The 57671-nt window shown below is 60.8% G+C and carries 51 protein-coding genes and 1 tRNA gene; 29 read left to right on the plus strand and 23 right to left on the minus strand.

The window, feature by feature from the left end; translation table 11 throughout:
- Together JV201_RS17905 and JV201_RS17910 are read right to left on the minus strand one after the other, a co-directional pair.
- Nucleotides 1-2144: phosphocholine-specific phospholipase C (locus JV201_RS17905; protein WP_219405827.1), on the minus strand; the 2144-nt coding region annotated here is incomplete at its 3' end.
- Nucleotides 2145-2198: 54 nt separating this feature from the next.
- The gene (locus JV201_RS17910) at nucleotides 2199-3410 is read right to left on the minus strand and encodes a DNA-binding transcriptional regulator (RefSeq protein WP_003219663.1); all 1212 of its coding nucleotides are present in this window, start codon (nucleotides 3408-3410) and stop codon (nucleotides 2199-2201) included.
- 153 nt (nucleotides 3411-3563) lie between these two features.
- Here JV201_RS17910 and xylA point away from each other — a divergent pair, with 153 nt between their 5' ends.
- The 4 genes from xylA (at nucleotide 3564) to JV201_RS17930 (ending at nucleotide 8704) form a co-directional block, all read left to right on the plus strand.
- Nucleotides 3564-4880 (plus strand): xylose isomerase, encoded by a 1317-nt coding sequence (xylA, locus tag JV201_RS17915; protein WP_003219661.1) that lies wholly within the window; start codon nucleotides 3564-3566, stop codon nucleotides 4878-4880.
- Nucleotides 4881-4937: 57 nt separating this feature from the next.
- Nucleotides 4938-5939: a D-xylose ABC transporter substrate-binding protein gene (gene xylF / locus JV201_RS17920; RefSeq protein ID WP_003219660.1), complete on the plus strand. Its 1002-nt coding sequence runs from the start codon at nucleotides 4938-4940 to the stop codon at nucleotides 5937-5939.
- A gap of 68 nt (nucleotides 5940-6007) precedes the next feature.
- Nucleotides 6008-7567 (plus strand): D-xylose ABC transporter ATP-binding protein, encoded by a 1560-nt coding sequence (gene xylG / locus JV201_RS17925; RefSeq protein ID WP_219405828.1) that lies wholly within the window; start codon nucleotides 6008-6010, stop codon nucleotides 7565-7567.
- Entirely contained in the window at nucleotides 7568-8704 is a 1137-nt protein-coding gene (locus JV201_RS17930; protein WP_003219656.1) for a sugar ABC transporter permease, read from the plus strand. It begins immediately after the preceding gene.
- 312 nt (nucleotides 8705-9016) lie between these two features.
- Here JV201_RS17930 and JV201_RS17935 read toward each other — a convergent pair whose 3' ends face one another.
- The 5 genes from JV201_RS17935 to JV201_RS17955 all read right to left on the minus strand — a co-directional run bounded on the left by JV201_RS17935 (nucleotide 9017) and on the right by JV201_RS17955 (nucleotide 14807).
- Nucleotides 9017-10603 (minus strand): GMC family oxidoreductase, encoded by a 1587-nt coding sequence (locus tag JV201_RS17935; protein ID WP_134326920.1) that lies wholly within the window; start codon nucleotides 10601-10603, stop codon nucleotides 9017-9019.
- A 49-nt stretch (nucleotides 10604-10652) separates the two neighbouring features.
- Entirely contained in the window at nucleotides 10653-11534 is an 882-nt protein-coding gene (locus JV201_RS17940) for a sugar phosphate isomerase/epimerase (RefSeq protein WP_219405829.1), read from the minus strand.
- Nucleotides 11518-12558: a glycoside hydrolase family 3 N-terminal domain-containing protein gene (locus JV201_RS17945; RefSeq protein WP_219405831.1), complete on the minus strand. Its 1041-nt coding sequence runs from the start codon at nucleotides 12556-12558 to the stop codon at nucleotides 11518-11520. The genes JV201_RS17940 and JV201_RS17945 overlap by 17 nt, the downstream gene beginning before the upstream one ends.
- Entirely contained in the window at nucleotides 12545-13576 is a 1032-nt protein-coding gene (locus tag JV201_RS17950) for a glycoside hydrolase family 3 N-terminal domain-containing protein (protein ID WP_102369424.1), read from the minus strand. Before JV201_RS17950 ends, JV201_RS17945 begins: the two co-directional genes overlap by 14 nt.
- 64 nt (nucleotides 13577-13640) lie before the next feature.
- Nucleotides 13641-14807, minus strand: a complete 1167-nt coding sequence (locus tag JV201_RS17955) for a Gfo/Idh/MocA family protein (protein WP_177040046.1) — start codon at nucleotides 14805-14807, stop codon at nucleotides 13641-13643.
- A 439-nt stretch (nucleotides 14808-15246) separates the two neighbouring features.
- Here JV201_RS17955 and JV201_RS17960 point away from each other — a divergent pair, with 439 nt between their 5' ends.
- On the plus strand, nucleotides 15247-16113 hold the full coding sequence (locus JV201_RS17960; protein WP_032899479.1) for a helix-turn-helix transcriptional regulator: 867 nt from the start codon (nucleotides 15247-15249) through the stop codon (nucleotides 16111-16113).
- Here the strand turns inward: JV201_RS17960 and JV201_RS17965 are convergent.
- A complete protein-coding gene (locus JV201_RS17965; RefSeq protein WP_219405833.1) occupies nucleotides 16104-17195 on the minus strand; it encodes a thiamine pyrophosphate-dependent enzyme in 1092 nt (363 codons plus the stop codon). The two genes, JV201_RS17960 and JV201_RS17965, sit on opposite strands and share 10 nt — an antisense overlap.
- Before the next feature lie 761 nt (nucleotides 17196-17956).
- Between JV201_RS17965 and JV201_RS17970 the strand changes: the two genes are divergently transcribed.
- From JV201_RS17970 to JV201_RS17985, 4 genes are all read left to right on the plus strand, one after another.
- Nucleotides 17957-19117 (plus strand): PotD/PotF family extracellular solute-binding protein, encoded by a 1161-nt coding sequence (locus JV201_RS17970; RefSeq protein WP_008430158.1) that lies wholly within the window; start codon nucleotides 17957-17959, stop codon nucleotides 19115-19117.
- A gap of 109 nt (nucleotides 19118-19226) precedes the next feature.
- Nucleotides 19227-20162: an ABC transporter permease gene (locus tag JV201_RS17975; RefSeq protein ID WP_008430156.1), complete on the plus strand. Its 936-nt coding sequence runs from the start codon at nucleotides 19227-19229 to the stop codon at nucleotides 20160-20162.
- 28 nt (nucleotides 20163-20190) lie between these two features.
- Nucleotides 20191-20982, plus strand: coding sequence for an ABC transporter permease (locus JV201_RS17980; protein WP_008430153.1), 792 nt, complete (start codon nucleotides 20191-20193; stop codon nucleotides 20980-20982).
- A 5-nt stretch (nucleotides 20983-20987) separates the two neighbouring features.
- On the plus strand, nucleotides 20988-22055 hold the full coding sequence (locus tag JV201_RS17985; RefSeq protein WP_008430152.1) for an ABC transporter ATP-binding protein: 1068 nt from the start codon (nucleotides 20988-20990) through the stop codon (nucleotides 22053-22055).
- Nucleotides 22056-22962: 907 nt separating this feature from the next.
- Here the strand turns inward: JV201_RS17985 and hisD are convergent.
- Nucleotides 22963-24246: a histidinol dehydrogenase gene (hisD, locus tag JV201_RS17990; protein WP_219407198.1), complete on the minus strand. Its 1284-nt coding sequence runs from the start codon at nucleotides 24244-24246 to the stop codon at nucleotides 22963-22965.
- Between the two features lie 288 nt (nucleotides 24247-24534).
- On the opposite strand from hisD, the gene JV201_RS17995 reads away from it, so the two are divergent.
- The 3 genes from JV201_RS17995 to JV201_RS18005 are packed head-to-tail and all read left to right on the plus strand — an operon-like array spanning nucleotide 24535 to nucleotide 28666.
- Nucleotides 24535-25254, plus strand: coding sequence for a ThuA domain-containing protein (locus JV201_RS17995; RefSeq protein ID WP_032898774.1), 720 nt, complete (start codon nucleotides 24535-24537; stop codon nucleotides 25252-25254).
- Nucleotides 25251-27038 (plus strand): thiamine pyrophosphate-binding protein, encoded by a 1788-nt coding sequence (locus JV201_RS18000; RefSeq protein WP_219405834.1) that lies wholly within the window; start codon nucleotides 25251-25253, stop codon nucleotides 27036-27038. Before JV201_RS17995 ends, JV201_RS18000 begins: the two co-directional genes overlap by 4 nt.
- A gap of 17 nt (nucleotides 27039-27055) precedes the next feature.
- Complete coding sequence (locus JV201_RS18005) at nucleotides 27056-28666, plus strand: GMC oxidoreductase (protein ID WP_219405835.1); 1611 nt, start codon at nucleotides 27056-27058, stop codon at nucleotides 28664-28666.
- Between the two features lie 108 nt (nucleotides 28667-28774).
- Here JV201_RS18005 and JV201_RS18010 read toward each other — a convergent pair whose 3' ends face one another.
- Nucleotides 28775-29872, minus strand: a complete 1098-nt coding sequence (locus JV201_RS18010) for a LacI family DNA-binding transcriptional regulator (RefSeq protein ID WP_008431528.1) — start codon at nucleotides 29870-29872, stop codon at nucleotides 28775-28777.
- A gap of 55 nt (nucleotides 29873-29927) precedes the next feature.
- The gene (locus JV201_RS18015) at nucleotides 29928-31055 is read right to left on the minus strand and encodes an MFS transporter (protein ID WP_219407199.1); all 1128 of its coding nucleotides are present in this window, start codon (nucleotides 31053-31055) and stop codon (nucleotides 29928-29930) included.
- A 243-nt stretch (nucleotides 31056-31298) separates the two neighbouring features.
- On the opposite strand from JV201_RS18015, the gene JV201_RS18020 reads away from it, so the two are divergent.
- Nucleotides 31299-32561 carry an MFS transporter gene (locus JV201_RS18020; RefSeq protein ID WP_219407200.1) on the plus strand — a complete coding sequence of 421 codons (1263 nt, stop codon included), beginning with the start codon at nucleotides 31299-31301 and terminating at the stop codon, nucleotides 32559-32561.
- A gap of 15 nt (nucleotides 32562-32576) precedes the next feature.
- On the opposite strand, the gene JV201_RS18025 is transcribed toward JV201_RS18020, so the two are convergent.
- Nucleotides 32577-33326, minus strand: a complete 750-nt coding sequence (locus tag JV201_RS18025) for a hypothetical protein (RefSeq protein ID WP_219405836.1) — start codon at nucleotides 33324-33326, stop codon at nucleotides 32577-32579.
- 191 nt (nucleotides 33327-33517) lie between these two features.
- Between JV201_RS18025 and JV201_RS18030 the strand changes: the two genes are divergently transcribed.
- Nucleotides 33518-34078, plus strand: coding sequence for a fasciclin domain-containing protein (locus JV201_RS18030; RefSeq protein WP_003219652.1), 561 nt, complete (start codon nucleotides 33518-33520; stop codon nucleotides 34076-34078).
- Nucleotides 34079-34134: 56 nt separating this feature from the next.
- Here the strand turns inward: JV201_RS18030 and JV201_RS18035 are convergent, their stop codons facing one another.
- Nucleotides 34135-34332, minus strand: coding sequence for a hypothetical protein (locus JV201_RS18035; protein ID WP_023658951.1), 198 nt, complete (start codon nucleotides 34330-34332; stop codon nucleotides 34135-34137).
- Between the two features lie 598 nt (nucleotides 34333-34930).
- Here JV201_RS18035 and JV201_RS18040 point away from each other — a divergent pair.
- From JV201_RS18040 to JV201_RS18055, 4 genes are all read left to right on the plus strand, one after another.
- A complete protein-coding gene (locus JV201_RS18040; RefSeq protein ID WP_003219649.1) occupies nucleotides 34931-35233 on the plus strand; it encodes a helix-turn-helix transcriptional regulator in 303 nt (100 codons plus the stop codon).
- A gap of 62 nt (nucleotides 35234-35295) precedes the next feature.
- Nucleotides 35296-36288, plus strand: a complete 993-nt coding sequence (locus JV201_RS18045) for a zinc-dependent alcohol dehydrogenase family protein (RefSeq protein WP_219405837.1) — start codon at nucleotides 35296-35298, stop codon at nucleotides 36286-36288.
- A 40-nt stretch (nucleotides 36289-36328) separates the two neighbouring features.
- Nucleotides 36329-36586, plus strand: coding sequence for a hypothetical protein (locus tag JV201_RS18050; protein ID WP_008431541.1), 258 nt, complete (start codon nucleotides 36329-36331; stop codon nucleotides 36584-36586).
- A 230-nt stretch (nucleotides 36587-36816) separates the two neighbouring features.
- On the plus strand, nucleotides 36817-38145 hold the full coding sequence (locus tag JV201_RS18055; RefSeq protein ID WP_219405838.1) for an OprD family porin: 1329 nt from the start codon (nucleotides 36817-36819) through the stop codon (nucleotides 38143-38145).
- Between the two features lie 127 nt (nucleotides 38146-38272).
- On the opposite strand, the gene JV201_RS18060 is transcribed toward JV201_RS18055, so the two are convergent.
- On the minus strand, nucleotides 38273-38731 hold the full coding sequence (locus tag JV201_RS18060; RefSeq protein WP_003219642.1) for an Hsp20 family protein: 459 nt from the start codon (nucleotides 38729-38731) through the stop codon (nucleotides 38273-38275).
- Between the two features lie 362 nt (nucleotides 38732-39093).
- Here JV201_RS18060 and JV201_RS18065 point away from each other — a divergent pair, with 362 nt between their 5' ends.
- Nucleotides 39094-40005 (plus strand): bifunctional GNAT family N-acetyltransferase/nucleoside diphosphate kinase regulator, encoded by a 912-nt coding sequence (locus tag JV201_RS18065; protein WP_008431545.1) that lies wholly within the window; start codon nucleotides 39094-39096, stop codon nucleotides 40003-40005.
- 247 nt (nucleotides 40006-40252) lie between these two features.
- Here the strand turns inward: JV201_RS18065 and JV201_RS18070 are convergent.
- Nucleotides 40253-40343 (minus strand) — tRNA-Ser (locus tag JV201_RS18070).
- Between the two features lie 152 nt (nucleotides 40344-40495).
- Here JV201_RS18070 and JV201_RS18075 point away from each other — a divergent pair.
- The 7 genes from JV201_RS18075 (at nucleotide 40496) to JV201_RS18105 (ending at nucleotide 44708) form a co-directional block, all read left to right on the plus strand.
- Entirely contained in the window at nucleotides 40496-41167 is a 672-nt protein-coding gene (locus JV201_RS18075) for a Bax inhibitor-1/YccA family protein (RefSeq protein WP_003219636.1), read from the plus strand.
- An 89-nt stretch (nucleotides 41168-41256) separates the two neighbouring features.
- Nucleotides 41257-41649, plus strand: coding sequence for a sulfurtransferase complex subunit TusD (gene tusD / locus JV201_RS18080; RefSeq protein ID WP_003219632.1), 393 nt, complete (start codon nucleotides 41257-41259; stop codon nucleotides 41647-41649).
- A 1-nt stretch (nucleotide 41650) separates the two neighbouring features.
- Nucleotides 41651-42001: a sulfurtransferase complex subunit TusC gene (tusC, locus tag JV201_RS18085; protein WP_087693046.1), complete on the plus strand. Its 351-nt coding sequence runs from the start codon at nucleotides 41651-41653 to the stop codon at nucleotides 41999-42001.
- Nucleotides 42001-42294 (plus strand): sulfurtransferase complex subunit TusB, encoded by a 294-nt coding sequence (gene tusB / locus JV201_RS18090; protein ID WP_003219628.1) that lies wholly within the window; start codon nucleotides 42001-42003, stop codon nucleotides 42292-42294. Before tusC ends, tusB begins: the two co-directional genes overlap by 1 nt.
- The gene (locus JV201_RS18095) at nucleotides 42291-42626 is read left to right on the plus strand and encodes a TusE/DsrC/DsvC family sulfur relay protein (RefSeq protein ID WP_087693047.1); all 336 of its coding nucleotides are present in this window, start codon (nucleotides 42291-42293) and stop codon (nucleotides 42624-42626) included. Before tusB ends, JV201_RS18095 begins: the two co-directional genes overlap by 4 nt.
- Complete coding sequence (locus JV201_RS18100) at nucleotides 42623-43624, plus strand: glycosyl transferase family protein (RefSeq protein ID WP_219405840.1); 1002 nt, start codon at nucleotides 42623-42625, stop codon at nucleotides 43622-43624. Before JV201_RS18095 ends, JV201_RS18100 begins: the two co-directional genes overlap by 4 nt.
- An 88-nt stretch (nucleotides 43625-43712) precedes the next feature.
- The gene (locus tag JV201_RS18105; RefSeq protein ID WP_219405842.1) at nucleotides 43713-44708 is read left to right on the plus strand and encodes a glutathione S-transferase family protein; all 996 of its coding nucleotides are present in this window, start codon (nucleotides 43713-43715) and stop codon (nucleotides 44706-44708) included.
- Nucleotides 44709-44889: 181 nt separating this feature from the next.
- Here the strand turns inward: JV201_RS18105 and cysG are convergent, their stop codons facing one another.
- From cysG to ftsK, 6 genes are read right to left on the minus strand one after another with little or no spacing between them, the layout of a single operon-like run.
- Nucleotides 44890-46284 (minus strand): siroheme synthase CysG, encoded by a 1395-nt coding sequence (cysG, locus tag JV201_RS18110; protein ID WP_003219620.1) that lies wholly within the window; start codon nucleotides 46282-46284, stop codon nucleotides 44890-44892.
- On the minus strand, nucleotides 46285-47565 hold the full coding sequence (gene serS, locus JV201_RS18115) for a serine--tRNA ligase (RefSeq protein ID WP_003219618.1): 1281 nt from the start codon (nucleotides 47563-47565) through the stop codon (nucleotides 46285-46287). It abuts the gene before it with no gap.
- Between the two features lie 16 nt (nucleotides 47566-47581).
- Complete coding sequence (gene crcB / locus JV201_RS18120; RefSeq protein WP_003219617.1) at nucleotides 47582-47956, minus strand: fluoride efflux transporter CrcB; 375 nt, start codon at nucleotides 47954-47956, stop codon at nucleotides 47582-47584.
- The gene (locus tag JV201_RS18125; RefSeq protein ID WP_003219616.1) at nucleotides 47956-49278 is read right to left on the minus strand and encodes a replication-associated recombination protein A; all 1323 of its coding nucleotides are present in this window, start codon (nucleotides 49276-49278) and stop codon (nucleotides 47956-47958) included. The genes crcB and JV201_RS18125 overlap by 1 nt, the downstream gene beginning before the upstream one ends.
- Before the next feature lie 27 nt (nucleotides 49279-49305).
- Nucleotides 49306-49929 carry an outer membrane lipoprotein chaperone LolA gene (lolA, locus tag JV201_RS18130; RefSeq protein WP_003219615.1) on the minus strand — a complete coding sequence of 208 codons (624 nt, stop codon included), beginning with the start codon at nucleotides 49927-49929 and terminating at the stop codon, nucleotides 49306-49308.
- Nucleotides 49930-49986: 57 nt separating this feature from the next.
- Nucleotides 49987-52395: a DNA translocase FtsK gene (ftsK, locus tag JV201_RS18135; protein ID WP_003219614.1), complete on the minus strand. Its 2409-nt coding sequence runs from the start codon at nucleotides 52393-52395 to the stop codon at nucleotides 49987-49989.
- A 487-nt stretch (nucleotides 52396-52882) separates the two neighbouring features.
- On the opposite strand from ftsK, the gene aat reads away from it, so the two are divergent.
- The 3 genes from aat (at nucleotide 52883) to infA (ending at nucleotide 54645) form a co-directional block, all read left to right on the plus strand.
- Nucleotides 52883-53563, plus strand: a complete 681-nt coding sequence (gene aat / locus JV201_RS18140; RefSeq protein ID WP_003219611.1) for a leucyl/phenylalanyl-tRNA--protein transferase — start codon at nucleotides 52883-52885, stop codon at nucleotides 53561-53563.
- A 55-nt stretch (nucleotides 53564-53618) separates the two neighbouring features.
- Nucleotides 53619-54326: an arginyltransferase gene (locus JV201_RS18145; protein WP_003219609.1), complete on the plus strand. Its 708-nt coding sequence runs from the start codon at nucleotides 53619-53621 to the stop codon at nucleotides 54324-54326.
- Between the two features lie 100 nt (nucleotides 54327-54426).
- Entirely contained in the window at nucleotides 54427-54645 is a 219-nt protein-coding gene (gene infA, locus JV201_RS18150) for a translation initiation factor IF-1 (protein WP_002553999.1), read from the plus strand.
- Between the two features lie 236 nt (nucleotides 54646-54881).
- On the opposite strand, the gene clpA is transcribed toward infA, so the two are convergent.
- Together clpA and clpS are read right to left on the minus strand one after the other, a co-directional pair.
- Nucleotides 54882-57152, minus strand: coding sequence for an ATP-dependent Clp protease ATP-binding subunit ClpA (gene clpA, locus JV201_RS18155; RefSeq protein ID WP_003219606.1), 2271 nt, complete (start codon nucleotides 57150-57152; stop codon nucleotides 54882-54884).
- 29 nt (nucleotides 57153-57181) lie between these two features.
- Nucleotides 57182-57550 (minus strand): ATP-dependent Clp protease adapter ClpS, encoded by a 369-nt coding sequence (gene clpS, locus JV201_RS18160; RefSeq protein WP_003219604.1) that lies wholly within the window; start codon nucleotides 57548-57550, stop codon nucleotides 57182-57184.
- Nucleotides 57551-57671 lie beyond the last annotated feature (121 nt).

Consider the following 57671-nt stretch of genomic DNA (forward strand, 5'->3'; position numbering starts at 1 on the left):
CGCTTACCCATCAACGGATCACTGATACTGTGCGCTCCCGTCTCGATGCGCCCCGCCACTCGTCGCACCCAGCCATGCTCGTCACGTAGCTTGAAGTCATACCAGCCCCCATTCGGCTGGCAGGAGAACGTTCGTTGCACGGTACTGCCGCCCGCAATCTCCAGCAGCCACGGCCCCTGCTTGGTGTAAGGGCAACGCTCGATGGTGATTGAGGCCGCACGCTTGCCGGGGTTGACCAGGGTCAGCAGCAAGGTGTCGCCGTGATACGCCAGGGATAACTCCGGCTCGCGACGCTGCAGGTGCCCCTTGAACGAACGGTGGAACCCATTCGGCCCCAACAGCCAGAGCTTGTAGGCGCCCGCGACTTGCCAGGTGTCACTGAGGTGTTTGCCGGCTTCCACCGTGTAGCGGCGCGGTACCTCGTCCAGGTGCAGGCGGTCGTAGACGTGGAAGACCACGCCCTGTTCGCCATTGTTGAAGAAGTCCAGGCTCACCGAACTGGCGCGACGGTCAACCGAGCCTTCAACGTTCAACTGGTACGGCAGCGCCCGGGATGGCCGCGCCATTCGCGCCTGGAACGGCGCCTGTTGCTGGCCCACCGTCGGCAGGGCGACCTGGGGCAGTTGCTCCTGGCGTTGACGCAGGGAGTCGGCGGCCTGGCGGCTGATAGTGTGCAGCGGCGGCAGGGTCTCGGTGTTGGGGTTGACGAAGTTGAAGGCCGAGGTGAGGTCGCCGCACACCGCCCGGCGCCAGGCGCTGATATTGGGTTCGCGCACGTGGAAACGCTTCTCCAGAAATTGCAGCACGGAGGTGTGATCAAACGCCTGGGAATTGACCCAGCCACCACGGCTCCACGGCGACAGCACCAGCATCGGCACTCGCGGCCCGGGGCCGTACACCCCGCCGTCCGGCGCGGGTTGCTGGCTAGAGCCGGGCGGTGCCGGGTGGGTGAAGATCTCGCTGTCGAACTTCACCGTGGACTTGCCGGCAAAGCTGCCATCCAGGCGCTTGGACGGGGCTGACGGCGACGGCACGTGGTCGAAGAAACCGTCGTTTTCATCGTAGTTGACCAGCAGCACCGTCTTGCTCCACACGTCCGGGTTGGCGGTCAGTGCCTTGAGGATTTCCTGGGTGAACCAGCCGCCTTGCACCGGGCTGGAAGGCCCGGGGTGATCGGAGTAATCGGCCGGCGCCACCAGCCAACTCACCTGTGGCAGGCGCCCGTCGTTCACGTCCTTGCGAAAGCCCTGGATGATCGATTCCAGGTCGCTGCCGCTGACCGCCGGCAGGGTGTTGCCATTGCCTTTGTACAACGGCACGCGGGCGTTCAGTTGATCGCTGTAGGGCACAAAATCCTTGAAGTCTTTCGGTGGCACGGCGGGGTTGCCGGCCGCGACGCTGGCCGCACGAAACTGGCGAAACCCGGCCAAGGGGTTGTCGCCAAAGTTATCCGGCAGGTACTGGTAAACCTTCCAGCTCACACCCGCTTCTTCCAGGCGCTCGGGATAGGTTTTCCAGGTGTAGCCCACGCCCACCGCACCGGGGCCGTCCCATTCGTTGACCACCGCCGCCACATTTGCACCGGTCGGGCCGTTGGTGCCGGTCCAGTGGAACAGCCGATTGGGATTGGTACCTGCGTGTACCGAACAGTGGTAGGCGTCGCACAGGGTAAAGGTGTTGGCCAGGGCGAACTGGAACGGCACTTCCTGCTCACGGTAGTAACCCATCGAGGTGGGTGTCTTGAACGTTGGCCAGGCGTTCATCCGGCCGCTGCTCCAGGCGGCGTGCTCGTCGACCCAGGAATGCGGCGTGCCGCTGACCCGCTGCGCGTTGCCACGGGAGCCGTCCAGGTGATAGGGCAGGATCCGCCGCCCAACGCCCTGCTGCTCCCACACCCGGTGCCCGCCCGGCAGTGGAATGGTGAAGCGGTCACTGAACCCGCGCACACCCGGCAAGGTGCCGAAGTAGTGATCGAAGGAGCGGTTTTCCTGCATCAGGATCACCACATGTTCGACGTCCATCAGGGTGCCGGTGCGGTTGTTGGCGGGGATCGCCAGGGCCTGGCGAATGGAGTCGGGCAACAGGGTGTAGGCGGATCCGATGGCAGCTGCTTGCAACAACGTTCTGCGTGTAAGAGTCGGCATAAGACGATTCAATCCCTTGAAGTTCTGGAGCGAAGCTCAGGACAAAATAGGGACTCAAGGCGACAAAGAAATGACATCGCTCGAATCGCGCTCGACCTGCCCCACCTGGTACTCCCTCGGCGTACACCCGAACTCGCGCTTGAACACCGTGTGCAGGTACTGGGCGGATTTGAACCCGCAGTCATAGGCAATATCCGCAATCGCGGCCCTGGTATTTTCCAGGCTGGAAACCGCAGCCGCGAGTTTGAAGCGCAGGATTTCATCGTGGACGCTGCGGTTCAGTTCACTGCGAAAATGCGCTTCCAGGGACGACCGCGACACGCCGACGTAGTTGGCGACCTGGGCAGTCTTGATGCCCTGGCAGGCGTACTGGCGAATGAAATGCAGCGCTTGCATCACGTAGGGATGGCCGAGGGGTTGGTGCAGGCTTGAGGTCTGCACATTGACCGCTTCCGGCGGCACCAGGATCTGGCTGCCTGCCGAAGGCATACCGTGCAGCATCTGGTGCAGCAGGCGCGCAGCGGTGCGGCCCATTTTTTCAGTGCCCTGGATCACCGAGCTCAGCGGCACACGGGTCAGGGTGCGGGTCAAGGGGTCGTTGTCGATGCCGATCAGTGCCACTTGCTCCGGCACCGGGATGCCGGCGGTGAGGCAGGCCTGCAGCAACTGGCGGGCACGGGCGTCGCTGACCGCGATGATGCCGATGGGTTTGGGCAGGCTGTGCAACCAGGCAATTTGTTGCTCCACCGCCGAGTCCCACAGCGGCGCGCTGGTGCCGAGCCCGCGATACACCTCCACCGGCAAGCCATCGCGCTCCAGCAGGCGGCGGAAGGCTTTTTCGCGCTCCTGGGCCCAACGGTTGATATCGGCTTCAGGCAGGCTGAAACAGGCAAAGCGCGTCAGCCCGGCTTCGATCAGGTGTTCATAGGCCAGCTTGATCAAAGCAAAATTGTCAGTGGCCACATACGGAGTATGCCGTGGGTAAGCCCGCTCATCCTCATAAGACCCGCCCACCGCCACCACCGGCACATGCACACCCGCCAACGCGGGGCCCATCGCCGGGTCGTCGAAGTCGGCAATGATCCCGTCGCCATGCCAGCGCTCGATACCCTTGAGCCGGCAGACGAAGTCCTCTTCCAGGAACAGATCCCACGACACCCGCGTACTGCTCAGGTAGTTGCCGATCCCGGTGATGATGCCGCGATCGTAGATCTTGTTGCCATTGAACAGCAGGGCAATCCGGTGCACAGGCGGGACAGTTTTCACAGGGGCGGCTCCATGCGATATGTCGAGCCACTATGCGCGCAAAACCACTCAAAATCGAACCCTGCTCTGGTGATTTTCATAATCGGTTGGCCGGGGGCCGTTGCTAGTATCGAGGCAAGGTTAACGTGCACTCATAACAACAAGGATCTGGCGATGCCCTACTTTCCCGCGGTCGAAAAAATCCTCTATGAAGGCCCCGATAGCGACTCTCCCCTGGCCTTCCGGCACTACGATGCAAACAAGCTGATCCTCGGCAAACCGATGCGCGAGCACCTGCGGATGGCCGCGTGTTACTGGCACAACTTTGTCTGGCCCGGCAGTGACATGTTCGGCTCCGGCACCTTCCAGCGGCCCTGGCAGCAACCGGGGGAAGCCCTGCAAGTGGCACGCGGCAAGGCCGAAGCGGCGTTCGAGTTTTTCTCCAAGCTGGGCATCGACTACTACAGCTTCCACGACACCGACGTGGCCCCAGAAGGCGCAAGCCTGGCGGAGTACCGCGACAACTTTGCGCGAATGGTCGACCAGCTCGAAGGCCATCAGGAACAGACCGGTATCCGGCTGCTGTGGGGCACTGCCAACTGCTTCAGCAACCCGCGCTTTGCCGCCGGCGCCGCCAGTAACCCGAACCCGGAAGTGTTTGCCTATGCGGCGGCCCAGGTGTTCAGCGCGATGAATGCCACCCACCGTCTCAAGGGCTCCAGCTATGTGTTGTGGGGCGGCCGCGAAGGCTACGAGACCCTGCTCAATACCGACCTCAAGCGCGAGCGCGAGCAACTCGGGCGGTTCATGCGCATGGTGGTCGAGCACAAATACAAGATCGGCTTCACCGGCGAGCTGTTTATCGAGCCCAAGCCACAGGAGCCCACCAAGCACCAATACGACTACGACAGCGCCACCGTGTTTGGCTTCCTGCATCAGTTCGGCCTGGAGAAAGAGATCAAGGTCAACATCGAGGCCAACCACGCCACCCTCGCCGGCCACAGTTTTCACCATGAGATCGCCACCGCCGCGTCCCTGGGCATTTTCGGCAGCATCGACGCCAACCGTGGCGACCCGCAGAACGGCTGGGACACCGACCAGTTCCCCAACAGCGTCGAGGAGCTGACCCTGGTCACCTACGAGGTACTCAAGGCCGGTGGCTTCAAGGGAGGTGGCTACAACTTCGACTCCAAGGTACGCCGCCAAAGCCTCGACGAAGTGGACCTGTTCCATGGCCACGTGGCCGCAATGGACGTGCTGGCGCTGTCACTGGAACGCGCCGCCGCCATGGTGCAGAACGACGCCCTCGAACAGTTCAAGGCCCAGCGGTATGCCGGCTGGGACCAATCCTTCGGACGCGCCGTGCTTGGCGGCGACTTCAGCCTGGCGTCGCTGGCCGAGCATGCCTTCAGCCACCAGCTGAACCCACAAGCCGTGAGTGGCCGCCAGGAGATGCTCGAAGGCGTAGTGAATCGCTTTATCTACCCATGACCGCTACGCTCCAGGTCCAGCAGTGCGTCTAAACAACAATAAAAGGGACTCACCATCATGAAACACCTGAAAACCGTCTTGCTCACCAGCGTTCTGGCACTGCTTTCCAATTCGGTCATGGCCGACGCGGCCCACCCGAAAATCGGTTTTTCCATCGACGACCTGCGCCTTGAACGCTGGGCCCGCGACCGCGATTATTTCACCGCCGCCGCCGAGCAACTGGGGGCCAAGGTCTACGTGCAGTCGGCGGACGCCAACGAGCAACGGCAGATCTCGCAGATCGAAAACCTGATCTCCCGGGGCGTCGACGTGATTGTGATCGTGCCGTTCAATGCCACGGTGCTGAACAACGTGGTGGCCGAGGCCAAGAAAGCCGGGGTGAAAGTGCTGTCCTACGACCGGCTGATTTTGAATGCCGATATCGACGCCTACATCTCCTTCGATAACGAAAAGGTCGGCGAGATGCAGGCCCAGGGCGTGTTGAACGCGCAGCCTAAAGGCAATTACTTCCTGCTCGGCGGCGCACCTACCGACAACAACGCGAAGATCCTGCGCCAGGGCCAGATGAAGGTGCTGCAGCCTTCGATCGACAAGGGCGACATCAAGATTGTCGGCCAGCAATGGGTCAAGGAGTGGAACCCCACCGAAGCCCTGAGTATTGTCGAAAACGCCCTGACCGCCAACAGCAACAAGATCGACGGCATCGTCGCCTCCAACGACGCCACCGCCGGCGGCGCGATCCAGGCCCTGGCGGCACAAAAACTCGCGGGCAAGGTGCCGGTCTCGGGCCAGGATGCCGACCTGGCCGCGATCAAGCGCGTGATCGCCGGCACCCAGACCATGACCGTCTACAAGCCCCTGAAGCTGCTGGCGTCCGAGGCGGCCAAGCTCTCGGTGCAACTGGTGCGTGACGAGAAACCGGCCTACAACTCGCAGTACGACAACGGCAGCAAACAGGTGTCGAGCATCCTGCTCAAGCCGACCGCGTTGACCAAGGACAACGTCAACGTGCTGGAAGAAGACGGGTTCTACACCAAAGCGCAAATCGCCGGGCAGTAAGCGTACGGCTCACTGCAGGGGCGGTTTGAGGCCGCTCCTGCCTTTTCGCTGTGGAATGAGTGCCCGCCATGTCCGACTACCTGCTGGAAATGAACAACATCGTCAAGACCTTCGGTGGCGTCAAAGCCCTGAATGGCATCGACATCAAGGTAAAACCCGGGGAATGCGTAGGGTTGTGCGGCGAGAACGGCGCCGGCAAATCGACCCTGATGAAAGTGCTGTCGGCAGTGTATCCCCATGGCACCTGGGACGGCGAAATCCTTTGGGACGGCCAGCCGTTGCGCGCCCACTCCATCGCCGAAACCGAAGCCTGCGGCATCGTGATCATCCATCAGGAACTGACCCTGGTACCCGACCTCTCGGTGGCCGAAAACATCTTCATGGGCCACGAGCTGACACTGCCCGGCGGGCGCATGAACTACCCCGCCATGATGCACCGTGCCGAAGCCCTGATGCGCGAGCTGAAAGTGCCGGACATGAACGTCGCCCTGCCCGTTTCGCAATACGGCGGCGGCTACCAGCAACTGGTGGAAATCGCCAAGGCCCTGAACAAGCAGGCGCGCCTGCTGATCCTCGACGAACCCTCCTCGGCGCTGACCCGCTCGGAAATCGAGGTGCTGCTGGACATCATCCGTGGGCTCAAGGCCAAGGGCGTCGCCTGCGTGTACATCTCCCACAAGCTCGATGAGGTCTCGGCCATCTGCGACACCATCGCGGTGATCCGCGACGGCAAACACATCGCGACCACGGCCATGGCCGAGATGGACGTGTCGCGCATCATCACGCAGATGGTCGGCCGTGAGATGAGCAACCTCTACCCCACCGAACCCCATGCGGTCGGCGAGGTGCTGTTCGAGGCGCGCAACGTCACCTGCTACGACGTCGACAACCCGGGCCGCAAGCGGGTGGACAATGTCTCGTTCAGCGTGCGCCGTGGCGAAATCCTCGGCATCGCCGGGCTGGTGGGCGCCGGCCGCACGGAACTGGTGTCGGCGCTGTTCGGCAGCTACCCCGGGCGCTACCAAGGCGAGGTATGGCTGGATGGCAAACCGATTGATACACGCACGCCGCTGAAGTCGATTCGCGCCGGGCTGTGCATGGTCCCGGAAGACCGCAAGCGCCAGGGCATCGTCCCGGACCTGGGCGTCGGGCAAAACATCACCCTGGCGGTGCTGGACAGCTTCTCGCACCTGACGCGCATCGATGCCGAGGCGGAACTGGGCAGCGTCGAGCAGGAAATCAAGCGCATCCACCTGAAGACGGCGAACCCGTTCCTGCCGATCACCAGCCTGTCCGGCGGCAACCAGCAGAAGGCCGTACTGGCCAAGATGCTCCTGACCAAACCCCGGGTGCTGATCCTCGACGAACCGACCCGTGGTGTGGACGTGGGCGCCAAATATGAGATCTACAAATTGATGGGCGCGCTGGCGGCCGAAGGCGTGTCGATCATCATGGTGTCTTCGGAGCTGGCCGAGGTGCTGGGGGTCTCCGATCGGGTGCTGGTGATCGGCGAGGGCCAGTTGCGCGGCGACTTCATCAACCAGGGCCTGACCCAGGAACAGGTGCTCGCCGCCGCCCTCAGCCAACCGAACGGGCATGACAATAATAATGATCGGAAGTCCGCGTAAATGAACCAGGTCAAACAGCTCTTCACCCGCTACAAAATGCTCGCCCTGTTGATCGCCGTGGTGCTGATCTGGGTGTTTTTCAGCTGGCAGACCGAAGGCGGTTTCCTGACCCCGCGCAACCTGTCGAACCTGCTGCGGCAGATGTCCATTACCGGCATCCTGGCCTGCGGCATGGTGCTGGTGATCATCAGCGGCGAGATCGACCTGTCGGTGGGCTCGATGCTCGGTTTGCTCGGCGGCGTCGCGGCGATCCTGGATGTGGTTTATCACATTCCCCTGCCGCTGAACCTGGCCATCGTCGCCCTCTGTGGCTTGCTGATTGGCCTGGGCAACGGCTACATGACCGCGTACCTGCGCATCCCCTCCTTCATCGTCGGCCTGGGCGGCATGCTCGCGTTTCGCGGGGTGCTGCTGGGCATTACCGGCGGCACCACGATTGCACCGGTTTCGCCACAACTGGTGTACATCGGCCAGGGTTACCTGCCGACAGTGGTCGGGGTGATTCTCGGCGTGTTGCTGTTCGGGCTGGCGATATTCCTGACCTGGCGCCAACGCCACAACCGCGCCCTGCACGGCTTGGCGCTGCCGTCGATGCTGCGCGACAGCGTGCGCGTGGTGTTGATCGGTTTCGTGCTGGCCGGCTTCGTCTACACCCTCAACAGCTACGACGGCATTCCCGTGCCGGTGCTGCTGCTTCTGGTGCTGCTGGGGGTCTTCAGCTACGTCACCAGCCAGACCGTCTTTGGCCGGCGCATCTACTCGGTGGGCAGCAACATGGAAGCCACGCGCCTCTCGGGGATCAACGTGCAGGCGGTCAAGCTGTGGATCTTCGGGATCATGGGCGTGATGTGCGCCCTCGCCGGGCTGGTCAACACCGCGCGCCTGGCGGCGGGTTCACCTTCGGCGGGCAACATGGGCGAACTGGATGCTATCGCGGCGTGCTTTATCGGCGGTACATCGATGCGCGGCGGTTCGGGCACGGTGTACGGCGCCCTGCTCGGCGCACTGGTGATCAGCAGCCTGGACAACGGCATGTCGATGCTCGACGTGGACAGCTACTGGCAGATGATCGTCAAGGGCAGCATCCTGGTGCTGGCGGTGTGGGTGGATGTGAGTACACGGACGGGGCGTCGTTGAGGTTGGGGCAATGGCATGGAGCTTGCTCTTGACCAGCAGGCGGCCGATATCGGCCTCGACTTGAGCAGAAACGACCCACGAGGCACATGCCATGCACAGTTTGTTCTTTGCAACCGCTCAGATGATCAACGGCCGCGTACAGTCCGTTGATTCCATGGACAAACATCAGGACCCAAGGGCAATGCCCCTTGAACTGCAGGCAAAGCTTGGCATCGCCCTTGGGCTGCTGGCCCTCGGCAGCTGTTTCGCGCTGTGGTTGATCGGCGCCTGAGCCTGCCCCAAAAAGAGGCCGGTGTTACCGCCCGGGCAACCCTATCGGGCGGTCCGGATCATGTCGGCAGCTTTTTCGCCGATCATGATGCACACCGAGTTGGGGTTGCCTGAAATCAGGGTCGGCATGATCGACGCATCGGCCACCCGCAGCCCTTCGATGCCATGCACCTTGAGGTCCGGCCCCACCACCGCCCGCTCATCCACACCCATGCGACAGGTGCCGGATGGATGCAGTGCGGCGTGGGCTTCCTCGTGACAGAACTGCTTCATCGCTTCGCGCGAGCGCACGGTGGGTTCCGGCACATGCCGACGAGCCACGTAGGGTTTGAAGGCCGCCTGGGCCATGATCTGTTCGCCCACCAGGCAACCGTCCACCAGGCTTTCAATGTCGTACGGATCGGAAAAGTAGTTGGGCACGATGCGCGGCGGGGACATCGGGTCGGCGGAGTAAAGCTCCACATAGCCCCTGGACCTTGGCCGTATCTGCCCCAGGTTCAACGTGCAGCCATTGCCGCCGGGCACCGAATCCACACCCTCTTCGATGCCCGCGCCCACCACCATGAAATACTGGATATCCGGGTGCACCGCCGTCTTGTCGCCCCACCAGAACGCCCCGCCTTCAATCAGGTTGGACGCCGCCGGGCCTTGCCGGAACAACGCGTACTGCAACCCCGCCATAAGCTTCCACCACGGTTTTTTGTACTTGTCGTAGCTGTGGGGGCCAGTCAGCTCATACACCAGTGAGATTTCGATATGGTCCTGCAGGTTCTGCCCCACACCGGGCAAATCCTGAACCACTTTGATCCCGTGTTTTTCCAGCTGCTCAGCGGGCCCGATCCCCGACAACATCAGCAACCGGGGTGAGTTGATGGCGCCGCAGGACAGAATGATTTCCTTGTCGGCGTGCATCACCTGGCGCACGCCCTTCTCCAGGTATTCGATGCCGACGGCCTTGTTGCCCTGCATCAGGATACGCAGCACCCGGCAGCCGGTCTTCACCGTCAGGTTCTTGCGCGACTTGGCCGGCGCCAGGTAGGCCACGGCGGCACTGCTGCGAAAGCCGTTTTTGGCGGTGATCTGGTACAGCCCGCAGCCCTCGGGCTGGCCCGAGTTGAAGTCTTCGTTATAGGGCAATCCAAACTGCTGGCAGGCCCGCAGCCAGACTTTGGTCAAGGGGTGGATATTGATCGGGTCCGACACCCCCAACGGCCCGCCGACACCGTGCACCTCGTTGCAGAACCGCTCGTTGTCCTCGGCCTTTTTGAAGTACGGCAACACGTCTTTATACGACCACCCGGCGGCGCCCTGTTCGGCCCAACCGTCGTAGTCGGCGGGTACGCCACGGATATAAATCATCGCATTCACCGAGCTGCCGCCCCCGAGCACGCTGGCCTGGACCATGGTCGGCGTTTCGCTGCGGTGCTGGTCCTCGGTCGGCTCCCACGCATAACGCTTGAGCAGCGGACCCTGGGCGGTCTTGTAGTAGGCGCCGGGAATATGGATGTAAGGGCTGCGATCCCGCGGGCCTTCCTCGAACAGCACCACCGACGCTCCCGCATCCTCACTCAGGCGCGATGCGACTGTGCAGCCCGTGGAGCCGCCCCCGATTACGATGAAATCCACCATGACAACCTCAGATCTTTTTAGTATTCAGCCAGTGTCGAAACGCGCGTTATCAACCGACCAGGCCGGTTAACAGCGTCTTCAATTGTTGGGCGACGGCGTAGCTGTTTTGCTGCTGCTGTTTTTTGCAGAACAACTCACAACTCCACCACCCGGCGTAACCGGTGGCCTTTACCGCGGCGGTCCACTCGACCAGGTCGAGCACGCCGCTGCCGGTGGGCACATCGCGCAGCACTTCCTCATTCGGAATACCGCCTTCGAAGGCCAGTGAGTCGCAGACATGCACGCCGTAGATCACGTCCTTGTCGAGCCGGGCGACGTCCGCAGGGGTCACGCCGCTGGTAAAGCAATGCCAATAGTCGATCACCATCTTCACGTTGCTGCGCCCGGTGCGTTCGATCAGCTGCAGTTGGTGATCCAGGGTGTTGAGTGGCGTCCAGGACAAGGCTTCGAGGTAGAGCAGCAGACCGTATTGCCTGGCCACATCGGCCAACTCCGCCAGGTTGCTTGCCGTGCGGGCGTACTGTTCGGCTTGATCCAGGCCCAGCAAGCCTGAGTAATGCAGGCTCTTGCCGGTCGCCTGAAAATCAATCACCGCCTGTACATTGATCGGACCGGTGAGGACCTGCACGCCTTTGGCGCCCACCAGATTGGCCAGCTCAAATAGCCGCCGGGCTTCCTTGAACAGGTCATCGCGCTCGGCGCCCTGGCGTTCGATGTCCCGCAGGTAGCCGATGCCGGTGACAGGCACGTCGTTGAGCAGTGCTTGAAGCTCTGACTCGGTATAGCCGGCCTGCAGATACGCCTCCAGCTTGCCGCTGTTGATCTCCAGCGCGTCAAAACCCAGCGTCCGGGCGATGTCGATATCCATCGCCAGGGTCGAGTGTTTCGCAACGGTGGAATGCAGGGCGAGGACGTTATTTTGGGTTGCCATATGGCGCTCCTACGGTTGAACAGCGATCAGCCAAGGCACCAACGGCCAACGCCGCGGCGTCCAGCCGTGCTTGGGGCAAGAGGCCCTCGGCGACGGCGGCGACAATCGCCCGAACGATCTGCGGCACGTGGGGCATAGCCTTTGCGGAAATCAGTAATAACTCGGCCCCGGCATTCAGCGCGGCCACTGCGACCTCGCCGAGGGACATCTGGCCGATGGTTGAGCGGTGATCGAGGTCGATGGTCATGACCAGCCCCTTGAAGCCCAACTCCTGGCGCAACACGCCGATCAATTCAGGCGACACCGAGGCTGCGGTGGGCGGTGTGCATGCGGCGAATATCGCCGGGCCCATCATCACCGCATCGGCGCCAGCGTCGATCCCGGCCTGAAACCCGGGCCAGAAGGCCCGCAGTTGCTGCATGGACTCGCTGACCACCGCCGTTTCAGTCGACGGCTGCTGAAACAGCACCGGGTGCCCGGGGAAGTGCTTCAGGGTGCTGGCCATCCCGGCCCGCCGCACGCCGCGCACATACGCCCCGACCATCGCCGCCGTCTGGTGGACATCGCCCGACAGCGTGCGCCCCGCCAGCCACACATTACGGCCGCCGACCACATCCGCCGTCGGCGACAGCAGCAGGTTGACCCCGGTCGCCCGCGCGGCGGTGGCGACCTTGAAGCACGCCTGTTCCAGCGCCGCACAATCCATCGCCCGGGCCACATCGGGCTCCGGCAGCGCCGGGGTCACCCCTTGCAAGCGGTGCACGGCGGAGATGTCGGCATCGGCTGCCAGCAGCAGCGGCCCACCCAGTTCGGTGGCCGTGCCGGTAAAACGCTGCCAGATGTCCAGGGTTTCGGTTTGCAGGCGCCTGGCGCTCATTTTTCCGCTGACGTATTCCTCTCCCGTCTCGCCAAACAACAGGCTGCGCCCGCCATTGCCGAGGAACCGACGCACGTCATCCGTCATCTGCACGTCCAGCAATACCGGGAACAGTACGCCGTAGGCCTTGCGGTCATTCGCGCTCATGGCTGGTTTCCTGGGTGGCGATTGCCAGTTGACGAACCTTGGCAGCGGCGTCCAACAGAACCTGGCGGTCCAGGGTGCCTTCGTGGACGGCGGCGACAATCGCCTCGGCGATGCTGTCCAGGCCTGACTCGCTGGACACCAGCAACAGGTGCGCACCGGCCACCAGGGAGGCTACGGCGGTGTCGGGGATGGTGTTGCCGCGCAGGATCGACACCGCGTCCAGGTCATCGGAAATGATCAGGCCTTCGAAGCCCAGGGTGTCACGCAGTACGCCGATGACCTTCGACGAGGTGGACGCCGACTGCTGCGCATCAATCGCAGGAAATACCGCCGGGCCAGGCATGACGGCTTTTACGCCGGTGGCGATGACCTGCTTGAACACTTCAAGATTGTCATGCAGCAATTCCAGCGGCCCCGGCACGGTGGCTTCGGCAATGGCCGGATCGTGCTCGGTGACGTAGTGCCCGGGAAAGTGCTTGGCAGTGGCGATCACACCCGCGCGCTGCACCCCGCGGATAAACGCGCAGGACACTCGGCTGACTTCCACTGGATCCGCGCCCAGGTGCCGGTTGTGCAGCCATGGATTGACGCCGGTGACCACGTCCACGATGGGCGCCAGGAACAGATTCACACCCAGCCCGCGGGCCGCGGCGGCCATCTCGAAGCAACGTTGCTCGAGGTCCTCGGCGCCGAGGTCCTGGAGCTGCGCCCGGGTGGCGACCGCCGGGACCAGTTGGTGCAGGCGTTCGATTCCGCCGAGTTCCTGGTCTACCGCGATCAGCACCGCAGAGCCCGCCAGCGCCGTGGCTTCCTTGACGATACTGATGAAATCGGCTTTGGACTCGCCCGCCTTGCGCGCCGGGCTCATGCCTCGGCCCACGTATTCATCCCGGGTTTCCCCGAGCAACAGGGATACACCACCACGGCTCAGGTAACGGCGCACATTGTCGTCCAGGTGCAAATCCCCGAATGCGGGAAGCAGTACCGAATACGCGGCGCGATGCAGTTCGCTTGACATTGTTTTTCCTCAACAGCGTTTGGGTGAGTCGTTGGATGCGCAGCGGTGCCACGCATGAAATCAATTACCGCGGGAAAGGCACCCAGGCCCGCTGCTGGTGGGATTCGAGGCTGGCCTGGGACAACAACACCCCGCGCACGCCTTCGTGAATATCCGGCAACGGGACGCTGGTCGCTGTGCGCCATTGCGCCCCGGCGTCCAGGGCCTCGGCGAAGTCGGCGTACAGCACGGCCAGCGCTTCCAGATAACCTTCGGTATTGCCCGCCGGCAAGCTGGTGAACGTCAGCGTCTGCGGCCTGTTGTCGGACTGGCCTCGCCGATAGATGCGGTCTGCACCGTCAGTGGGCGTGAACAACAGGGTTTCCGGTGACTCCTGGCACCATTCGAGCGAAGCCAGGCTGCCGACGACCTTGAAGCGCAAGCCGTTGCGATGCCCGGGCGCGGCGAAACTGGCCCACAACAATCCATCCACGCCGCCGTCGAATTCCAGTTGCACCACGCAGGTATCGTCCAGGCCCCAACCCGGCACCACGCTGGTCAACTTGGCGTTGAGCTGGGTGCAGCGCTGCCCGGACAGAAACTCCAACAGGTTGAAGGCGTGGGTGCCGACGTCTCCCAGCGCGCCGGTGGGGCCGGCCTTTTGCGGGTCACCGCGCCACGCCAGGCTATTGCTCAAGCCGGACACGCCGGGGGCCAGCCACTCCAGCAGGTATTCGACGTACAGGAAGCGCAGCTCACCCAGCTCGCCGGCCTGGATTCGACTGCGGGCGTCCCTGACCATCGGGTAGCCCTGGTAGGTGTAGGTCAGCGCAAAAAATGTCCCATGGCGCTCGGCAAGGCTCGCCAACTCACGGGCTTCGTCAGGGTGGTTGACCAGGGGCTTGTCGCAGATCACCGGGATGCCCGCCTCCAGGAACAACCGGCACGGTTCGAAGTGCAAGTGGTTGGGCGTCACGATAACCACCGCCTCGATCGGGTCGGGGCGGCGAGACTCGGCGGCCGCCATGTCCTCGAACGACAAGTAGATACGTTCGGGTTCAATAGTGAGCGCTGCGCCCGCCTCGCGGCATTTATCCGCGTCGGCAGAGAATGCGCCGGCGACGATATCGAAGCGATTACACAGGCGCATCGCGGCGCGGTGGTAACTGGCGAAGTAAGCGCCCTGCCCGCCGCCGACCATGCCGACCTTGAGTCGCCTCTTTCCGGGAATGTCGCCGGTCAACCTTGCCATCGCCCAATCCTCCGCAAAAAGCATTGGCCCGAGTATCAGGGGTGACCGGTGTTTCCACCATTTCGCACCCTTGGCGATACCTGACGCGGACTGAAGCACTCCTGCGCAGCACGGGGTGTTACCCGTCGCTATCGAATGTGTTACTGGGCGGACCGCCACCGTCACGATTGACCCGTGAAAACCACAACGCACTGGCGCCGAACCTTCAGTAAAAGCGCTTACAATCTGACGCATTCAGTTATGCTCAAACTTCATGTTTGAACTTAAACAAACGGCATGAAAGATGCTTTGGGAATGATCGGAAGTTTCAAACGCTTAAACGGTTATTACGGTTATGCCCAAGGTTATTCGATAACTGCGCTATAACTTTAATAACTGGCGCCTTAACCCAGCCAAGTACATCGAGATAATAATGCCCAGCCGCCCGGACTCATCGCCCCTGTCATTAGCCGCCGCCACCTCCCACCCCGAGCGACAGCAGGCGCGCAGCGACTTGCAGGCCAATGTGCAAAAGAACCTGAGCACGCTGGTGGAGTCCTGCCGGTCGGTGGCCGACATGTGCCGCAAAGTTGATGTGAACCGCCAGCAGTTCAACAAGTACCTGGTGGGCCAGCACGTGCCGTCGCAGAAGATTCTGCAAAAGATCGGCCGCTATTTCATGATGGAAGCCGAAGACCTCTTCCGCCCGCCCGCCGAGTTCAAGAAGTTCTATGAAGGCTATGAAAACGAACTGCCGACCGGCTTGCGGGCTTCGGAGCAGTTCAATCATTTCCTGCCGCTGGCCAAGCAGTCGGCTGACGTGCTCGAAGACTATCTGGGGGTGTATTACCGCTACCACAATTCATCGATCTACAAGGGCCGGATCCTGCGTTCGGTCACCTGCCTGTACCGCGCCGACTCGATGGTGCAGTACGTCACCGTCGAGCGCTTTCCGCTGCGCGATGGCAGCGGCAAGATCGGTTATTCATTCACCTACCACGGGTTCTGCCTGCTGCTGGGCGATCGCCTGTTCATGGTGGATTTCGAAGGCAAGCAACGTAACGAAATGACGTTCTCGATCCTGACGCCGCAGCATCGTCGGCCGATCCGTTTTCTCTATGGGTTGGTGACGGGTGTGGCGTCGTCCTCGTTCCGCCAGCCCTTCTCCACGCGCATGGCGCTGGGACTGGTGGACAAGGGCAAGATCCGCAAGCACCACTTGCGCAATGCAACGGTGCTGTTGCCCAGCGACCAGTCGATCCCGCTGGACGTACGTGAATACATGACCGGCGACAACGCCACCATCGTCTGGGGCGGTCAGGACTGAGGGACCTGCAGGGGCTGGCGTGCCGTCATCATTTCAACCAGCGACGGGCCCTTGCTGTTGAGGGCTTTGACGAGGGTCGCGTTGAGTTGTGACGCGTGTTCGACGCGCCAGGCTTCAAGGCCGAAGTTTCGGGCGATGCCGGCGAAGTCCGGGGCATAGGGTTTGCCATCCGGCAGGTTGAATTCACCGGCCCGGTGCTGCTCGATGGGCGACGTCTGTACGTCGCCCAGGGCTTCGTCACCGCTGCTGTTGAAGACCAGGAATACCACCGGAATGCTGTGCATCACGCACACGGCCATCTCTTGCATCGACTGCAGGAAATCCCGGCTGCCCACGGCACAGACCACCTGGCGGGCGGGCATGGCGAGCTTGGCGCCGATCGCTGCCGGGATGGCCCAGCCGAGGGTGGCGGGGTTGCCGGCGCACAAGTGCCTGCCAGGGTAATGCACCGGGAACATCTTGCGGGCCATGGGCTGGGTGGGGCCGCTACCGAAGACGAGGATGGCGTCGTTTTCCAGCACGGAGGATGAGGCGCGGCCTTCGCACAGTACGCTGATTTTACGCGGGGTGGGTTGGGGTTCTGCACGCAGGGTAGCGGGTGGCAGGCTGGCGTTGGTGGAGGCGCCTTGGAGGGCGTCGTCAATGGACAGGCTGACAGGGCCGGGATGGGCGCTCAGCATGGTGTCGAAGGCTTGGCGCAGGGCTTGGGGTAGCTGTTGTAGTGTCGAAACCGTCGCGTGATCTTTCATGACGTTGGCGGCTATCGTTTCGGGCTGGGCGTTACTGATGACCAGCAGCGCGCAGGCGTCCTGGTGCGCGGTGGCGAGGGCTCCCAGGGCTGAGGGGATGCCCAGGGGGCCCGTGAGTACGACGGCCATGGGGCGACCGCACGCACGGTAGTAGCCGTCGGCGAGGTGCACGGCGCTGTGGGCCTGGATGACGTGGATAAAGGGGATGTCGGTGCCTGGGGTCAGCAGCGCTTCCACCAGCGCCCGGGCGCCGTCGCCCGGGGGCCCGGCTACGTAGTCGACACTGTTGGCCTTGAGTGCCTTGGCGATGATTTGGCCACCTGTGAATTTCACTCGATACTCCAGCGAATGCGCGGCGTCTGGGCCGGGATCAGGCTTGGAGTATTCGCCTGGTGCGGGGTGGGCTCAATTTCGCACCTTGGGTAAAAGAGACGCAGATTGACGCAGATATTGGGGCTCACTACAGCACAGCGGCCTGCAGGCCGGCTTGAGTGTTAGAAGCCAAATCAAAAGCTAAAGCGGGCACGGTCAAATGTGGGAGCTGACTTGCCAGCGATGGCATCGCCCAGGTGTGTCTGATGTACCGAGTTGTCTGCATCGCAGGCAAGCCAGCTCCTACAGAAAAGCCGCTCTGCTTCTGCTCTGGTTTCTAACCTGCAGGTCGGCTTTCAGGCCGCCGTGCTCTTGCTACGGATCCCCCCCAGAAACCCCTGGCCCCCCCACGTGCGCCGCTTAGGTCACTCCAATGCGTCAGAGTGCGTCGCTTTTAACCCCCCTGCGAAATTGAGCCCCCCGCCTCCCCGCTCAATACTCAACCCATGAAAACAACAAGCCGAGCCTATCAAGCGCTGGGCGCACCGCTTCAGGCCCGCAACACCCTGCAGCCCGGAATAAGCGTGCGTCGCCCCGCCAAGGAAGAGTCAATCGGAACAGTGGAGGCCTTACCACCCTCCCCAGCAGCATGGAATCAATGCTGGCCATAACACTGCCGATCCAACTGACTGCATACAAAAGGACGCACCTGGCATCGACACCAGGCCCACGCCTTGCAAGTCGCTCAACATTTGCACCCACCACCCAGGCAGGAACTCGAAATGAAAAAAGAAATAGAGACGGGTTATGGTTTGACCGGCATTGACTTCAATTCCCTCAGCTTGAAACGACGCTCGTTCCTGCTGGGCGCTGCCGCCTCTGCCGCAGGCTTGTACCTCGGCTCGTTCGTGCCCAGCGCATTTGCCGCCACCACCGGGCACCTGGAAATCCTCGGCTGGGAAGGCGAAACCGGCGACGCCGAACTCGCCGACTGGCGCAAGCAACGCAACGTTACCGTGCGCTCCAGTTATGCCAGCAACCAGGACGACATCACCGCCCGGCTGGCCGGCTCCGATCCGGTGCAGCTCGACCTGACCATGTACGCCCTGGGCTACGAAAAGATCTATCAGGAAATGGGCCTGCTCAAGGCCATCGACACCACGAAGATCCCCAACTATTCCGCCGACAATACCCTCGCGCTGTTCTACAAGGGCAGCCGTTGGTACTGGGACGGCAAGCAATGGGGCATCCCGTTGCTGTGGGGGATGAACACCATCATCTACAACCCCAAGAACGTCAAAAAGCCCACCCAATACACCGACCTGCTGGACCCCAAGCTCAAGGGCAAGTTGACCTTTGTCGATGACGGCACCTCGAACTGGTCGCTGATCGCGACCATCGCCGGCTACGGCGACAAGTACCCCAACCTGACCCGCGCCGAGTTCAACGACGCCTTTGAAAAACTCAAGCCGTACCGTGATCAATGCCGCGTGTTCGCGGCTTCGTCGGGTGACGCGGTATCGCTGCTGGTATCGGGTGAAGTGGACGCGGTGTTCTCGGCCTCCGCCAACACCCCGAGCGAAACCATCAAGCGTGGCGTGACCACTGCCCTGTCGGTGCCCAGCGAAGGCGCAGCGCTGTGGTGCGATGCGTTGTTCATCCCGAAAACCGCCAAGGATATTCCCCTGGCCCTGGAGTTCATCAACAAGACCCTGGAGCCCGATACCCAGGCCAAGATGGCAACCACGATGTTCTCCGGCGTGGTCAACCCCAAGGCCGTGCCGCTGCTGCCCGAGGACCTGAGAAACACCTTTGACTACGCGAACCTCGACAGCTTCTTCGAGAAATCCAAACTCTATGGCCAACCGCCCCTGAGCTCCGAAAAGTATGTGACCTATGCGGAATGGATCGATCAGTGGGCGAACTTCAAAGGCTCGTTCTAGAGCGCTTGGCACGCCGGCGCTGGCAACCGTGGGGTGGGTGTTCATCAACACGCGCCCCACGGGTCAACGCGCCCTGACTCTCGAATAAAAACGCAAAGGCAACCTCATCATGACCGTAGTCAACAACACCGAGTCCATGCCCCTGGACGACGGCGATTCAAGGGTCGGTAAACACGTGAAGATGGATAAGAGAACCCTCAGCGGGTATTGGCTGGCGTCGCCGCCGTTGCTGTTTCTGGTGGTGTTCTTTCTGGTTCCGTCGGCACTGTTGCTGATTGCCAGTTTCTGGACCGCCAAGACCTTCAGCATGGAGCCCGCCGCCACCCTGGCCAACTATGCCAAGGCCCTGAGCGCCAGCGGGTTTTATGACTCGCTGTGGATCGCCCTGCAAAACGGCTTCTGGACCGCCCTGCTCTCCACCGTGATCAGTGCGCCGGTGGCCTATTACATCGTGTACCGCACACGCTCCAACGCCGTGTTGTACCTGGCGTTGGTGTCGTGGTTTTCCAGTTACCTGGTACGGGTCTACGCATGGCGCTCGATCCTGGGCACCAACGGCGTGATCAACTCCACCCTGCTGCACTTCGGCCTGATCGACCAGCCGCTGGAGTGGCTGGTGTTCAGCAAGTTCGCCGTGGTGCTGACCCTGGTGCACATCATGCTGCCCTTCACCCTGTTGCTGCTGGTGTCGGGCCTGCGGGACATCAAGAAGGACTACCTGGAGGCCGCTGCCGACCTGGGCGCCGGCGGTGTCACCATTCTGTGGCGGGTGATCATGCCGATGGCCCACAAGAGCATCGTCAGCTCCTTCATGTTCACCTTCGTGCTGGCCGCCAGCGACTACGTCACCCCGCAACTGCTGGGCGGCCGGGATGCGATGACCACCGGGCTGGTGATCGCCAACCAGTTCCGCTCGGTAGGTAACTGGCCACTCGGTGCGGCGATGGCTTATCTGCTGTTGATCGTGTTCATGCTGGTGTACGCGTTGCTGCTGGGGGTGTTGCGCGCAGCCAACCTGGCACCCGGCAAGCGTTACCACGACTGACTGCCGCTCATAAAAAAGGTAACTCGCCATGATCCGGTTATTCACTTACGTCTACATGTTGTTCCTCTACGCGCCCATCGCGATTATCGCGCTGTTCAGCTTTCACTCGTCCGCCTCGCTGTCGTTCCCGTTCGAGGGTTTTTCCACGCGCTGGTACGAGGCGCTGTTCAGCAGTTCGGACTTCATGACAGCCCTGACCAACAGTGCGATCGTCGCCGCCGGTTCGGCGATTCTCACCACGCTGCTGGGCACGTTCTCGGCCCTGGCGCTGATGCGCATGAAAGGCCGGGTAAAAGCGGTGTTCGCGTTCATGAACTTCGCCCCCATCGCCTTGCCCGGTTTGTTTTTGGGGATTGCACTGGTGATTTTCTTCTCACTGGTCGGCCTGCCCCGCTCGCTGCTGACGGTGATCATCGGCCACACCCTGTTCACCTTTCCGTTCTTCGTGGAGTCGGTGCGCTCACGGCTGGAGTATTTCGACCTGTCGTTCGAGGAGGCCGCGCGTGACCTCGGCGCCTCGCCCCTCAAAGCGTTCTGGCTGGTGACGCTGCCGATCATCGGGCCAACCATCGCCGGCGCCGCGATCCTCGCGGTGGCGCTGTCGATGGATGAATTCCTGATCACCGTGTTCGTCACCGGCAGCGACACCACGCTGCCCCTCATGATTCTTTCGATGATGCGCCGCGCCGTCAGCCCCACCATCAATGCCGCCTCGGTATTCATGCTGGTGGTGACCATCGCCATCATCGCCATTGCCGGCCTGGTCATGACCTTGCGTCGTCGCCGCCTCGAACTTGAACGTGCTGAAACTGCAGAGTAATCACCATGACCAACAGTATTGAACTGACCGGGATTTCCAAGAGCTACGGCAACCTCACTGCCCTGGGCAAAGTCGACCTCACGGTAAAACGCAACGAGATCCTGACCCTGCTCGGCCCCAGTGGCTGCGGCAAGACCACCCTGATGCGGATCATTGCCGGCTTCGAAGAGCCCACCACCGGCAAAGTGGTGATCGACGGCAAGGACTCCACCGCCCTGGCGCCTGAACACCGCCCGGTGAATATGGTGTTCCAGAAGTACGCGCTGTTCCCGCACCTGGACGTGTTCGACAACGTTGCCTTCGGGTTGCGTTTGAAGAAGAAGCCCAAGGATGAGATCAAGCGTGAAGTGAACAAGGCGCTGGAACTGGTGCAACTGGAAAGCTTCAAGAGCCGCTGGATCTCCGAGCTCAGTGGCGGGCAGGCGCAACGTGTGGCCCTGGCCCGCGCACTGGTGAATCGCCCGGCGGTGTTGCTGCTGGACGAGCCGCTGGCGGCCCTGGACCTGAAGATTCGCCATCACATGCTTAACGAGATCAAGCGCATCCACGAAGAGACTTCCACCACGTTTGTGTATGTGACTCACGACCAGGACGAAGCGATGATCTTGTCGGACCGTGTGGTATTGCTGAACAAGGGTGGCATCGAGCAGATCGGCGGGCCGCAGGAGATGTATTGGTCGCCGCGCACGTTGTTTGCCGCCAGGTTTTTCGGCGATACCAATATCGTCAACGGCACGTATGGGCTGGGTGGCGTGGTCGAGTTGCCGTTTGGGCGTTATGCCCATACGGCTAAAAGCGGCGTGGGTGCAGGGCCGGTGAATGTGTCGATCCGGCCTGAAACCATCGGCCTTGAGCCGGCTCTGGGCGCCGCACTGGCCGACGGTGCGTTTGCCGGGAAGGTCAAGGACACTTCGTTTATCGGTAATCGGGTGATCTACCGCGTGGAGGTGGCCGGTGGCACGCTCGATCTCAAATGCCAGCAACTGCCGACTCCCGGCAGCCACGCACTGCCGCCGGGTACGAATGTGGCGTTGACCTGCAAACCGGAAAGCTTTGTGGTGATTCCGGTCTGAAGGGGTCGAACATGGGGCCTGGCTGAAGCAGCCGAGGTTCATTTTTACGCTGGATCATGCGCTCTTTCACGGGAGGCTGGTCTGGCGTTTTTTTTGCCCGGGGGGAAGAGAGTAATGGTCGGTTTTATTGAGCGGGAAGTGGGCCCTCCGGTAAGTCTAGATTTACCGGGGGCCCGTGCCGGGCTGACCATCTCATTAGGGCTCTGCCCCGCCTGTCGGCGCCTCGCCTAGGCTCGGCGTTCCCTCACTCCGGCACCGCGAAGCGGGCTGCCGCGAAGCGGGCCATCCATGGCCCGGCGCGGCTAAACCGGCGTCCTGCCGGTTTACCCGCTGCGCAATACCTGCGTTCGGCCTCGGGCTTATTGGGGCAGTCAGATCAAGATGAAGATCAAAAGCACGGCGGCCTGAGAGCCGACCTGAGTGTTAAAAGCAAAGGCAAGATCCAGAGCGAAAGCAGAGCTGCTTTTCTGTAGGAGCTGGCTTGCCGGCGATGCAGACACCTCGGTGCATCAGACACACCCAGTTGATGCTATCGCCGGCAAGCCAGCTCCTACAGTGGACCGTGCCCGCTTTAGCTTTTGATTTTGCTTCTAAACACTCAAGCCGGCCGGTAGGCCGCTGTGCTGTTGATCTGCTTTTGATCTTGGGCGCCCCGTTAAACCACGCTGGCCGAACGCAGGCTTTGGAGCGTGGGTAACCCGGCAGGACGCCGGGTTAGCCGTCCTGGGCCAAGGATGGCCCATGACGGCGGCCCACGGTCCAAAGCCGGAGTGAGGGCACTCCGAGCCTAAGCGAGGAGCCGAGTGGTGGGGCAAGAGCGTTTTGCTTACTTTTGCGCTTTTCAAAAGTGAGCCGCTGTAAGAGCGGAACCAATAGTCGCCGTTACCCAAACAACGGATATGTACCCTCAACCGTGCTTCTTGTAACGACGAATCCGAATATCCGCCTGCTCCTTGTGCCCCGCAAACCCTTCCATCCCGCAAAGCCGCGAGCAGTATTCCCCTACCAACACCGAAGCCTCATCCGTCAGCACCCGCTGATACGTGCACGTCTTGATGAACTTGCCGACCCACAGCCCGCCGGTGTACCGCGCAGTCCCGGTGGTAGGCAATGTGTGGTTGGTCCCAATCACCTTATCGCCATAGGAAACGTTGGTGCGCTCACCAAGGAACAACGCGCCGTAATTGGTCATGTGCTCCAGGAAATACAACGGATCGCGGGTCATCACCTGCACGTGCTCGGAGGCGATGCGATCGGCTTCCTGCACCAGCTCGTCGACGCTGTCGCACAGGATGATTTCGCCATAGTCGCGCCAGGCGACAGAAGCAACCGGTGCGGTGGACAGGATCGCCAACTGCCGCTCGATCTCCGCCGGCAGGGTTTGCGCCAACTCCGCACTGTTCGTCAAAAACACCGCAGGCGAATTAACCCCATGCTCTGCCTGCCCCAACAAATCGGCAGCGATGATTTCAACATCGCTGCTGTCATCAGCAATCACCAGTGTCTCTGTAGGCCCGGCAATCAAGTCGATACCAATCTTGCCGAACAACTGACGCTTGGCCTCGGCCACATACGCATTACCCGGCCCAACGATCATATCCACCGGCTTGAACGTATCGGTGCCCAACGCAAACGCAGCAATCGCCTGCACCCCGCCCACGCAATAGATCTCATCGGCACCCGCCAAATACATCGCCGTCACAATGGCCGGATGAGGCTTGCCATCAAACGGCGGCGCGGCCGCAACAACGCGCTTCACCCCGGCCACCTTGGCCGTCAGCACGCTCATATGCGCCGACGCCAGCAACGGGTACTTGCCGCCCGGAATGTAGCAAGCCACCGAGTTCACCGGAATATTGCGATGCCCAAGGATCACGCCAGGCAAGGTCTCGACTTCCACATCGTGCATCGAGGCTTTTTGCACCTCGGCGAAGCGCCGGACCTGGGCCTGGGCAAAGGTGATATCGCCGATTTCCTGCTCGGACAGGCTCGCCACGCAGTCGGCAATTTCTTCGTCGCTCAGCCGGAAAGATACAGGCGACCACTGATCAAACTGCTTCGAATACTCACGTACGGCCGCATCGCCGTTACGGGCGACGTTGGCGATGATGCGCTCAACGGTATCGCGGACTTGGGCGGCAATCTCGGCTTGGGCTTCGACCGGTTTAGGCGTTTTCAGGTAACGAATCATCAGTGGCTCCAGGTGGTTCTTGAGGGCACGCGACATGCCCCCGGCATTGGCAACCATCTTTTCCTACCCCCATGCCCCGGGCAATTTCGCAGCCTCCCTATTGGTGACGCAACCTGACGCAACACAGACGCAGTGTTGAAGCACTGCGGCGGGCTGCTGAAGTTATTCGTATAACCCCCGATGAAAAACATGTAAGCCCCATTGACTTAGGGATTCGGAGTGATAGGTTAAATAAGCGGTTATACGTATAACCTAACAATCACACCCAACGTAAAGAGGTGATCAACCGTGAGTCGAGTCTTGTATCTATTCGGTGGCTGGCCCGGCCATTTCCCCTACGAAATTGCGGCATGGGCGCGCACCGTTTTCCAGGAACTGGATTTCGAGGTCGAAGAGTCCACCGACATCTTCACACTGGACAGGGACTTGACCGGTTATGACCTGATCGTGATCGGCTGGAACAACGCCGTCACTACCGAGACGCTCACCGCGTCCCAGGAAAACCGCCTGCTGGAAGCGATCGAAAGCGGCACCGGCCTGGTGGGTTGGCACGGCGCAGGCGCGGCGTTTCGCGCCAGCCTCAAATATCACTGGGTGCTCGGCGGCTCATTCCTCGAACACCCGATGGGCGAAGGCTTTCCCCACCCGTACCAGGTCAACGTCATCGACCACAGCCACGAGGTGACCCAGGGCGTCGAGGATTTCGAGGTACGGTCCGAGCAGTACTACATGCAGGTCGACCCGAACATTCATGTGCTGGCTGAAACCACCTTCGACGGCAACCCCTTCCCCTGGCTCAACGGCCATCGCAGCCCGGTGGCGTGGGTGCGCCAGTGGGGCCAGGGGCGGGTGTTCTATCACTCCATCGGGCACGACACCAGCAACCTCGCCGACCCGAATATCCGCCGCCTGACCAAGCAAGGCCTGAACTGGGCGACACGCGGGCGTGCAGCCAGTACCGCCGAGGCAACCCCCTCCGTTTCATCAACCCAAGGAGTCCTGTCATGACTAAATTGACCGGCAGCCAGATCGTGGCTCAAACCCTGAAAAACTATGGCGTCGAATATGTCGCCGGTATTCCCGGCCACGGTATCTGGACCCTGACCGACGCCTTCCTCGAAGAAGACTCCAAGCTCAAGTTCATCCAGGTGTTCCATGAGCAGAGCGCGGTGCATCTCGCCGACGGTTACTACCGGGTGAGCGGCAAGCCGATGGCGGCAGTGACGTCCATCGGTGCCGGCGCCGCCAACACGGTGATCGGCATGGCCACCGCGTTTACCGACTCCACCAGCCTGATGCTGATCACCGGCGGGCCACCCACCCACATGCGTGGCCATGGCTTGCTGCAGGAGCTGGAGCGCTACACCGACAACGACTTCCCGAAAATCGCCGAGGCCGTGACCAAGCGTCATTGGGTGGCGACCCGTGTTGAAGAGTTGCCGTTCATGATGCACCGCGCCTGGAGCGCAATGGTCACCGGACGCCCGGGGCCGGTGCACCTGGAAATCCCGATGGATGTGCAGGCCGAGGCCGCTGAAGTGACCCTGCATGCCCTCGAAGAGCGCACCCCGATCGGCAAATGCTTCCCGGACCCGGCAGCCACCGCTCGCGCAGTGGAAGAGCTGAAACTGAGCAAGCGCCCGGTGCTGGTGATCGGCGGCGGCGTGATTACCGGCGAAGCGAGCGCGGAATTGTTCGCCCTGGCCGAAGCCTGGAAGATCCCGGTGGTCACCACCTGGAACGGCAAGAGCGGCTTCCCGGAAGATCACCCGTTGTTCGCCGGCAGTGTCGGCCAGACCGGCACCCTGTGCGGCAATAAAGTCGCGTCCACCGCAGACGTGATCATCGCCGTGGGCTGCCGTTTCACCGACTGGTCGTCGTCCAGCTACGCCAAGGGCGTGACCTTCGCGATTCCGCCGTCGAAGCTGATCCACATCGACATCGACCCGCATGAAATCGGCAAGAACTACCCGGTGACCGTGGGCATTTGTGCCGACGCCAAATACGCCCTCGCCGCCATTGTCGAAAGCCTGAAAGGCGAGACGGTTGAGCGCGAAGAGTACCTGAGCGACCTGCGCGGTTATCAGGAAGAATGGGAAACCAAACTGGCGGGCCGTCGTGACTCCGTTCGCTTTCCGTTCACCTCGCAACGCCCCCTCGGCGCGCTGCGCAAAGTGTTCCCGCGGGACACCATCGTGGTGGTTGGCTCGGGCAACACCCAGGGCGCGGTCAAGCAGACCTTCCCGGTCTATACGCCACGTACCCACCTGACCTCCGGCGGCTTCTCGTCCATGGGCTGGGCCGTACCTGCGGCCATCGGTGCGAAGCTGGCGGCGCCTGACCAGCCGGTGGTGTGCATCCTCGGGGATGGCGATTTCCTGATGACCTCCCAGGAAATTGCGATCTGCGTGACCAACAATATCCCTGTGGTGTTCCTGATCCAGAACAACGCCGGCTACATGTCGATTCGCGGTGGCCAGCGCAAGCAGACCAGCCGCCATATCGGCACTGAGTTCAACCACCCGGACGGCACGCCCTACAGCCCGGACTTCAAGGCGGTGGGCGAAGCCTTCGGCCTCAAATCCTACCGTGTGGAGCGCCCGGAAGACCTTGAGCCTATCCTGCAGGAAGCGCTGGATTTGAATGTGCCGGTGCTGATCGAAGTACCCACCGACCGCGATGCGGCTGGCCCTTGGGTGCCCGGCTGGTGGGACTTCCCGATTCCGGAATACATCACCGACGAACGCCAGGATGAGTACTGGCAAATCCGTAATTCCGAACAACACCTGTAAATGCCGGAGCGGCTCACATGAGTGATGCATTGATTTCGCATCATGCAGAGCTGAATCCACAACCGGGGGCGCCGCGCGAACCGCGCGCCCTCGACGTGGTGACACCTGATGCAGATGGCACGATCAACTGTGACGTGGTGATTATCGGCTCGGGCATGGGCGGTTCGACCTTCGCCCATGCCCTGCGTGACAGCGGGCTGGATATTGTGATCGTCGAACGAGGGGATTTCCTGCCCCGGGAAATCCAGAACTGGAGCGCTGAAGCGGTGTTCGGCCAAGGACGCTATCGCAATGCCGAACCGTGGCTGGACCAGGCCAACCAAGCATTTTCGCCGGGGGTGTTTTATTACGTCGGCGGCAACACCAAATTCTACGGCGCCATGCTGCCACGGTTTCGCGAGGCGGACTTTGGCGAGATCCAGCATGCCGAGGGCGTGTCGCCTGCGTGGCCCGTCAGCTACGCCGAGTTTGAACCCTGGTACGCCGAAGCGGAAAAGCTCTACCGCGTGCATGGCCAGGCCGGCATTGACCCAAGCGAACCCTGGCGTTCAGGACCCTTCCCGCAACCGGCACTCAAGCACGACCCGGCCCTGGTTGCGCTGGAACAAAGCATGCAGCGTGCCGGACTCAAGCCGTTCGTGATGCCGGCGGCGGTGGACTATGGCGATGGCGGCGATTGCGTATTGTGCTCTACCTGCGATGGCTATCCGTGCCTGGTGGAGGCCAAGGCCGACGCTGAAGTTTCTGCGCTCAGGCCCGCCCTGCGCAGTGGCAGCATTCGGCTGATGACTCGCACCACGATCAGGCAGCTGAACACCGATAACGATGGCAAAACCGTGACTCAAGCGCGGGGTCTGTTCGATGGACGCGAGGTGACACTGCGTGCCAAACGCTTCGTGCTGGCGTGCGGCGCAGTCAACAGCGCGGCATTGCTGTTCAAGTCTGCGAACGCTCAACATCCTCATGGCCTGGGCAATAGCTCTGGGCAGTTGGGGCGTAACTACATGGTGCACAACAGCACCTTCATGCTGGCGGTGGACCCGCGACGCAAGAACAACGTGAACTTCCAGAAAACCCTGGCCATCAACGACTGGTACAGCGCCAGCCCGCACAACGCATTCCCCTTGGGTAACGTGCAGATGCTGGGGAAAATCCGCGAGCCGATGATCAGTGCCATGCGGCCCTGGCTGCCGAAATTCGCTTCACGCTATATCACTGACCACAGCGTAGACCTGTACCTGACCTCGGAAGATCTGCCGACCCAGGACAACCGCGTCACCTACGACACACAGCGCGGTGCGATCAAGGTTCACTGGACGCCGAACAACCTCAAGGCCCATGAAGGACTGGTGAGCAAGGCCACCCAAACCATGCGTGATGCAGGGTATCCGCTGATCCTCAAGGCGCGCATGGGCATCGCGACGAACTCCCACCAGTGCGGCACTGCCGTGATGGGCAAGGACCCAACCACCAGCGTGCTGGACCTGAACTGCAAGCTGCATGACCTGGAGAATGTATGGGTGGTGGACAGCTCGTTCTTCCCGTCGTCGGCGGCGGTTAATCCGGCACTGACCATCGCGGCGAATGCCCTCAGAGTAGCGGCACACTTCAAGGGGCAGCCCAGGTAAAGGTGGGAGCTGGCTTGCCTGCGATGCAGTCGACTCGGTCTGTCAGTGGTATTGAGTCGATGCCATCGCAGGCAAGCCAGCTCCTACAGCGATCCCTTACCAACGGGATCAGGCGTCTGCCTGCTGGATACTGCGGGTCGAGGTACGCACCACCAGCTTGGTGGCGAAAATCTTTTGCTCGGGCGCCAGCGGCGCATCAGCCGGGGCATTCAATTGCTCGGTCAGCATGCGTGCGGCGTACACGCCCTTCTCCACCATGGGTTGGGCAATGGTGGTCAACCCGAGCTGCACCGCCTCGGGAATATCGTCGAAGCCGATCACCGAAAGCGTCTGCGGCACTTGGCGACTGAGGGCGTGGGCGGTTTTCATGCAGGCAATCGCCATCACATCCGAGCACGCCACCACTGCCGTGACGTCGTTGGAGGTCAGCAATGTGAACGCTGCGGCCTGGCCGGACGTGGAATCCAGCCCACCGGCCTCGATCACGCTCAGGTCTTCAAACGCCAGGCCCGCGGCGGTGGCCGCCTCCACGTAACCGGTGAGGCGTTCGCGGACAATCCGCTCACTGGCACTTTTGAAGCGTTGCAGGTCAATCGGGCCGCGGTAACCATCCGGGTTGAGGCGGTCAATGATGACGCCGATCTTGCGGTGGCCCAGGTCCAGCAGATGCTGCATTTGCGTGCGAGCCGCACCGCGATCGTCGATGCCGACAAAAAACGAATTCTCGACCAGCGGCGAGTCGATCACCACGAACGGAATACTGTGCTTCACCACCGCCAGCACCGCCGGGTGATCATCGGGCAGGGTCGAGATAATCAGGCCATCCACCAGCCCGCGCAGGGCCAGGCTGCCGTGGCTCGCCGCCGGGCCCCGGCCCACCAGGCGGTTGTTGTTGAGCGGAAACAGTGTCAGTGCGACATTTTCCAACTCGCCCACTTCACTGATGCCGCGCAGCATGGCGATGGTGCACGGGTCGGCAAAGGCCAGGGACAACTTGTCCATCATCATCAACCCGATGGCGCCGATCTTGCCCGAGCGCAGGCTGCGGCCCAGCACATTGGGGCCCGGGTAGCCCAATGAAGCGGCCACCTCGAGGATATGCTCGCGCTGGGCCGGGGACAGTTTGGAAGGTCGGTTGTAGGCGTAAGACACCGCAGGCTGGGACACCCCTGCCGCCAGTGCTACGTCTTTCATTGAAACGGCCATCGCTTGCTTCCCAATCCTTTTGAAACCTCATGCGAGGTCATGAAAAAACAGGCGCTCAGTGTACCCGTTGAGGGGAAACCTTCGGAACCAGTCGTGTGGCACTGAACATGATTGCGACCATCAGCGAGGCAACCGCCAGCAGCGCCCAGGATAGATTCGTCGCGTGGGCGAACAAGCCGATCACCGCCGGGCCCATCAGGATACCCAGATAACCGAGGCTGGTGGCAGCGGCAATCGCCAGTTCCCCCGGCATGGTCTTTTGCGCGCCCGCCAGCGACAGGTACACCGGCGCGATATTGGCCAAACCGATGCCGATGACCGCAAACCCCACCAGGTTCACCTGCCAGTTCGTCGCGAGCACCACCGTGAGAAAGCCCAGGATTACAATCAGGCCACCGCCCACCAGTACTAGCCGGGCGCCGAGCCTGAGCAGAATCCGGTCGCCACTCAAGCGCCCCAACGCCATCATCACGGCGAAGCAGGCGTAGCCCAGGCCTGCAATGGAAGGCTCGACATCACGCACCTGGGTCAGGAACACCGCGCTCCAGTCGAGAATCGCACCTTCGGCCAGAAACGCGAACAGGCACAGCACCCCCAGCACCAGGACTTTAGGCGTGGGCCGCACAAAGATCGGGCTGCCCTCTTCGCCGCTGCGCCCGAGCATCTGGCGCCCGTAACTCAGGACAAACGCAGCCAGTGCCGCCATCACCGCGCTGCTGGCCAGCAACGGCGTGGCGCCCAGCCAGAGCAGCGCGGTGATCCCCGCCGCACTGACAATCGTGCCCAGGCTGAACAAGCCATGAAAACCCGACATCAAGGACCGCCCGGTCGCACGCTCAACCATCACGCCCTGTACGTTCATCGTCACATCCACTGCGCCGCACCCTGCACCGAACACGGTCAGGGCAAACATCAAGCCCAAGAATGAATGTGTGGTCGCCAGCAGAGGCAGCGTCAGAAACACCAGGGCGATGCCGATGTGCATGGTAAAGCGGCAACCTTTGCGGGCGTTCAGGATGCCCGCCAGCGGCATCATCACCAGTGAGCCGAGGCCCAGGCACAGCAACAGGATGCCCAATGCGCCGTCGTCCACCCCGGCCCGGCTGCGCGCATAGGGAACCAGCGGCGCCCAGGCGCCCATGCACAGGCCGGACAGCAGAAACGTCAAGCGGTAGGCCGACATATGCGGCGTGGAGCACGGCAATAACAACTCTTGAGACGACACGGAAACCCCAATACCTGAACAGTTGGAGTTATACGTATAACTTAAAACTCAAGCGCCAGCCACTGCCTTGTTACTGTTACATATTCTGGATTGATAAAGCATTGACAGCCCACAGGGTGCAGGTTTTACTTCCGCAAGGTTATTCGTATAACCCAAAATTGCATAACCACCCCACAAAAACAAAAGGGACCATGCAGCGTGATAAGCACTTTCCAGAAAACCCCGATCCCCCCGCGTATTCGCAAGGCACGTATCGCCACCTTTCTCGGCTTCATGATGATCGGCGCCATGATGTACATCTGGTCCACCGGTGTAAGCGTGTTCAGGACCCAGCTTGGCCTGACGGGAGAACTCGGGGACTCGAGTTTCGGCCTGATTGCCCTCGGGGTCGGTGTCGGTTCCGCAGCCGGTGCGCTGCTGGTCGGGCGGCTGCTGGACACCTTCGGCGCCAAGCCGGTAATTACCCTTGGCGCCCTCGCCTATCCCCTTTCGATTACCCCGCTGGGCTTCGTCAACGGTTTCTGGTTTGCGCTGTGTTTCGGCTCTGTGCTGGGGCTGTTGCGCGGCGCCCTGGATACCGCCTTGAATGCCCACGGCGTGCAGGTTGAACGGTTTTATCGACGCTCGATCATGTCCGGCTTCCATGCCTTCTATTCCCTGGGCGGCTTCCTGCTGGGCATGGCATGCAGTTGGCTGACCCGGTTCTACACCGACAGCGTGCTGGTGCCTTACACCGTACTGGGCCTGGCGATGTTCATTCTGGGCTGTGTGTTCAGCCGATGGTTGCTGGGCAAGCATGATGTGCCCGACGCCCAGCTCGACGACTGGCAAGCCGGCACCCAGTCCCGGGACGAAACCGGCAAGGGCCCTTCGGCCAAGACGCTGCTGGTGATGATCGCTCTCGGCACCTTGCTGCTGGGCAGCATGATGGGCGAAAACGCAATTGCCGACTGGGGCCAGGAATACATTCGCCGGGAGTTCGCGACCACCACCTCGACCGCAGGCATGGCGGTCTCACTGTTCGTCGGTGCGTCATTCGTGGGGCGTCTTTTTGGCGACCGCCTGGCCGCTGCGTTCGGTAATGCGCAGGTGGTGTTTGGATGCGGTACGTTGTGCGTCCTCGGCATGATCACCACGATATTGGGCGGTACGGCCGTGACCGGCGTTGTCGGCTTCGCGCTGTTTGGCCTCGGCCTTTCGTGCATCGCACCGTTGATGATCTCCGCCGCCGGGCGCCGGGACCCGGCACATGCCGGGCGCAATATCGGCATCGTCAACTGCATCGGATTTTCCGGGATGCTGGTGGGCCCCGCCGTCATCACCGTCATCGTCAGCAACTTCGGCCTGAGCAAGCTGATGTTCTTCCCGCTGGTGATGCTCGGTTTGCTCGCGACGTTCGGCCCACTGCTGATGCGCGCGCCGAAGAAAACCGTTGCCCGCGGCGAAGCGCAAACCGAGGGGTGAGGGAGGCCCGCATCGTCACTGCACCGGCAGGAAATTCATCAGCAGCAAGCTTTGCGCGTAGTTGAGCCCGATGCGCCGGTAGCGTTCGTCTTGCATCTGGGTCAACAGGTCGAGGCGCGCGACGATCTTGCCGAACTCCACGGCAAAGCTGAGGTTGCTGCCCGCCTCCGAGATCTCGTTGGAGAACAGCAACAGCGAGCCATTGGCATCCTGGCGCTGACTGAGCAGCCAGGTGGCCTTCTCGATATTGCGCGCGGCATTGCTGACGAACTGCGGGTTGATCGAGTCCGTTATATAAAACTCGGTGCGCCCGCCGTGTGCCGTCACCAGCATGCTGCCGATCGCGTAGATGAAGGCGCCCACCCGGTCGCCGCGAAACTCCGGGCTCAGGGAATAGCTCAGCGCCGCCAGGTCGCGACGATCCCCCAGGGCAGGTAGCGGTTGGCGAAGTTCGATGGCCTGGCGGATTTGCCGGGCGGCGGTCACCGCGTCGGTGTAACCCGATTGACGCCACTGGTTGGGGTTGCGCAGGTAGAGCTTGCTCATCAGCAGATACAGGCTTTGCAGGTTGTCGCGCATGCTCAGGGTGGCCATGCGATCAACGCTGGTCTGGAAGAATTCATCGGGCTTGCCGTTGCTGAACTGCGTGGCAATATCGCGCCCCTGCTGCTGGCTGCAACCGTTGGCGCAAAGCATCAAAACCGCAGCCAGCCACAGCGGCTGACGCATCCATCGGGTGATAAAAACAGGTAACGTGCGATCCATCGGCACCAGGTCTGGGTCTGCTGTCCACGCCGGAAATTAGTGTGGTCGGGACAGAGATAGATCGGAAGAACGGGAAAAAGTGCAGTGAGGGCGGCAAACCAATAATTTTTCCAGAGGTGCATCCACTTTGATCCTTGGTACGTAGATTCAATACCCTCACCCGGAGGGCACAAGCACCAAGGAGATACATCATGCACGCCATCTACAAAAAAATTGCTGCCGTTGCCTGCTTTACGATCCTCTCCGTCACCACATCCCTAAGTTTTGCCGCCGACACCGTAATGGTGGGCGGCGCGGCGATGTATCCGACGAAAACCATCGTCGAAAACGCAGTCAACTCAAAGGACCACACCACTCTGGTTGCTGCGGTCAAGGCAGCCGGACTGGTGGATACCCTTAACAGCAAAGGCCCGTTCACCGTATTCGCACCGACCAACGAAGCTTTCGCCAAGCTCCCCGCAGGCACCGTGGATACGCTTGTGAAACCTGAGCACAAAGCCGATCTCACAAAAATCCTGACCTATCACGTGGTGGCTGGCACTCATACCTCTGCACAACTGATGGCCGACGCCAAGAAGAACGGCGGTACCGTGATGTTGAAAACCGTGCAGGGTGAGTCGCTGACGATCAAGCTGCATGACGGCAAATTGTGGGTGGTGGATGCCAAGGGTGGCAAGGCCAGCATCAGCATTGCGGATGTGATGCAGTCCAATGGCGTGATTCATGTGGTTGATTCGGTGCTGATGCCGTAATCGTCGCTTGACACCGAAAAGCCCGACGCAGTGTGCGTCGGGCTGATTCGGATGCTTCAGTTGTCGGGGTGTTCACTCGCGACAGAATCAGCCGCATCCACATCCGACATATCCTCTTCCAGAGGGGCATCATCGTCCGGTGGTAGAGGCGCTTCAGGTTGATCGCGCCGAGGATCATGCCCGGTTTCATTATCTGTACCGCGCGTTACGCCTTGCTGGGATACATTCCCAGGGGCCTTCTCGTTAATTTCCATGCTGGCTCTCCGTTCTAGCGCGGGATGTCCGTGCTTGAACATGAGAAACGGTGCGGTGTCGCGAGTGCCGGACGATGGACGAACGGTGGGGATCAATTTCATAACGGCCCTAACGCTCCGAGAGACTCTATCCACCGCAGGATCGCGGGTTTCTCTGCTGGTTTTTCGCCAATGCAACACACCTCCGGGTCGGTGAGAGAACACCAGACAGACACCGGGTCTCCCACTCGCAAACCATTCGAAGCTTTACGAAGCACCGTCGTTGACCAAGCGTCAACCGTCTCGTTGAGAGACTTGTGAAAGTGCTGCCCATTGACGCTATAGCTGAAGCTCATGAACTGGCGTCCGGCCCACGATGCCTCACGCCCGACGAAGGTTACGTAGCCAGGCACCACTTGCCCCGCGTCCATGGCACTCATGAGTTCTCTCCTGAAAACAGCCCGGAAACACGTTTGTTTTTTGTGCTTTTACACTGTTATAGCTCAGAGGCCCGCAGCGCGACAGGTGCTTGGTCGCCGCCTACGGTGAGGCCTGAAACTGACTACCCTTTATATCTGACACACATTGACATATCGGTAATTCTCGATATGATCGCGCCATGGACTTACTCGAAATATTCAAAGCCCTCTCAAACCAGACACGCCTCGAAATCCTGAAAGGTTTGAAAGACCCCGAGAAGAACTTCCCTGCACAAGATGAAGGGGACGTTCACACGGTGGGCGTGTGCGTCAGCAGTATTCAGGAAGGCATCGGGCTCTCGCAGTCGACGGTGTCCGGTTACCTGGCAACGCTGCAACGGGTGGGCCTGGTCGAAGTCAGGCGCATCGGCCAGTGGACTTACTACAAGCGCAATGAAGCCACCATCCGCAGGCTTGCCGAGATCATAGGGAAAGATTTGTAGTTTTTTTACCACAGAATATCGAGATTTCGCGATATCCCTTTTTGTCGAAACAAGGAAATGCAATGAAGGCGTTGATACTCAAGTCATTTGGCGGCCCGGAATCATTCGAACTTCGCGACGCTCCCAAGCCCGTTCCGCACACGGGGCAAGTCCTGGTCCGCGTACACGCAACCTCCATCAACCCGCTGGATTACCAGGTCCGACGTGGCGACTACGCTGACCTTGTGCCGCTACCGGCGATTACCGGGCATGACGTATCGGGGGTCGTTGAGGAAGTCGGGCCGGGGGTTACGTCCTTCGCGCCAGGCGACGAAGTCTGGTACACCCCGCAAATATTTGACGGACCCGGCAGCTATGCCGAATACCACGTGGCGGCCGAAGGCATTATCGGGAAGAAGCCCCCTGCCCTGAGTCACCTTGAAGCGGCAAGCCTGAGCCTGGTCGGCGGCACCGCCTGGGAAGCGCTGGTGGTGCGTGCAGCCCTCAGGGTGGGAGAAAGCATCCTGGTGCACGGCGGCGCGGGCGGCGTCGGCCATGTGGCGATCCAACTGGCGAAAGCCATTGGCGCCCAGGTGTTCACCACCGTACGCGACGTCAATGTCGAGTTCGCGCGAAGCCTGGGTGCGGACGTAATCATCGACTACGAAAAGGAAGATTACGTCGACGCCATCCTGCGGGAAACGGGTGGCCGTGGCGTTGATGTGGTGTTCGATACCATCGGCGGCACCACATTGTCCCGTAGCCCGGACGCGCTTGCGCAACTGGGTCGCGTGGTCACGATTGTGGACACGGCGCACCCCCAGAACCTCGTCCAGGCCTGGGGCAGGAACGCGAGTTATCACTTCGTCTTCACACGACAGAACCGCGGCAAGCTGGATGAAATGAGCGCACTGATAGCAAACGGTCAACTGCGGCCATACGTCGGCGCGGTCTATTCCCTTGCTGACATCCCGCTCGCCCATTCCCGCCTGGAAAGCCCCAACAACGGCATTCAAGGGAAAATCGCGATTGCCGTGTCCGCCGGCTTACAGGAGGATTGGCGCAACGGTGCTTGAGCTGATCGCACTGAACCACTTTTTTGGAGAGCACGGGTAAATGGCAGAACTGATGGAAAGGCTCGACGGCCCAAGGACCGCACAGCAGGAACTGTTCTACGACCTCGAAGATGCGACGGCCGTTATCGCCTGGTCGGTCAATGAGCTGGCCACTATCGCCGGGGTCGCCAAATCACCCGACGAAGCAGTCGCTCTGATGAAGATGGGTGCACTGCTCGCGGCTCAGCAGGAAAAGCTCAGCGGGTACGCGGATGAGGTGAAGGCCGGAAGGATTGTGCGAGGAGAGGATCACTCGTGATAAATACGCTACGCACCCAACAACCTTTCACATCCCTTTCACACTCGAGCGCTTATCGTCACTCCAGCTCCTAAGTGAACACCTTTAAGCCCGCACTCCCCATCGCGGGCTTTTCTTTGCCTGGAATTTGGTAAAAGGGATATCAAAACCTTCATCCAGTTTCATTTGTTGATGGCCTGGGCTGTCGCCTTAATGCTCCCACACGAACTCGTGCACAGGAGCAAAATATAATGAAAAAACGTCAACCGTTACTTCAGCTCAATACCTTGGCCGTGGCGCTGGCATTTGCCTTGCCGGCCATGAGCTATGCCAGCGATCAGTCCGACTCCAAGGGCTTTGTCGCCGACAGCAGCTTGAATATCCTCAACCGCAACCTGTTCTGGAACCAGAACGGCAACGGCGCCCACACCCGTGACTGGAGCCAGGCGCTGATGGCGACCTACAGCTCGGGCTTCACTCAAGGCACCATTGGCATCGGCATTGATGCGTTTGCCGACCTGGCGTTGCGCATCGACGGGGACACCGACCGCGCCGGTGGCCCGAACATACCGTCCGACGCCAATGGCAATCCGGATCATGGCTTCGCGAAGGCCGGTGGTGACGTCAAGTTCCGTATTTCCAGTACCACGCTCAAGGTCGGCGACCTGCAGCCTACGTCGCCGGTGTTCGCCACCGCCGATAACTACCTGATGCCACAGACCGCAACAGGCTTCCAGATCGACAGCCATGAAATCACCGGCCTGAACCTGGAGGCCGGCCATTACACCTCCGGCACCGGTACCACCACCACCTCGCGCAGCGGCGACATTCTCGCCAGCTATGCAGGCGTGGAAGCGTCGTCGGCCAGCTTCGCGGGGGGCAAATACCAGTTCAGCAAGGAATTCACCGCGTCGCTGTACGGAGCACACCTGGAAGACGTGTGGAATCAGTACTACGTCAACCTGAACCTTGTTCATCCACTGACCGATGACCAATCCGTCGCGCTGGACTTCAACCTCTATCGCACACTGGACGACGGAAGCGCCAAGGCCGGGACCATCGACACCACCGCAGCCTCGCTGGCGGCTGCCTACACCCTGGGTGCACAGACCTTCACCCTGGCCGGGCAGAAAGTGCATGGTGACGAGCCGTTCGACTACGTCGGCTTTGGGGAGACCAATGCCGGCGTCGGTGCCGGGCGCTACGGCAACTCGATCAACCTGGCTGACTCGGTGCAATACTCCGACTTCAACGGCCCGGGCGAGCGGTCCTGGCAGATGCGCTATGACCTGGACATGGGAGCCTTTGGCGCCCCCGGCCTGAGCTTCATGGCCCGCCATATTCGCGGTGCTGGCATCGACGGTACGCATACCCCCGGCAATTCGGCCTACACCGGGTTCTATGGCGCCAACGACCAGGAACACGAAACCGACGCCGAAGTGAAATACGTCGTGCAGAGTGGCCCGGCCAAGAAGCTGTCCTTCCGCCTGAGGGAAGCCTGGCACGATGGTGATGCGTCCACCGGGGGGCATCTGGTGCAGACACGCCTGATTACCGAGTACCCGTTGAATATCTTCTAAACAGGCGGGAATGCCCGGTTGATGGATCTACCGGGTACTCTGCGTAGCCAGGTATTGATCGGTAGGCGTTTTGATTCCACACACAAAAAAAGGCGCTACCAAGAGCGCCTTTTTTGTTACCGCTGACTTATTGCAAACTAACCTGACGCAGTTCGGGCTCTTTCCCGCTACCAATCGTGATGCGCTTGGGCTTGGCCTCTTCAGGAACCACGCGCAGCAAGTCGATGCTTAACAGCCCGTTGTTCATCGAAGCACCGCGCACCTCGATATGATCTGCCAGCCGGAACGACAGCCGAAATGCTCGTTGCGCGATGCCCTGGTGCAGATAAGTGACTGCTTTCTCGGTTTCGCGCTTGTCGCCAACGACTGTCAAAACGCCCTTCTCGACCTGTATATCCAGATCCGCTTCAGTAAGCCCAGCGACAGCAATGACAATGCGATATTCGTCATCACCGTGCTTTTCCACATTGTGAGGCGGATAAGTGTTCGGAGCCTCGCTGCGAAGCGCCGACTCGAACAGGTCATTGAAGCGATCGAAGCCCACGGATTGACGGAACAAAGGGGCCAAGGAAAGGGTAGTAGCCATCTCAAAATCTCCTGATTAAATCCAAGTGATTAAGTGCGCGACCCGCATTCGGCGTCGCGTGATAAAAATTTATGTTCGCCGGGAAAATTTTCAAGAGGCCAGATAAAAATTTTTACATTTGAGTACCAGCCGGGAACGGCTTGCTCGGTTGGATAGACAGGCCGCCCTCAGGCTGCGATGCGTAGTCAGCCCACCTTTCTCTTGAGTGCTTGCCTGGGTCGGGTTCAGCAAGCGGTGGCTTCTTGGAACTCTCTGGCATGTTCGCCATTACTCGCGGCATGTCTTAAAATATCCGGTTGCCGAAGAACCGCCATGACATATCCATGAAGGGCTTCAATCCTTTACAAATAAGTGTGGTCAAGATGAACAAGCCTTTCATTTCGCTGTGCCCTGAAATTACGCGGGCGCACGCGCTGACGTTGGTGGATTGGTTAGAGGATGAACGCATCACCTGCTACCTGAGCGATTCGCGTCATGTCTCCCGCTCCATTGAGCAAGTCATTGATCGGACTCAGTTGCCGATCCTGACTCATCTATTCAACCAGGGCGGCAGATTCTTTATGGCCTATGACCGGCATGACGCTCCGGTGGGCTTTGTCCGTCTCATCAAGACCGGCTCAAATTGCGAGATTGTCCTGGTCATCGGAGACAGCGACAAATGGGGCCGGAACCTGGGCGCCAGCACGATCCGCGAAGGCATGAAACTGGCCTTCCTCGACATGCGGGCCGAGAAGCTCATCGCCAAGATTCACCCGGACAACTCGCGCTCGCTGAAAGCCTTTCTGCGCAGCGGCTTTATGCTGGAGAGCGAAACGCCGACATTGACGTCATTTTCCATGACGGCGGCGAGCTATTTCCAGTTCTTGCGCGAAGGCGCCGGTGGCGACTCCACCAGGATCTACATCACTGAAATCGACAAGGCCAGGCTCGAGGATCTGATCGCGTTCGAGCAAGGCCCGGCGGTTGTTGAACTCGAACATGAGCTTGAGCGGGCCATCGTCGTCAAGCCGCAGCAGGTGGCGTGCAATGTCATCACGATGAACTCCAGGGCCTTGCTGCAACTGGACGATGAAGAGTTCGAAGTGGCCTTGGTCTACCCTGAAGACGCGGACAGCAACGCAGCAAAGCATTCCGTGTATTCCGACATAGGCACCGCCATCCTTGGCTATCAGGAAGGAGACGCCATCGACTGGCGAATTGCTGACCGGACCCGCCGGATTGAGATCAAGAAAGTGCTTTACCAGCCGGAGGCTGCGGGCGACTTCCACCTGTAATTGCGCCTTTTCTCAGTAACGAATCACGCCAGTCAGCGCGCCCGGCTTGGGTGCCTGACTTCTCCAGCGTGAACTGATAACCGAGACGGTTATCGGCGCGTGGGTGAGATCGTGAAACCTACCCGCTGACGCCCACTTTTTGCAGAGTTGCGGAAACTGCCTGAAATGATACGGAAACGATTAGAGGTGTATTCCTGAACCCCAGAAACGCAAAAGCCCCGCAATAGCGGGGCTCTTGAGTCAATCTTGGCGGGAAACCAGGGATTCGAACCCTGGAGACGCTATTAACGTCCGCCGGTTTTCAAGACCGGTGCATTCAACCACTCTGCCAATTTCCCTTGTGCAACACAGGATTAGCGTAGCTCATCCTGCCTCAGCGGGCGCCATAATACCCGAATGAAACACACTGTCAAACTCTCGCCATAGCTTGTTACAGAGCGTCTGTTATGATCCTTGCGACTGAATGTTTCAAAACTGAAGGAGTGTCGCCATGCGCGAACAAAATTACGCAGTGAATGGAAACGCGCAGGCTGAGCAGCTAGAAGTTAGCCGCGTCCTGCGCAATACGTACGGCTTGCTCGCTCTCACCCTCGCGTTCAGCGGCGTGATGGCCTTCGTAGCCCAGCAAATGCGCGTCGGCTACCCGAATATCTTCGTCGTGCTGATCGGCTTCTACGGTCTGTTCTTCCTGACCAACAAGCTGCGCGACTCGGCCTGGGGCCTGGTGTCGGCGTTTGCCCTGACCGGTTTCATGGGCTTTATCCTCGGCCCGATCCTTAACCGCTACCTCGGCATGGCCGGCGGCGCGGAAGTGGTCAGCTCGGCATTTGCCATGACTGCCCTGGTATTTGGCGGCCTGTCGGCCTACGTGCTGATCTCCCGCAAGGACATGAGCTTCCTGGGTGGTTTCATCACCGCCGGTTTCTTCGTGTTGCTGGCTGCGGTACTGGCAGGCATGTTCTTCCAGATCAGCGGCCTGCAACTGGCGATCAGCGCAGGTTTCGTGCTGTTCTCCTCGGCCTGCATCCTGTTCCAGACCAGCGCAATCATCCAGGGTGGCGAGCGTAACTACATCATGGCCACCATCAGCCTGTATGTATCGATCTACAACCTGTTTATCAGCCTGTTGCAGATCTTCGGCATCATGGGCCGCGACGACTGATCGCAGCCGCATGCAAAAAGCCCGCTTCGGCGGGCTTTTTGTTGCCTGCGGCTTTATCATTGCCACAGGTTTTGCCTTCAGAGTGTTCCATGAAGTTCGCGATTGCGCTTTTTTCCGCCGCCCATGCGCCCTCCTCGCGCCGTGCCTTGCTGTTCGCCCAGGCGGCGCTGGCGGGTGGACATGAGATTGTGCGGCTGTTTTTTTATCAGGATGGCGTCTACAGCGCGTCCACTAACATTGTTGCGCCGCAGGATGAGCAGGATATCGCCCGTCAGTGGCGCGAGTTTGTCAGCGAGCATCAACTCGATGGCGTGGTGTGCATCGCCGCGGCCCTGCGCCGTGGCGTGCTGAATGCCGAAGAGGCCACCCGTTATCAGCGCAGCGCGGTGAACCTGGACGCGCCTTGGGCATTGTCCGGGCTTGGGCAGTTGCATGACGCCGCCCAGTCCGCTGACCGCTTGATCTGCTTCGGAGGGCCGTGACATGTCGAAATCCTTGCTGGTGATCAGCCGACAGGCGCCGTGGTCCGGCCCCAGCGCCCGTGAAGCGCTGGATATCGTATTGGCTGGCGGCGCGTTTGATTTGCCGATTGGCCTGTTGTTTCTGGATGACGGCGTGTTTCAACTGGCCGCGAGCCAGGACGCCAGGGCCGTGCAACAGAAAGACCTGAGCGCCAACCTCCAGGCCCTGGAATTATTTGGCGTCGAAGAGGTGTTTGCCTGCAGCCATAGCCTCGCCGTGCGCGGGCTGGCCACCTCCGGCAACGCACAGCCGCTGAGCAGTGAACAAATTTCACAGATGATTGACCGTTACGACCAGGTGATTACCCTCTGATGTCGACCTTGCATGTGGTATCCCACTCGCCTTTTACCGACAGCCGGCTGGACAGCTGCCTGCGCCTCTGTGGCACCCAGGATGCGATCCTGCTGTGCGGCGACGGCGCCTACGCCCTGCAACCCGCCAGCGCGCCTTGCCAGGCCCTGCAGGCCAGGGGCGTGAAAGTGTTTGTACTGGCCGAAGACAGCCAGGCGCGTAACCTCGCCGTGCCTGAATGGGCCGGCAGTGTCGATTACCCGGCGTTCGTCCAGCTGTCGATCGACTATGACAAGGTCAACACCTGGCTATGAACACTTTGACCGTAGGTGAACGCACCCTCGAACTGGACAAGGACGGCTACCTCGTCGACCTGACCGAGTGGTCCAGCGACGTGGCCAACGCCCTCGCCACTACCGAAGCGCTGGAGCTGACCCCGGAACACTGGGAAATCCTCGAACTGCTGCGCGGCTTTTACGACGAATTCCAGCTGTCGCCCGCCACCCGCCCGCTGATCAAGTACACCGCCTTGAAGCTGGGCCCGGAAAAGGGCAACAGCCTGCACCTCAACCGACTGTTCAAAGGCACTCCCGCCAAACTCGCCGCCAAGCTGGCGGGCCTGCCCAGGCCGACGAATTGCTTATGACTGATTTTGCCCCGTTGATCACTGAAACCCCTGCCGAACATCCGTTCGCGCCGTTCGTGCGCATCCTAGGCAAAGGCAAGCGCGGCGCCCGCAACCTCACCCGTGAGGAAGCCCGGGAAGCCATGGGCATGCTGCTGGACGAGAAGGTCGAAGACACCCAGCTCGGCGCCTTCCTCATGCTGCTGCGGCACAAGGAAGAAAGCCCGGAAGAACTCGCAGGCTTCACCGAAGCCGTGCGCGAGCGCCTGAATGCACCGTCGCTCAATGTGGATGTCGACTGGCCGACCTACGCCGGTAAAAAACGCCACCTGCCGTGGTACCTGCTGGCAGCCAAGTGCCTGGCACAGAACGGCGTGCGTATCCTGATGCACGGCGGCGGCGCGCATACGGCAGGCCGGCTCTACACCGAGCAGTTGCTGGATGGCTTGCAGATTCCGTTGTGCCGCAATTGGCAACAGGTGGAAGCGGCCCTTGAACAGGGCAACCTGGCGTTTATTCCCCTGGGGGACTGGGCGCCGCAACTGCAGCGCATGATCGACCTGCGCAACACCCTGGGCCTGCGCTCGCCGATCCATTCACTGGCGCGCATCCTCAACCCGTTGAGCGCCCGCTGCGGCCTGCAAAGCATCTTCCACCCGGGCTACCAGGGCGTACACCGCGATGCCAGCGGCCTGCTTGGCGACAACACCATCGTGGTCAAGGGCGACGGCGGCGAGATCGAGATCAACCCGGACACCATCAGCCACCTGTACGGCACTACCGGCGGCGAGAGCTGGGATGAAGAGTGGCCCGCCCTCTCCGCCCAGCGCCACGTCAAGCCTGCGGCCCTGGAGCCCGAGCATTTGAAGGCGCTATGGCGCGGTGAGGTGCAGGACAGCTACCCGCAACTGGCACTGATCGCCACCATGGCCCTGGCCTTGCGCGGCCTCGGCCACCCGCGGGAACAGGCGTTCGAACTGGCCCAGCAGTACTGGGATGCCCGGGACAAATCGATTTAGTCGATCATTAACCCCCAGCCTTTGCGCTTTTTGTTCGAACTCAGACCTTTAGACTGCACTCCAACGCTTATTAGCCAAGGAGTCAGTCATGGGTTTGCTGATCGAAGGACACTGGCATGACCAGTGGTACGAAAGTAGCGCAGACGGCGCCTTCCAACGGGAGCAGGCGCAACGCCGCAACTGGGTGACCGCCGATAGTGAACCCGGCCCGACCGGCGAAGGCGGTTTCGCGGCTGAAGCCGGTCGCTACCATCTGTACGTATCCCTCGCCTGCCCCTGGGCGCACCGCACATTGATCCTGCGCAAGCTCAAAGGCTTGGAAAGCCTGATCGACGTGTCGGTGGTCAGTTGGCTGATGCTGGAAAACGGCTGGACCTTCGACAAGGCCCATGGCTCCAGCGGCGACAAGCTTGACGACTTCACCTTCATGCACCAACGCTACACCGCCGACACCGCCAGCTACACCGGGCGGGTCACGGTGCCGGTGTTGTGGGACAAGAAGCGCAAGAGGATTGTCAGCAATGAGTCGGCGGAGATTATTCGCATGTTCAACAGTGCGTTTAATGAACTGACCGGCAATCAACTGGATTTCTATCCCGAAGCCCAGCGCTCGACCATTGATGCACTGAACGATCGAATCTATCCCGCCGTGAACAACGGTGTGTACCGCGCAGGCTTTGCCACGTCACAAAAGGCTTATGAGGCCGCATTTGATGATGTGTTTGCCGAACTGGATCACCTTGAGCAGCACTTGGGTGAGCATCGTTACCTGGCGGGAGAATACCTGACTGAAGCCGATGTAAGGCTTTTCACCACGGCGATTCGGTTTGATGCGGTGTACTACAGCCACTTCAAATGCAACCTGCGACGGATTGCGGATTATCCGAACCTGTCGAACTGGCTAAGGGAGTTGTATCAGTGGCCGGGGATTGCCGAGACGGTGGATTTTGCTCACATCAAGGGGCATTACTACGCCAGTCACCGCACGATTAATCCGACGGGGATTGTGCCGAAGGGGCCGTTGCAGACGTTTGAGGCAGAGCATGACCGCGCGAGACTGAGCGGAAAAGGCATCTTGAGCTGACAAACCCTGTGGCGAGGGAGCTTGCTCCCGCTGGGCTACGCAGCGGCCCCAAAATCCTGGGAGCGCTTCGCACTCCAGCGGGAGCAAGCTCCCTCGCCACAGCAAGCTCCCTCCCCACAGCAAGCTCCCTCGCCACAGCAAGCTCCCTCGCCACAGAGACGTTCTCGCCACAGGAGACGTGTCAGACTTGCGACTGAGCGCCTTCAAACCACTTCAGCTTCTCACGCAACTGCACCACTTCTCCCACAATCACCAGTGTCGGCGCATGAACCTCATGTTCCGCCACCATGCGTGGCAGGTCAGCCAGGGTGCCGGTAAACACCCGCTGGTTGGACGTGGTGCCCTGCTGGATCAACGCCGCCGGCGTATCCGCCGAACGACCATGCTTGATCAGCTGTTCGCAGATGATCGGCAACCCGATCAAGCCCATGTAGAACACCAGGGTCTGCGAAGGGCCCACCAGGTCACTCCACGGCAGGTCCGAAGTCCCGTCCTTCAAGTGCCCGGTAATGAAGCGAACCGATTGCGCATAGTCGCGGTGGGTCAGCGGAATACCGGCATACGCCGCGCAACCACTGGCCGCGGTAATACCCGGCACCACCTGGAACGGGATGCCATGGGCCGCCAATTCTTCGATCTCTTCACCGCCACGCCCAAAGATGAACGGATCGCCACCCTTGAGCCGCAGCACGCGCTTGCCTTGCCTGGCCAGGTCCACCAGTTGCTGGTTGATCTGGTCCTGCGGCACCGCATGGTCTGCGCGCCGCTTGCCGACATACACCCGCTCGGCATCGCGACGGCACAATTCAAGAATCGCCGGCGCCACCAGGCGGTCGTACAGCACCACGTCGGCCTGTTGCATCAAGCGCAAGGCGCGGAACGTCAGCAGGTCCGGATCACCCGGGCCTGCGCCCACCAGGTAGACTTCGCCCGGTGCGTGGGGCGGCGCGCCGTTGATTTTCTCCACCAGCAGACGCTCGGCTTCATCGCCCTGCCCGGCCAGTTGCCGATCAGCAATCGGGCCTTGGAAGACGTCTTCCCAGAACGCGCGACGTTGCTGCACATCCGGGAACAAGCCTTTGACCTGGCTGCGAAACCGCGCCGCCAGCCCGGCCAACTGGCCGTAAGTCGACGGAATCCAGGTTTCCAGCTTGGCGCGGATCAAGCGTGCCAGCACCGGCGCATCGCCGCCGCTGGACACTGCGATCACCAACGGCGAACGGTCGACAATCGCCGGGAAGATCACGCTGCACAAGGCCGGCGCATCCACCACATTGACCGGTACGCAACGACGCCGGGCATCGCTGGACACTTGCGCGTTCAGCGGCTCGTCGTCGGTCGCCGCGATGATCAGGGTGCAACCGTCGAGGTCGGCCTCCTGATAACCACGCAAAATCAGTTCACCGCCACTGCCCTGCACCAGTTCACGCAACTGGTCTTCAATCTGGGGAGCAACCACCCGCAACAACGCGCCGGCGTCGGCCAGCAGCCGGGATTTGCGCAAGGCAATCTCCCCGCCACCGACGACCAACACACGACTGCCGCGCAGGTTATGAAACAGCGGCAGAAATTCCATTTAGCCGATGACCTCAACGCCCGCCATGTACGGCTTGAGCACTTCAGGCACGCGGATCGAACCGTCAGCCTGCTGGTAGTTTTCCAGCACGGCCACCAGGGTACGGCCTACTGCCAGGCCCGAACCGTTGAGGGTGTGGACCAGCTCGGGCTTGCCGGTTTCCGGGTTACGGAAACGCGCCTGCATGCGACGGGCCTGGAAATCACCGCAGTTGGAGCACGACGAAATCTCGCGGTATTTGTCCTGGCTCGGCACCCACACTTCCAGGTCGTAAGTCTTCACGGCACTGAAACCCATGTCGCCGGTGCACAGCGCCAGAACGCGGTACGGCAGCTCCAGCAGTTGCAGGACGCGTTCGGCGTTGGCGGTCAGGCCTTCCAGCGCTTCCATGGAAGTCGACGGCTCGACAACCTGCACCATCTCGACCTTGTCGAACTGGTGCTGGCGAATCATGCCGCGGGTGTCGCGGCCCGATGCACCGGCTTCGCTGCGAAAGCATGGCGAGTGAGCGACAAACTTGATCGGCAACTGCTTGGCGTCGAGGATTTCCCCGGCCACGATATTGGTCAGCGATACTTCGGCGGTCGGGATCAGGTACAAGTCGGCTTCGCCATCGCGGCTGATCTTGAACAGGTCTTCCTCGAATTTCGGCAGCTGGCTGGTGCCCATCAGCGCCGGAGCCTGGACCAGGTACGGGGTGTAAGCCTCTTCGTAGCCGTGCTCGCCGGTGTGCAGGTTGATCATGAACTGCGCCAGGGCGCGGTGCATGCGTGCAATCGGGCCACGCAGCAAGGCAAAGCGCGCGCCGGACATTTTGGCCGCCGTTTCGAAGTCCAGGCCACCGGTCAGTTCGCCCAGGGCGACGTGGTCCTTGATCTCGAAATCGAAGGCTTTTGGCGTGCCCCAGCGACGGACTTCGACGTTGCCGTCTTCGTCTTCGCCGATCGGCACGGATTCGTGCGGCAGGTTCGGGATGCCCAGCAGGATCGAGTCCAGTTCGGTCTGGATAACGTCCAGCTCGACTTTGCCGGAAGCCAACTCGCCAGCCATACGCTCGACGTCCGCCATCAACGGCGCGATGTCTTCGCCGCGCTGCTTGGCCTGACCGATGGATTTGGAACGCGCATTACGCTCAGCCTGCAGTGCTTCGGTGCGGGTCTGGACGGTCTTGCGCTGTTCTTCCAGCGCTTCGATGCGCGCAACATCCAAGGCAAAGCCACGGGATGCCAGGCGGTCCGCTACGTCCTGAAGGTTGCTACGTAACAGTTTGGAATCGAGCATGTCGGTCTCTCGTTTATCAAAGTTTGGTCAAGGACAGGCCAGCCCAGGTGGCGAGCAGCCCGCCGAACACGCTGACGGCCAGGTACCCGAAGGCGACCGGTGCCTGCCCGCTTTCCAGCAGGCGTAGCGTGTCCAGTGAAAAGGATGAAAAGGTCGTCAGACCGCCTACAAAACCGACAATCAAGCCGGCACGAATCTCAATCGGCACTTCCGGGCGAAGCAGAAACCACCCGTACAACAAGCCGATGATCAAACAGCCCACCAGGTTGACCGCCAGGGTCGCCGCATAAAAATGCTTCGGCCAATTGGCGCTGACCCAGGTGCTGGTGGCGAAACGCAATAATGTACCAGCGATGCCGGCCACGGACACGGCAAGAATCGTTCTGAGCACTACTTTCTCCGCTGTTTCGGACTGAGCCGGTCAAGTTGGGCAAGGTGATTGAGCTTTTCGCCGATCTTCAGTTCCAGGCCACGGGGCACCGGCTGGTAGAACGGCTGCGGCTCAAGGTCATCCGGGAAGTAATCTTCGCCAGCCGCATAGGCGTCCGGCTCATCGTGGGCGTAGCGGTATTCATCGCCGTAGCCGAGTTGCTTCATCAGCTTGGTCGGCGCATTGCGCAGGTGCAGCGGCACTTCCAGGGAACCATGCTCGGCGGCAGCACGCAGGGCGGACTTGAAGCCCATGTACACCGCGTTGCTCTTCGGTGCGCAGGCCAGATAGGTGATGGCCTGGGCCACCGCCAACTCGCCTTCCGGGCTGCCCAGGCGTTCCTGCACTTCCCAGGCGGCCAGGCACAGGCTCAGCGCACGCGGGTCGGCATTGCCGATATCTTCGCTGGCCATGCGCACCACGCGCCGGGCCAGGTACAGCGGGTCGCAACCGCCGTCGATCATCCGCGCAAACCAGTACAGCGCGCCGTCGGGGTTGGAGCCGCGCACAGATTTGTGCAGCGCGGAAATCTGGTCGTAGAACGCTTCGCCGCCCTTGTCGAAACGCCGGCGGGTGTCGCCCAACAGGCTCTGCAGCAAGTCGACGCCGATTTCGCTGCCATCCTCGGCCAGGTCGGAAGCGTTTTCCAGCAGATTGAGAAAACGTCGACCGTCGCCATCCGCAGCAGTCAGCAGGATCTTGAAGCCTTCCTCACTGACACTCAACTGGCGCTTGCCCAGGCCCTTGTCTTCGTTCAGCGCACGCTGCAAGAGCTTCTGCATCGCGGCTTCGTCGAGGCTCTTGAGCACATAGACACGCGCCCGGGACAGCAAGGCATTGTTCAGTTCAAAAGACGGGTTTTCGGTGGTGGCACCAATAAAGATCAGCGTGCCGTCTTCGACATACGGCAAGAACGCATCCTGCTGCGACTTGTTGAAGCGATGTACTTCGTCGACGAACAGGATGGTGCGCTTGCCGTACTGCCCGGCCTGCTGCTTGGCGACTTCCACCGCCTGGCGGATCTCCTTGACCCCGGCCAGCACCGCCGAGACCGTCTCGAAGTGTGCATCCGAGACTTTTGCCAGGAGCCGCGCCAGGGTGGTTTTACCCACGCCCGGCGGCCCCCAGAAAATCATCGAGTGCAGCGCACCCTGCTCAAGGGCCTCGCGCAAAGGCTTGCCGCGGGCGAGCAGGTGTTCCTGCCCGACGTACTCGTCCAGGTTGGTCGAGCGCAGGCGCGCCGCCAGAGGCTGAGCAATCGGGTCACTTCGAAACAGGTCCATGGGCAGCGTTTGAAACCTCTGGGCAGTTTATTCCTGGATCACGTCGGCACCCTTCGGGATGTCGAACTTGAACTTGGATGCCGGTACCGGCTGGTTGGCCTTGACCCCGGAGAACAGGATATCGGTGCGCTGGCCGACGCTGTCAATCAGACGCATGTTGTTGATCACGCCGTTGCCAAACGACAGGGACAGCGTGTCAAAGAGCGTGTCCTTGGATTTCGGCTTAAGGGTGAATTCAATCACGTTGCTGGTCTGCTTGGAGGTAATGTCGAAGCTGTCGTTGATCTTCGACACATCGCCCGACAGCAAGAGCGCTGGCGTCTGGTTCAGGCGCGGGTCGAGCTTCTTGATGGTCGCCTGCTCCAGGTCCGGGTCCCACAGGGTGACTTTTTGGCCGTCAGAGACGATGGTCTGCTCGGCCTTGCCTTCTGTGTGCCAGTAGAACAGCCCTGGACGCTGTACAGCCATCTCGCCGGCGGTTTCCTGCAACTGGGTGCCACCGGCATCCAGCGTGAGCTGGGAGAAGCGCGCGGTCAGGGTCTGGGATTTGTCCAACAGGTTTTTCAGGCTGGCGACGGAAGCCGGGTCAGCATGAGCCGAAACAGCAGTCAGGGCCAATGCAGGCAACAACAGCATGCGGATAAGACGCATGGGAGTCCTCTTAGATTCGGTTGCAAGGCGTGCCGCGTGTTGCCACGCGGCACGTAATCAGTCACGCATCTGCGCTGGCGCAATCACTTCGCGCGAGCCGTTGGTGTTCATCGAGGTGACCACGCCGGCCATTTCCATGGCTTCGATCATGCGGGCAGCGCGGTTGTAGCCAATCTTCAGCTTGCGCTGTACGGCGGAGATCGAGGCGCGGCGGCTTTCAAGCACGAACTGCACCGCTTCGTCGTAGAGCGCATCGGTCTCGGCATCATCGTCGCCACCGCCGCTGCCACCGTCGAAGCCGCTGCCGGCCTCTTCGACGCCGGCGAGGATGTCGTCGTTGTATTCCGGGGCCCCACGCAGTTTCCAGGCTTCCACCACACGGTGCACCTCATCGTCGGAGACGAACGCGCCGTGGACACGGATCGGCAAACTGGTGCCCGGCGGCATGTAGAGCATGTCACCGTGGCCCAGCAGTTGCTCGGCGCCGCCCTGGTCGATGATGGTCCGGGAATCGATCTTGCTCGACACCTGGAACGCCATGCGGGTCGGGATGTTGGCCTTGATCAGGCCGGTGATCACGTCCACCGACGGACGCTGGGTCGCGAGGATCAAGTGGATCCCGGCGGCCCGCGCCTTCTGGGCGATACGGGCGATCAGCTCTTCGACCTTCTTGCCGACGATCATCATCATGTCGGCAAATTCGTCGACCACCACCACGATGGTCGGCAATTTGGTCAACAGCGGCGCTTCGTCGTGGATGCTTTCACGCTTGTACAACGGGTCGGTCAGCGGCGTGCCGGCGTCCTGGGCTTCCTTGACCTTGGCGTTGAAGCCCGACAGGTTACGCACACCCATCTTCGCCATCAGCTTGTAGCGCCGCTCCATCTCGGCAACGCTCCAGCGCAGGGCGTTGGCCGCATCCTTCATGTCGGTCACCACCGGGCACAACAGGTGTGGAATGCCTTCGTAGATCGACAGCTCAAGCATTTTCGGGTCGATCATGATCAGCTTGGCGTCATCCGGGCCCGACTTGAACAGGATCGACAGGATCATCGCGTTCACACCCACCGACTTACCGGAACCGGTGGTACCGGCGACCAGCAAGTGGGGCATTTTCGCCAGGTCGGTGATCACCGGCTTGCCGCCGATGTCGTGGCCCAGGGCCAGGGTGACCGGCGACTTGAAGTTGTCGTACTCCGGGGTCGACAGCACTTCGGAGAAGCGCACGATCTGCCGGTCTTCGTTGGGAATCTCGATACCGACGGTGGTCTTGCCCGGAATCACTTCCACCACCCGCACGCTGGTCACGGCCAGCGAACGCGCCAGATCCTTGGCCAGGTTGGAAATGCGGCTGACCTTGACGCCGGCAGCCGGCTGGATTTCGTAGCGGGTAATCACCGGGCCCGGGTGGATCGAATCCACTGAGACTTCGACGCCGAATTCCTTGAGCTTGATTTCCAGCAGGTGGCCGACGGCCGCCAGGGACTCAGGGGAGTAATTGAGCTGTTTCTTTTCCGCAGGATCAAGAATCGAGATCGGCGGCAAGGTGCCTTCCACGGCGCTGTCGACAAACAACGGCGCCTGTTTCTCTTTCTGCACGCGGTGGCTCGGCTCGGGGGCCTTCGGCGGCGCAGGGGCAATCACCGGCGGCACTTGCTTCTCGCGGTCCGACATGTGCTTGGTCAGGGCCTGCTCGCGTTCGATCAGGCGTTCCTTGACCTTGGCCTGCTCACGCCGGTCCGGCGTGCTCGGGGCTACCACCTCGTTGACGCGGGTATCCACCTCGCGCAGTTGCGCAACCATGCGTTTGCGGTCCACCCGGGCCGACCACCAGCGATTGGCCGCGCCCTGGAACAGTTCGAGCAGGTCGAGGGTGATCTTGCCGGTCACGTCCATGACCTTGAACCAGGACAGGTCGGTAAACACGGTGAGGCCGAACAGGAACAGCGCGATGAACATCAGGGTGCTGCCCTGGATATTCAGGGTCCTGCGGGCCAGGTCGCCGAGGCTTTCGCCCAGAGCGCCGCCGGCACCGGCCGGCAGACCGGTAGGTGCATGGAAATGGATATGGGCCAGGGCCGCGCCGGACAACACCAGGAACACCAGGCCGATCAGGCGCCAGGAGAAAAGCCAGCCGCTCCATTGCCACGGCTCGTGACGCTGGCGGAAGATCTGCCAGGTCTTGATGGCCAGCAGCAACGGGAAGATGTAAGCGAAGTAACCCAGCACCATGAACAGGATGTCGGCGCTGTAGGAGCCGGCCGGACCACCGAAATTCTGCACGTCTTCGATCTTGCTGTTGTGGCTCCAGCCTGGATCGTCCTTGCCATAGGTGAGCAAGGCCATCATCAGGAACAGGCACAGCGCGCCGATGGCGATTAGTGCACCTTCCTTGAGTCGGTAGTGCAGGTGCTGGCGCCAGGCGGGCACGACTGCGGCTTTAGGTGTTGCGGCGGATTTCTTCAAAACGGGTCTTTTCCTGCGCCTTTAGCGCGTCCATCTGTTGAATGACTGCAAAACACTGCCCAATCCGGGCAGGTAAAAAATGAACGAGTGCCAGTGGAGCTACTTTTAACACCCTGCTACTGATTCATGAAACGGCGATAACGCCCCAATGGCCGCATTGTACGGGTTTGTGTGCGCGATGCCACGCACTTGGCCCTACGTTACACAGCATAGCCAATGTTCAATTTCATAACGTTCAATTTGAGCATGCATTGTCTTTACTGACAAAGGCTTATGAGCTGTTTTTGCCAATCCAGGCTAGCTTGCCGACCGACGTACGCGATTACGACCACGCCCCCGGCATAGAGTTGCAGAAACACCCGTTCATGCTTATCTGCACCGATCCCATGTTCGGGGTAGCCCCAGAGCGTTTCGTCGACAATAATCACAGCTCTTGCAACGGACAACATCGCCGTTTCCGCCCTCCCCTTCCGTAAGCCTGGATGCCATGCTGACCTGGTTACAACGCAACACCCTGACCTTCCCACCGCTGGCCAAGGCCATGCGCGAACCCAATGGCCTGCTCGCGGCCGGTGGCGACCTGTCGGCCGACCGCCTGATCCAGGCCTACCGCCACGGCTGCTTTCCCTGGTTCTCGGAAGGCCAGCCCATCCTCTGGTGGTCGCCCGACCCACGCACCGTACTGTTCCCCGATGAGCTGCACGTTTCCCGCAGCCTCGGCAAATTGTTGCGCCAGCAGCGTTACACGGTGACCTTCGACCAGGACTTCGCTGCGGTCATCCAGGCGTGCGCGGCGCCGCGCAGTTATGCCGATGGCACCTGGATCACCGAAGCCATGCAGAACGCCTACCTGCAACTGCACCAGCGCGGTTATGCGCATTCGGTGGAGGTGTGGGACGCGGGCGAACTGGTGGGCGGCCTGTACGGCCTGGCGATGGGCCAGTTGTTTTTCGGCGAGTCCATGTTCAGTCGCGCCGACAACGCCTCGAAATACGGCTTTGCCACCCTGGTTCGGCAACTACAGGCCTGGGGCTTTGTGCTGATCGACTGCCAGATGCCCACCGATCACCTGCACAGCCTCGGCGCCCGCGCCATTCCCCGCAGCGACTTCGCCAACTACCTGCGCGACCATTTGGACCAAACCAGCTCTGCTCCGTGGGTTTCCTAGGCGACTTCCCCACACCTGGCTTACACTTATTTCAAAGCTTATCCGAGGGTTGATCATGACCGAGTTGGCGCGTTTGAAGTTTTATGCCACTCAACCCCACTCATGCAGCTATCTGCCCGATGAGCAGGCCACCACGCTGTTCCTCGACCCCAGCCAGCCGATGGACGTGCATGTGTATGCCGATTTGTCGGAAATGGGCTTCCGGCGCAGCGGCGACCACCTTTACCGGCCGCACTGCCAGAACTGCAACGCCTGCGTACCGGCGCGCATCCCGGTGGCGCAGTTCCTTCCGGACCGCAACCAGAAACGCATCCTGAAGCGCAACGCCGACCTGACCGTTACCGCCACCAAACCCGGCTTCAGCGAAGAATATTTCGACCTTTACCAACGCTACATCGAACAGCGCCACGCCGACGGCGACATGTTCCCGCCCAGCCGCGACCAGTTTTCCACCTTCCTGGTGCGCGACCTGCCCTTCTCGCGTTTCTATGAGTTTCGGCTCGAGGGACGACTGGTGGCGGTCGCCGTGACTGACCTGCTGCCCAATGGCCTGTCGGCGGTCTACACCTTTTATGAGCCCGCCGAGGAACGGCGCAGCCTGGGACGCTTTGCGATCCTGTGGCAGATCGGTGAAGCCTTGCGCCTGGAATTGGAGGCGGTGTACCTCGGATACTGGATAAAAAACTGCAAAAAGATGAACTACAAGACCCAATATCGGCCCATTGAGCTGCTAATTAACCAAAGATGGGTCACGTTGAACTAGAACCTCTTGGCTTAAACACCCTTTTTCGGGCACAATGCACGCCGCTTTTGCCTGGCGCAGTTGCACCGGGCCATTCACTGGATACCGAGGGCTTTACTGCATGTCGAAAGAAGACAGCTTCGAAATGGAAGGCACTGTCGTCGACACCCTGCCCAACACCATGTTTCGTGTGGAGTTGGAAAATGGGCACGTCGTAACCGCGCATATCTCCGGCAAGATGCGCAAGAACTACATTCGTATTCTTACCGGTGACAAAGTGCGCGTCGAACTGACGCCCTATGACCTGAGCAAAGGGCGCATCACTTACCGCGCCCGTTAATCAAGTCAATACAAAACGCCCGGTTATGCCGGGCGTTTTTGTGTGCGCGCGATTTACCTGAAACCAGCAATCCCTTGTGGGAGCGGGCTTGCTCGCGAATGCAGCGTGTCAGTCATTGATTGTGTCGACTGGCACACCGCATTCGCGAGCAAGCCCGCTCCCACATTTGATCTCCATCGGGTTCAAGGCAGCAAAAAGGCGCCTCTCGGCGCCTTTTTGTTTTGTTGCGTCAGCTATCAGGCCATTTCAGCCGTGGTTTCGAAGTCGAAGGTCAGCTCGCCGTCCTTCAGATCGATATGCACCACGCCACCATGGTCTGCCAGTTCGCCAAACAGGATCTCTTCCGCCAGTGGGCGCTTGATCTTGTCCTGGATCAGGCGAGCCATTGGCCGAGCGCCCATTGCCGCGTCGTAGCCACCTTCCGCCAGCCAGTTGCGCGCCGCGTCCGAGACTTCCAGCTGCACGCGCTTGTCTTCCAACTGCGCCTGGAGCTCGGTGAGGAACTTGTCCACCACGCTTTTGATGACCTCATGGCTGAGGCGACCAAACTGGATGATGGTGTCCAGGCGGTTGCGGAATTCCGGCGTGAAACTCTTCTTGATCACTTCCATGGCGTCGGAAGAGTGATCCTGATGAGTAAAGCCAATGGAAGCCCGCGCGGCTGTTTCGGCACCGGCGTTGGTGGTCATGATCACGATCACGTTGCGGAAGTCCGCCTTGCGCCCGTTGTTGTCGGTCAGAGTGCCGTGGTCCATGACCTGCAACAGCAGGTTGAAGACTTCCGGGTGCGCCTTCTCGATTTCATCGAGCAGCAGTACGCAATGTGGCTGCTTGGTGATCGCCTCGGTCAACAGGCCGCCCTGGTCGAAGCCGACATAGCCCGGAGGCGCACCGATCAGGCGCGAGACGGTGTGACGCTCCATGTACTCGGACATGTCGAAACGCACCAGCTCGATCCCCATGGCCTTGGCCAATTGCCGCGCCGCTTCGGTCTTGCCGACGCCGGTAGGCCCGGCGAACAGGAACGAACCGACCGGCTTGTCCGGCGACTTGAGGCCAGCGCGGGACAGCTTGATCGCGGTGGACAGCGAGTCGATGGCTGCATCCTGACCAAACACGGTCAGCTTGAGGTCGCGCTCCAGGTTACGCAGCAGCTCCCGATCGGAGGTGTTGACGTGTTTTGGCGGAATCCGCGCGATCTTCGCCACGATATCCTCGACCTGAGGCACGTCGATGCGTTTCACACGCTTCTCTACCGGCTGCAGGCGCTGGTAGGCACCCGCCTCGTCGATCACGTCGATGGCCTTGTCCGGCATGTGCCGGTCATTGATGTAGCGCGATGCCAGCTCGGCGGCTGCACGCAGCGCCTCATCGGTGTACTCGATGCCATGGTGCGCTTCAAAGCGCCCCTTGAGCCCGCGCAGGATGCCAATGGTGTCTTCTACCGAAGGCTCGGACACATCCACTTTCTGGAAGCGGCGCGCCAGGGCACGGTCTTTTTCGAAGATCCCGCGGAATTCCTGGAACGTGGTCGAACCGATGCAACGGATATCGCCCGAAGACAGCAGCGGCTTGAGCAGGTTCGACGCATCCATCACGCCACCGGAAGCCGCACCGGCACCGATGATGGTGTGGATTTCGTCAATGAACAGGATCGCCTGCGGGCGTTTTTTCAGCTCGCCGAGCAACGCCTTGAAGCGCTTCTCGAAATCGCCACGGTACTTGGTCCCGGCGAGCAATGCGCCCAGGTCAAGGGAGTAGACGACGCTGTTGGCCAGCAGGTCGGGCACCTGGTTATCAACAATGCGTTTGGCCAGGCCTTCGGCAATCGCGGTTTTACCCACGCCTGCCTCACCGACCAACAACGGGTTGTTCTTGCGGCGACGCGCCAGGATCTGCGCCACGCGCTCAACTTCCAGCTCACGCCCTACCAGCGGATCGATCCGCCCCTGGCGCGCCAGTTCGTTGAGGTTGCTGGCATAAGCGTCCAGCGGGTTGCTCGAAGAAGAAGACTCACCGCCCTCGTCATCCTGCATATCCTGCTCACCTTCCGAGTGATCGCCATGCCCTGGCACCTTGGAAATGCCATGGGCGATGTAGTTGACGACGTCAATGCGGGCAACGCTTTGCTGCTTGAGCAGGAAGACGGCCTGGCTTTCCTGCTCGCTGAAGATCGCCACGAGCACATTGGCCCCTGTGACTTCGCGCTTGCCGGAGCTCTGTACGTGGAAAACGGCACGCTGCAGTACCCGCTGGAAGCCCAGGGTTGGCTGGGTCTCGCGGTCCTCGTCATGAACGGGGATCAACGGCGTGGTGGAGTCGATAAACTCCTGCAGGTCATGCTTGAGTTTGTCGAGATTGGCACCACACGCACGCAGTACGGTGGCGGCAGCTTCGTTATCCAAAAGTGCCAGCAGCAGGTGCTCGACGGTCATGAATTCATGACGCTTCGAACGGGCCTCCTTGAAGGCAAGATTGAGGGTGACTTCGAGCTCGCGGTTTAACATAGCTTCACCTCATACCCAAGTGGTCGGAGTTAACCGTCCTTCTCGATTTCACAGAGTAGCGGATGCTGGCTTTCCCTGGCGTACTGGTTGACCTGCATGGCCTTTGTCTCGGCGATGTCGCGGGTAAACACTCCACATACTGCCCGTCCTTCTGTGTGAACGGCCAGCATTACCTTGGTCGCCAACTCGCGGTTCAGGTTAAAAAACACCTCGAGTACTTCGACGACGAAATCCATCGGTGTGTAGTCATCATTGAACAAAACCACCTTGTACATCGGCGGCGCCTGTAAAGCAGGCTTGGCCTCCTGGACAGCAATGCCTGCAGAACCGTCGTCGTCTTCTTGATGATCCGGGCGATCCTGATTGAATGTTAGTCGAATCTGGCTGATTGCATGCATGGAAAGAAAGGTTCGTCAGTGGTTCAAATACAGTGGTGGGGGCGACCTGTCAGAATTTCAACTCTGACCGACTGGTCGCCTTGACTATCGGCAAATCAGTGTTACAACCAATAGAACCCAC

The organism is Pseudomonas sp. Colony2, from assembly GCF_019382755.1.
Lineage (GTDB): Bacteria > Pseudomonadota > Gammaproteobacteria > Pseudomonadales > Pseudomonadaceae > Aquipseudomonas.

Coding starts and splice junctions, on each gene's coding strand:
- xylA (WP_003219661.1), top strand. CDS start 3,564: ATGCCCTACTTTCCCGCGGTCGAAAAAATCCTCTATGAAGGCCCCGAT.
- xylF (WP_003219660.1), top strand. CDS start 4,938: ATGAAACACCTGAAAACCGTCTTGCTCACCAGCGTTCTGGCACTGCTT.
- xylG (WP_219405828.1), top strand. CDS start 6,008: ATGTCCGACTACCTGCTGGAAATGAACAACATCGTCAAGACCTTCGGT.
- JV201_RS17930 (WP_003219656.1), top strand. CDS start 7,568: ATGAACCAGGTCAAACAGCTCTTCACCCGCTACAAAATGCTCGCCCTG.
- JV201_RS17935 (WP_134326920.1), bottom strand. CDS start 10,603: ATGGTGGATTTCATCGTAATCGGGGGCGGCTCCACGGGCTGCACAGTC.
- JV201_RS17940 (WP_219405829.1), bottom strand. CDS start 11,534: ATGGCAACCCAAAATAACGTCCTCGCCCTGCATTCCACCGTTGCGAAA.
- JV201_RS17945 (WP_219405831.1), bottom strand. CDS start 12,558: ATGAGCGCGAATGACCGCAAGGCCTACGGCGTACTGTTCCCGGTATTG.
- JV201_RS17950 (WP_102369424.1), bottom strand. CDS start 13,576: ATGTCAAGCGAACTGCATCGCGCCGCGTATTCGGTACTGCTTCCCGCA.
- JV201_RS17955 (WP_177040046.1), bottom strand. CDS start 14,807: ATGGCAAGGTTGACCGGCGACATTCCCGGAAAGAGGCGACTCAAGGTC.
- JV201_RS17970 (WP_008430158.1), top strand. CDS start 17,957: ATGAAAAAAGAAATAGAGACGGGTTATGGTTTGACCGGCATTGACTTC.
- JV201_RS17975 (WP_008430156.1), top strand. CDS start 19,227: ATGACCGTAGTCAACAACACCGAGTCCATGCCCCTGGACGACGGCGAT.
- JV201_RS17980 (WP_008430153.1), top strand. CDS start 20,191: ATGATCCGGTTATTCACTTACGTCTACATGTTGTTCCTCTACGCGCCC.
- JV201_RS17985 (WP_008430152.1), top strand. CDS start 20,988: ATGACCAACAGTATTGAACTGACCGGGATTTCCAAGAGCTACGGCAAC.
- hisD (WP_219407198.1), bottom strand. CDS start 24,246: ATGATTCGTTACCTGAAAACGCCTAAACCGGTCGAAGCCCAAGCCGAG.
- JV201_RS18000 (WP_219405834.1), top strand. CDS start 25,251: ATGACTAAATTGACCGGCAGCCAGATCGTGGCTCAAACCCTGAAAAAC.
- JV201_RS18005 (WP_219405835.1), top strand. CDS start 27,056: ATGAGTGATGCATTGATTTCGCATCATGCAGAGCTGAATCCACAACCG.
- JV201_RS18010 (WP_008431528.1), bottom strand. CDS start 29,872: ATGGCCGTTTCAATGAAAGACGTAGCACTGGCGGCAGGGGTGTCCCAG.
- JV201_RS18015 (WP_219407199.1), bottom strand. CDS start 31,055: ATGTCGGCCTACCGCTTGACGTTTCTGCTGTCCGGCCTGTGCATGGGC.
- JV201_RS18025 (WP_219405836.1), bottom strand. CDS start 33,326: ATGGATCGCACGTTACCTGTTTTTATCACCCGATGGATGCGTCAGCCG.
- JV201_RS18030 (WP_003219652.1), top strand. CDS start 33,518: ATGCACGCCATCTACAAAAAAATTGCTGCCGTTGCCTGCTTTACGATC.
- JV201_RS18035 (WP_023658951.1), bottom strand. CDS start 34,332: ATGGAAATTAACGAGAAGGCCCCTGGGAATGTATCCCAGCAAGGCGTA.
- JV201_RS18040 (WP_003219649.1), top strand. CDS start 34,931: ATGGACTTACTCGAAATATTCAAAGCCCTCTCAAACCAGACACGCCTC.
- JV201_RS18045 (WP_219405837.1), top strand. CDS start 35,296: ATGAAGGCGTTGATACTCAAGTCATTTGGCGGCCCGGAATCATTCGAA.
- JV201_RS18050 (WP_008431541.1), top strand. CDS start 36,329: ATGGCAGAACTGATGGAAAGGCTCGACGGCCCAAGGACCGCACAGCAG.
- JV201_RS18055 (WP_219405838.1), top strand. CDS start 36,817: ATGAAAAAACGTCAACCGTTACTTCAGCTCAATACCTTGGCCGTGGCG.
- JV201_RS18060 (WP_003219642.1), bottom strand. CDS start 38,731: ATGGCTACTACCCTTTCCTTGGCCCCTTTGTTCCGTCAATCCGTGGGC.
- JV201_RS18065 (WP_008431545.1), top strand. CDS start 39,094: ATGAACAAGCCTTTCATTTCGCTGTGCCCTGAAATTACGCGGGCGCAC.
- JV201_RS18075 (WP_003219636.1), top strand. CDS start 40,496: ATGCGCGAACAAAATTACGCAGTGAATGGAAACGCGCAGGCTGAGCAG.
- tusD (WP_003219632.1), top strand. CDS start 41,257: ATGAAGTTCGCGATTGCGCTTTTTTCCGCCGCCCATGCGCCCTCCTCG.
- tusC (WP_087693046.1), top strand. CDS start 41,651: ATGTCGAAATCCTTGCTGGTGATCAGCCGACAGGCGCCGTGGTCCGGC.
- tusB (WP_003219628.1), top strand. CDS start 42,001: ATGTCGACCTTGCATGTGGTATCCCACTCGCCTTTTACCGACAGCCGG.
- JV201_RS18095 (WP_087693047.1), top strand. CDS start 42,291: ATGAACACTTTGACCGTAGGTGAACGCACCCTCGAACTGGACAAGGAC.
- JV201_RS18100 (WP_219405840.1), top strand. CDS start 42,623: ATGACTGATTTTGCCCCGTTGATCACTGAAACCCCTGCCGAACATCCG.
- JV201_RS18105 (WP_219405842.1), top strand. CDS start 43,713: ATGGGTTTGCTGATCGAAGGACACTGGCATGACCAGTGGTACGAAAGT.
- cysG (WP_003219620.1), bottom strand. CDS start 46,284: ATGGAATTTCTGCCGCTGTTTCATAACCTGCGCGGCAGTCGTGTGTTG.
- serS (WP_003219618.1), bottom strand. CDS start 47,565: ATGCTCGATTCCAAACTGTTACGTAGCAACCTTCAGGACGTAGCGGAC.
- JV201_RS18125 (WP_003219616.1), bottom strand. CDS start 49,278: ATGGACCTGTTTCGAAGTGACCCGATTGCTCAGCCTCTGGCGGCGCGC.
- lolA (WP_003219615.1), bottom strand. CDS start 49,929: ATGCGTCTTATCCGCATGCTGTTGTTGCCTGCATTGGCCCTGACTGCT.
- aat (WP_003219611.1), top strand. CDS start 52,883: ATGCTGACCTGGTTACAACGCAACACCCTGACCTTCCCACCGCTGGCC.
- JV201_RS18145 (WP_003219609.1), top strand. CDS start 53,619: ATGACCGAGTTGGCGCGTTTGAAGTTTTATGCCACTCAACCCCACTCA.
- infA (WP_002553999.1), top strand. CDS start 54,427: ATGTCGAAAGAAGACAGCTTCGAAATGGAAGGCACTGTCGTCGACACC.
- clpA (WP_003219606.1), bottom strand. CDS start 57,152: ATGTTAAACCGCGAGCTCGAAGTCACCCTCAATCTTGCCTTCAAGGAG.
- clpS (WP_003219604.1), bottom strand. CDS start 57,550: ATGCATGCAATCAGCCAGATTCGACTAACATTCAATCAGGATCGCCCG.